The sequence below is a fragment of the Klebsiella sp. LY genome (assembly GCF_004010915.1).
Lineage (GTDB): Bacteria > Pseudomonadota > Gammaproteobacteria > Enterobacterales > Enterobacteriaceae > Klebsiella > Klebsiella quasipneumoniae.
Genome location: NZ_CP022441.1, coordinates 170,596 through 228,266, shown reverse-complemented (window position 1 = coordinate 228,266; position 57,671 = coordinate 170,596). Strand labels below are relative to the sequence as shown.

The window sequence follows — 57,671 nt, the reverse complement described above, 5'->3', positions numbered from 1 at the left end:
ATCAGGGATTAGACTCCATACAGAAGCAGGTATTTTGTCATATATTTTTTTCATATAAATTTCAGCTCTTCGGTGGTCATACGCACCATTCAGACTGGTAATTTCGTTTATTGCGCCGCCTTCATCATTTAATTTATCCAGGATACGTTCGAAAACTTTATCAAGGGTTTCTGTTGTGCTGCATTTTCTGAACTTCAGAAGATAAACTTCTCTGAGGTTGCTTTCAGCTTTAGGGCTTTTCAACAACGTTGCTCCAGGACATGTTTAGAACTCTCAATATGCTCGAAACAATAAATGAATCCCCACAGACTGGCAAGTCAGGTATTTATGGTTTTTTGTGATTGTTCCTGGCTTTGAACAAAAATACTGTTAGTATACTGTTTATAAAACCAGTACTGTTAAAAGACATGAGATCTTCCATGACAGATAAAACTAAGCTGATAGCCCTTTCTCGTCCCGATGACATGAGCGCACTGGATGCGCTTAAGCTGTTACGTTTCCGACGCTACAACACGGCAAGAAGCCAGTTAAGGACCACCCGTGTCTGGTCGTCATGGTGTGCCAAAAATGGCCTGACGCCCTTCCCTGTGACGGCTGTTGATGTTGAGCGTTATATCAACGGGCTGAATGGTTCCGTCAAAATGGCGACCATTTCTCATTTCATTGCGTGCCTTTCGAGTGTTAACGGGAGCCTCGGGTTCCCTGACTTCCGCAACGTTCTTATTAAGGCGCTTGTCCAGGTCTGGCGGGCGCGGGAAAATGAGAAAAAAGTGATTACCGGTCAGGCGCTCCCCTTTATGGTTGCAGACCTTAATATACTCCGTCGGGCCCTTCAGAAGAGCGACGACATCAGGGATATCCGCGATCTGGCTATGATCTGGGTTGGTTTTGAAACGCTGCTGCGCAACGTGGAAATCCGGAGGATTAAAACCGGTGACCTCAAATGGCAAAATGACAATGACTGTTACCTTCTGGATGTAATGCGGACCAAAACAAGCCTGTCGAGCAACCTGACGTTTCAACTTTCGCCACAGTGCAGCCGACACGTCAGGCGACTGATTGAAACGGTGGAGTATACGGATACAGAAACCTTCGGGAACCGTTACCTGTTTCAACCTGTCAACGTCCATACAAACCGGTATTTTCCGGCCACCAGCAGTAAGCTGTCCAGAGGCAAATCTATAGATAACATGCTCCTGAAGGCTGGCTTCAATCAGTCGTTGCTCACTCAGCTGCAGAAGGACTCACAGGTCACACGAGAGGATGTCGGTATTCTGTCCTCCAATTCACTGAACCAGGCATTTTCGCGCCTGTGGGATATAGCCGGTAAAGTGGGTGATAACCGGCAGTCTGGCCGGTACATTAAGTGGACAGGGCACAGTGTGCGAGTCGGGGGGGCTATTGAACTGTTCAGGGACGGATACACTCTGGAGAAAATTACGGAGATGGGGAACTGGTCTGATCCGAAAATGGTTTTCCGGTATATCAGGGCATACCTTGCCAGTGAAAAAGCCATGGTGAGCTTTATGCGCAATCATCTTGACGATATATAACCATAGCCCGGGGATGCCTGTAAACAGGTGTTAACGTGCTATGGGGTTAATGAAACGTCGTTAAATATTAATCTCCTTTAAACCGGTTAATACAAAATTACCTTTTTCAGATAGAGTGTCGAAGTCATTCAGACTGAACTCATGGGTATGAAACCAGACAACACGACACGTAGGACAGGTAACCGGTAATTCATCTTCGCCTATTTTCTCGCAATTATGGATAATTTCACCCTGCTCATTCCTGTCGATATTATAACCACTTGTGCAGAGTGTTTCATACCCATGTGCACCTGTGACAATATGAGTGGCTGTTCTTTCTTTAACCTCTCCATTTATTTTTATCTGTTCGCGGGTGGTAATTGTTCGTTTATTGTTCACTGTGCCTCCTGAACGAATGTGGTAATATTATGATACTAATCTTGTATTAACTCTTTCTTCGGTCGGGGAAACGCCTCAGGAAGGACCACGCGATCAAGAAATTTAAAAAGCTCATCACCTTTCAGAAACGTTCTTGAACGGAGTTCATTTACCATATCGTTGTGTACCGAGCGATTAATGTCAAAAAAAAGATCAAGCATTAACTGCTGCTCCGCTTTGAGAGCTATCAATTTACTCTCATTATGCTCTACCTGTTCTTTCGTTTTTGGATGCATGTGATATATGCCACGGGTAAGGTTAGACAGATAAGAGTCTGCTGTTTTCAACCATCGGGCATGATCATTGGAGCTCCCTAATGATTCATGACCGGTATGTGAGCGTTCCCCGGCATTCCCGGCCAACAGTAACAGCATGAACCATTCAGCCATTGTTTTTTCATCAAGGTTATGAGGCTTTAAGCCATCCTGTACATAACCCAGTGAGCCCGAATTATCCGCTTTAGCCTTAGCCACGACCAAAAGATTTGATGGGTACTCATCAAAAGCAGCGTATACCATCGCATGACCCGCTTCATGTGCGGCGATAAATAACCGGTCCTGAACCGTAACCCTGGTCGTTACAGGAGTGCCGTAAGAATAGTTGCCATGATCATGCCGCAAGGGATTGCAATATGATATGCCGGTTTTCGAACAGGTTAAAATAAATTGAGTGAGAGCAATGACAAATAACACACTAATAGCCAGGTTCGGTGTATCGATGAGCTTGTCACCGAAAATGCCAATGGCAGACAGAACAGCAATATACGCGGTAGACCCGTATAACAATGAGGGGTATGTGTTCGGGGAAAGATATAATGGATAAATAAGTATACAGAAAAGTCCACTAATCATAACAAATTTCTGGACTAACACCGCGTCATAGTGTTCTGGGGTGCGGAATAAATGCAGAGACACCCACATTATTAAGCTGCATGCTCCCAGCCGTCCTGTTTCCTTCAGTATGCGGCCGTAAGGAAGAAAGACAAAGAAATGCCTTAACTGTCTCCAGAATCGCTTCTGGCGAGTTTCACGAAGAAAATTTTCAAATAATTTCATTATTTATCGCTTTTGCTCTGCCTTTTCGGTTTTCCGTTGTTTTTTCATTCTCCGTTTTTCCTTGATACCCGCCAGGGTGTAAAGAACAACTGAAGCAATGAAATTTACCAGCGCAGCAAATTCTACCCCCAGATGAATCACTGCCGGTGTGATGGGTAAGAATAAAGCCACAAGAAGCAGAATAAATGAAATGATACACCGTAAGGCCTTCCCTTCCCTACCGTCACCCTGATTATTATGGTTCGCACCGGCACCGATTTTGCTTGTCAAAAAATTCAGGCCGTACGCACACAGGGCGGTTACGACCATGAAAATTGCATAATTCATTATTCCTCCTGGGGTTTTAATCTCAGCCTGACCACATTGACCAGTTTCTTAATGCCGTCCTCGCCTGGAACAAACACATAGCGATACCTCGGCCATGTAGTGTGAGTAAAAACCTCACCAGCTGTTTTCATATCAAGTGGCAAGAATCTTTCTGTCATGCTCTCTGGTAATTTATCTACGGAGATCATCCCTTTCCTGAAACTTTTAACCATCAGAGCAAGCGGGGTTTTGCAATTTTTATTACTCATGGTTTCTGTGTAACGGATCATCCCTCCCATCGTGACCTGAACTTTACCGAGTTCACAATCAAACAATGGCATCACAGGCCAGAAAGGAATTTCAAGACTCGTGCTGGTCAGAGCTTGTTCGTAGCCCTGCTCACTGGTTTCCACCGTTGTGTTAAGTCCCGGGAACAGAGCATGCATAAACCGGATGACCTTGACCACCCCGGGTGTACTGGCTTTGCGCTGATAGATATCAGGCAACCACGGCGATGTACTGGCCCATAAGGTAGTTGAGGCATAGACCTGTTTCTCCATATGCCACAGAAGGGAGGGATCCGACAGAAAATGATGGACTGTAAGCAACTCAGCCAGGAATCTGTCTTCACTCGGTTGTGTCATGGCATGTTTAAAACTGATCTGAACCCGGAAACGTTCCTTAGCGTTCAGAAACGATATTCCGCGACTGACCGCAACCTCGTATCGCCTGTTGGCCGGGTCCGCATGACAAATACCGGTTAAAATCCGGTTCATGCCAACTCCTTAATCACTTCTACCAGCCCGATGCGGGGCAGGACAGAACGATATTTTTCTTCAAAATTCCCGCGCTTCTGCCTTTCACCTTTTTCGTAATCTTTTAACGGGTTAAAGCGGCCCGGTTCACTGAACAAAATTAAAGGTAAAGGTGCCCGGAAGTTAAGTTTGTACGGTCCGGACAGGTCATCAGGATCATCAGGGCTGGTGTACCGGATATTGACGTTAACAGCAGGAAAGTTACTTTCCCGAATGAAACGAAACTTCCTCAGCTGCTCATCTTCATGACAGGCCTCTTCATTGAGCGCTGACAACATCATGATTTCCTCAATGCGCTCCTGCTTCAGTCGCTTAAGGAAGGTGCGAACAAGTCCCTGATATGAGATCATGTTTGTCATCTGGAGCCATGGAACAGGGTTCATCATGAGTCATCAACTTACCTTCGCCGACAGTGAATTCAGCAGTAAGCGCCGTCAGACCAGAAAAGAGATTTTCTTGTCCCGTATGGAGCAGATTCTGCCATGGCAAAACATGGTGGAAGTCATCGAGCCGTTTTACCCCAAGGCTGGTAATGGCCGGCGACCTTATCCGCTGGAAACCATGCTACGCATTCACTGCATGCAGCATTGGTACAACCTGAGCGATGGCGCGATGGAAGATGCTCTGTACGAAATCGCCTCCATGCGTCGGTTTGCCCGGTTATCCCTGGATAGCGCCTTGCCTGACCGCACCACCATCATGAATTTCCGCCACCTGCTGGAGCAGCATCAACTGGCCCGCCAATTGTTCAAGACCATCAATCGCTGGCTGGCCGAAGCAGGCGTCATGATGACTCAAGGCACCTTGGTCGATGCCACCATCATTGAGGCACCCAGCTCGACCAAGAACAAAGAGCAGCAACGCGATCCGGAGATGCATCAGACCAAGAAAGGCAATCAGTGGCACTTTGGCATGAAGGCCCACATTGGTGTCGATGCCAAGAGTGGCCTGACCCACAGCCTAGTCACCACCGCGGCCAACGAGCATGACCTCAATCAGCTGGGTAATCTGCTGCATGGAGAGGAGCAATTTGTCTCAGCCGATGCCGGCTACCAAGGGGCGCCACAGCGCGAGGAGCTGGCCGAGGTGGATGTGGACTGGCTGATCGCCGAGCGCCCCGGCAAGGTAAGAACCTTGAAACAGCATCCACGCAAGAACAAAACGGCCATCAACATCGAATACATGAAAGCCAGCATCCGGGCCAAGGTGGAGCACCCATTTCGCATCATCAAGCGACAGTTCGGCTTCGTGAAAGCCAGATACAAGGGGTTGCTGAAAAACGATAACCAACTGGCGATGTTATTCACGCTGGCCAACCTGTTTCGGGCGGACCAAATGATACGTCAGTGGGAGAGATCTCACTAAAAACTGGGGATAACGCCTTAAATGGCGAAGAAACGGTCTAAATAGGCTGATTCAAGGCATTTACGGGAGAAAAAATCGGCTCAAACATGAAGAAATGAAATGACTGAGTCAGCCGAGAAGAATTTCCCCGCTTATTCGCACCTTCCTTAACATCCTGTAATGTCAGACTGATATCGGGCTTTAATTCCGTTAGTTCCCTGCGTAAGCGATCAATAACCGTTTCCAGACGAGTGAACTTATGAACGACCGGAATTTGCCAGGTGAAACCGAGAGTGCGAATTTTCTGAGTCACTATGCGGATGTTACGTGATACCTGCAGGGTTACCAGCCACGGGCAGACCTGATGCAGTATTTCTGACCGGGTGTCCTTATATTGAGTGATACCTTTGACCACATCAGCGAAGTTGTCACGAAGGCGGTTGATTTCACCCACCAGCTCAGTCACCAGGTCATGGTTGTTGTTGACTACAATATACCCGGGATATTTACGGGTGATTTTAGTTGAATAAGGTTCATTTTTGGCCTGGCTTTTATCAACCCGCTGCTGCCGGTAGATATCTACCAGGGTATCGAGATCGGGCTCCGAGTGAGACACTTTAATATACTGTGGCGGGTCATATTCCTCCACGCTACGTGGCTCCGGGAGCGAAGCAAGGTAAGTTGACCCGATATCGCTGTCCCGGAGCAAACTGTGCAGATCATCGAGTTTGCGTAGTTGCTCTTCATTGTAATGTGCGAAGTCAGTATTCATATCTTCTCCCGTTTCAGGTGACCAACGTTGGACGGTAGACGCTAAATGAACTCAGGTAAAGTCTTAAACGTGAGCCACACCGGAAGCCGACGTCCGTCCTGACACACCCGAATCAACCGGTATCGAGTTTTCTCCATTGACACAAGCCAGTAACCAGCAGGGACAGGCCGGTTAATCGTTATCAGCTTCAGTCCGTAAAACCCACACGAAATTAACATGCGCCCGTCGTGCTCCCTGAAAATGAAACTGAAGGAGGGATAAAGCAGCCAGAATGCCGTCAGGTAAATGTACCAGGTATAAGGGACCGTTAGCTGCAGGATTTCATAGTTACGCACCGTCGCTGTAATGAGTCCAAGGCTTAATATTGCCCCTATACCTGCATAGAGTTTAAACGATGGACTTTCGTAGTTCTTCCAGGTAATGCTTCCAATACGGTGCACTTTACACATCGTCTTGCCTCACTGAAATTGTATTTGGCCTTTCATACGGGGAATAATTTCCTTCTCCCACAAAGACCTGGAATTGCCATGCCCCCCCTGAAGTTGCATAGCACAGACTCTGTTAAAAACGGATATCTCTTTCCTGATTGCCTGGGTTTGACGATCCGTGAGTACAATGTATTCCGGTACCAGTTGCATGACACCGTTCATCATTTCAGCCTTCATTATTCCTGGGCCATCTTTTTTGTCAGCCTCATCGGTTTCCTTCACATTGAATCCAAATGAACAAAGAAGCTGACCCTGGGCCTTAGGCCCCATCTGGACACCCCGGCTGTCGACCGTAAAACGAACGATCGCGTGGTCCCCCCCTTCATCACTGGTTATGTTTCTTACCAACATGCTGATTGGAGTCATATGTAACCAGCTGTAGATTCCCAAAACAATTTCTTCTTTTAAAATCATATTCAATTTGTCGGTTCTCTTTTTCTCATTAATGAATATGAAAACATAAAAAACGGCTCTGTAAAGCCCTAATCTGTCGAAAGCAGAGGTTTTGTATTTTTTAATTTGTACTCAATAAAAATTCCGGCCGCATCAGCTGTTGTTATTTCAGACAATATGGCGTCAATGATTTCAGGCTCAGTGATGTTATTAAATCCCAGCTTACGGACCATTTCTTTGACGCGCTCAAAACGTCGAGCCGTGACGGTATCGATGACAAAACTATTTACTGGTACGTCATCAGATACGACAGGCATCTCAGTTAGTTTCATGTTCTTTCTCCAGATCCGGGATGTAAGCAAAATTGAACGCAATGGCTTTTTCCGGGGAATCACCCGCAATGAGCTTTAACCATGAGTAAGAGTCGTGCTGGCTCAGAAAAATAACAAGATAACCTTTGTCTGCACCGTTGCGCTCTTTGATAAACTTTATCTCTTTATCCATTCCGAAGCCCATTGGTCCGTGTATGACACACGATTGCTCAGGAAGCATCGAACTGAACATGGATATAACGACATCTCTTAGCTCTAAATTTTCGTGGGCAATGAAAGCTACCTTTTTACCTTCGTTAACCGAAGCTACAATGCTTTTCACACTTGATTTCACGTTATAGCGATAGACAATCAAGCGGAGGCGAGTCATGCAGAGGCAAATAATACCCGCGCAGCTGACCAGAGCGCCGTACACTGACCCCTCTATAAACCAGTTTAGGCCCCCAACAACCAGTAGCCCCAAAAAAGTAACTATGCTCAGAATGAAAATAAAAAAGTTAATTTTGTGGTCTTTAGGGTACCAGGTAGATGCAACGGCCATGATAGCCATTGCGCCGACTAATGCATACATTGAAAGGTCATACGGGTTACTCATCAACAGTCTCGCAATCGTGACCAGGGCAACCCCTGATAGTTGAAAAATTAGGACATTCCTGGGGAGTTATAAGTCGCTCACCGGCCTCATAACGCTTTTGTAAGTCCATACGTAAAGCTTCTGCGTTGTCACTCCCCAGGAGATAGAGAAGTAACTCGTCATCGGCCAAAAGTAACTTTTCCAGGTCGTAGCATTCGTGTTTGTAGTCCATCATCCCTCCTTGAAACTATTAAATCACAGAGAAAAGGTTAACTTTCTGGACTAAAGACCTAAAATTGCGCATTAGCGATAAATTTTTGATAAAAAAAAAGCGCATAAAATATGCGCTCTTTTTTATAGACAACAATGGGTAATTAATTCATACAGAGCATGTGATTCTTAACTCTTTCTATGAAGTTACTCATTGAGGGAAGGTTTAACTCGTCCCCTATGCGTTGACAGTCAAAAAGCGACTGTGCAGGGGAATAGTTAAATCCTTTATTATTGACAAACTCTAAAATCTCTTTCAGATAGGAGTTTTTGCTACCGGCACTGAAGGAGTTGAGTAAAGGCCCGCGATCTAAAAGTTCACCAGCTGCTTTTTTCGACAAGCTAATGCTTTGCTTGCTTATGATCTTACAATGATAGTAATCAAAGTTATCACTTCCTTCCCAGTCAAGATACTTAGAAGAGTGAAACTCCGAAAGCAAAAGCAACATTGTGCCATGATCGCGAACAACATATAAAAATTCGAAATTACCATTCATCAACGCTTGTTTAACTAAGCGCAAATCAATCTCTATGTCGTAGTCATACCACGGATTGTTAACGAGGGAAGCTGAATGCTTCAGAATGAAGTCTTCTTTTACCCAGTTAAAAACCGCTTCGATATCAAAATCATAATAAAAGTTCATAGTGGGCTCTCCTTAATAAAAAAGAGAGAGAGCCCCCACAGGGAGAACTCTCCCTGTATGGGTTATGAAATTAGTTAATCAGGTCAAAAAATCTTTCTTCCAGTCTGGCCGGGAAAGCTTCATGACCCTTGAGCATCAATACATCATTCCAGTCGACACCTTTTGCACCATCAGGAATGTCCAGTTCAGGTAAATGAACATTAACGCAGACTTTCGCATCAGGATACCGTTCAGCAAGTAAGGGCTCCATACGGCTCTTAAGAACACGTGCAGCGAACTCACCAGCTTGCTTACCGGTTTTGGGGTTAAGCCGATCTTTATCTGCCCAAATCGATAACTCAATGAATTGGCAATCAGAAGGTGGCATTAAATGCTCTGGTATTTCCAGCATTTCCATAAACGTTGAACTTGAAGATGCCCAGCACGGAATTGAGGTCGCCTCTGTGACAGATAACGCATTCTCAATACCTTCACTAATACCCAAAAACCATGACTTTGATTCTTCACAGTAAGTAGGCTTAAATAACTGCATCGAACCACCATTCATCTGGTAGACCGGTTTCATTATTAATTTAGGAAATTGAACATCAGCTTTTTTATGTCCATCATCAGTTAGATGGGTTTTATGGATGGTGCAGTTGCGACCATACTTGTCGTTAAAGATAGTAACCATCGTTGGGTGAAAACTAGCTGGTTTATTATCACCAGGCCAGTAACGCATTTTAGCATTTACCCCCAAACTGGCTGGTAGTTTTGTGAGCATCCTTTTTATTCCGCGCCCTGATAGATAACGAGCAACTAATGAATCGGGTGTCACAAATTTCGTGTACTTATAAACAGCTTCTAACTTGTTTATGCGACTAAGTCTTTCTTCCTCTCCAATATCTGAAAAGGATTGAGCCTTTTTCTCATAAAGAACAATGTTAACACGGTCGGCTTCATTTAACTTTCTATCCTTGGAAACTCCAATCATATCTAGAATGTCTTTTGCAGCCTGCGTTTTACTAAAGTTTTTAAGTTCAGCAATTAAATCGATGCCATCAATGAAAGCATTATGTGGATAATCCTCATGAATAGCATGAACACTTTCTAGGGTCCTATCTTTAAATCTGAATTTCGTTTTGCCACCACCAGTAAACGGGCATTTGACAGAACGCGGTGCTTTTTCCAAAGCCTCCTGAAACTCAGGATAGTACGTTAATACATTACGCCAACCACCCAGCTGCTGCACATGAGATTTGACTAGGTCAAAGGTATCTTGTGCGTGCTGCATAGGGGATTTAGCCGATGAATTATAATTTGTAGAATGACTCATAATACTCTCCTAGCTGACATTGTGGGTTTCACAATGCCTACTGCAATGCAGATAACATTGAGAAACCCACAACGCAGAATGAAGATGTGCCACGAGGTGGCACAATCATTTATAAGACTTCGAAACCATTAGAACGATATTTATTCACCAGTCTTTCAACCGCTGAATCCATCGCTTCGGAGTTAGCTTCTGAAAATTTAGTATCACGTACTAAACGTTCTACTGGCATAATTCCATCAACAACTTCACCTTCAGTGATGTATACCTTGGTTCCAAACATCCCACTGTCTAATTGACGAGAGTCAACACGTACACGTTTAATATATTTATTACCTTTCATATGTTTGCTCCTTAAAAGGCGAGCAAACATACCCAGGCGGGTATATAAGCCCGCAGGGGAAGATAATTAAATTTAAATAAGGTTTCTGATTAGATCTCGATACAAAGAGTTCAATTCAGAAATATCGTTTATTTTTTGAAAATAAACTCCATCAAAGCCTTGAGGTTTACTTATGCCATAACCGACACAAACGATTTCTATGCCATGTTTTTTAGCATTTTTAACAGCTGCACAAACTTCCTCTACTGTGTCTGATGGATCACCATCAGTAGCAATAAAGATAACTTTTCGCGAAAAATTCAAACGATTGAAATATTCAACACACGAATTAATCGCTTTGGCAGTTGGTGTATATAATCCGCTAGAGACATTTTCATAATTAGAAAAGCTTGCAGATACTGTTTTATTAAAAGATTTAATAACATCAATACAATCTACTTGTTGAACTGGATACACAATATCAGCAACATCAATATTGTTTACCGTTTCACAAGCCAGGGTAAAAGCAAGGTTTGCGTTTAAAGCTAAAACAGATACATCACACATAGATGCAGAGATATCACGAAGGTTAATTACACCGACATCAGACCTCTTGTATCCTTCCCCGCTTTTCCTAAACACAGATGTGGCACCCATTGGGACTTCAACAAGCTTTCTATCATGAAGACGAACTCCGCGATCGCTTAGCCTGTTGTTACGCCGTACATTCTGTTTATTCAAAGAAGAAAGTAACTTTCTTAGCTCACGAGAGTTATCCCGTGCGTTGTTATAGTCCTCTTCGGTGAGCGAGATAAAACCAAATCGAAAACCGAAGTGTTTTACATCAGCATCGCTGAAACTAGATGCCATTTGGCAAATAGCTCGTTTAATAGATTCATGAAAATCATGGGAATTATCCTGTTCAAAATCTGTATCCAGGTAATTATCAAGATCTTCAATAGCCTTTCTTAGCTGTGCCGGTGAGAAACTTGGTGTTGAACGTGAAGAAGAATCAGAGTCATCAGAGTCGTCTGACTTATCAGAGTCATCAGAGTCATCAGAGTCGTCAGAATCATCAGAGTCGTCAGAATCATCATAGTCATCAGAATCATCAGAATCATCAGAGTCATCAGAGTCATCAGAGTCGTCAGAATCATCAGAGTCGTCAGAATCATCAGAGTCGCCAGAATCATCAGAGTCAACAGAGTCATCAGAGTCATCAGAGTCATCAGATTTGTTCTGCTCCTCTTTATCTTTTAGATCATCACGTAACTTTTCAAATTCTTCATGTAGTTTTAATCCTAACTCGCACGCCATAAGAGTTGAATTAACTCCAGTAGCTTCGAGAATTAAAGAATCAAACCTGTCTTTCATGTCGAACAGAACAGTATCAGCAAGTGCAAAAAAATCATTCAGAATCTCAGGAATACCATCTTGCCCAAGTTGATTAACACGAAGTTTGTTTAAGATATACATTTCAATGTATGAAACGATATTTGAACCATCACCAGTCATACATCCGTCACTAACCATAAATGAATACATTTCTGCCAGCATGGTTTTTGAAAGCCGAAAGAAATTTCCAGTTTTCTCTTCCATCTGAATGTCTTCAAAAAGATTAATGCAGCGATGAAGTCTTTTAAGCTTAATTAGCGCTATTCTTTCATCATTTTTTGATGAAAAACTAGGGTTGCCATCAGGTAGAATACTTTCGAAACCAGGTTGTTTTGATAAATATTCATTTCTAAAATTTTCATACGTTTCAAGTTCAGTATAACGATTATGACCACCTTCATGACATATCCAGCCGCTACATAACTTCCAGTATTTGTCATTACTAAAGTCACCATTTGGTAAAAAAATAGCCTTTGTCTTCATGTTAATGCGTGGTGTTGTATTTGGCCCAAGAAAATGAACATTGAGATCAGGATCAGCACCAATAACACGAGCCATATTATCTACAGCTAACTTACTACGAACTGAGTTGTTAAGTTTAATCGTCATATAGCACCCATAAAAGTTAATGGGCGCACCCATGTGGGTTTGCCCACAAGGGATTAGAAGGAATCAAAAATTCAATGGAGTAGAGAAAGTTACTTTTTTCTGTACCGCATCAGTATTCGAGACCGGGGGTAAAGTAGAAGCCGGGGTATTAGCCTGGGTTACTTTTGTAGCAAAAGGATCAACAAATTTGGATCCAGTTTTATTAGCTAATTGGTCATCTAAATCGTTAAAACGATTTTTGATTTCGCTGATAAAACTAGTCACAAGATCGTCACCATCCATGATTTTGTTCAAACGATTAGTATCACTTAACAGTAACAACCATTCGCGGAACAAACTCATATGAAGTGGTGAATCCAGATTACCAGAAGGAAGATGGTTTAGTACGCTTTGGATAGAATCCGCAATTTTAGTTGCACGATTATCCAGAAACATAAAACTCACAACCTTATCTTTTAAATTAGACAACTTTTCTACAAAAGCCTGGTCAATCTTAGGCTTGGTGCAGGAAGCATAAATAGATTCAGCAGTCAGAGCAATATCTTGAATTAATCCGACTGAATAGCGATCACCTAAATCGTTTCCATCAATTGACATTGGTGTAAATGGAATTGGGTGACTAATCTGGAAAAGAAATGAATTTTCGAAATCCGTTCTTGTCATTCTTAATTTCTCAATTAAGTCTGCGAGTTTTGGACTTCTATCTTTTTCCATCTGAATGTAATATTCATAGTTATCTAGAGCATTCTGAATTCCTTCCTTGAAATATTCGCGGACGGCTTCAACTTCAATTAAATACTCTTCCAGCTTAGAAGTTGGGAGTATATTCATAGAGCTGAACGGAATGCAGTATTTACGTTTGAGTGTACTCAATCGCGTGTGAACAGCGCTTTTAAAGTTCAACGCTTTAGTTGAAATCCATTGGACTTCGACCTTGCTCACACTCGACTGGTCTGATACTTCATCTTCATCAAGAAACTGTCGTATTTCATCGGTTCTACGACGACCCTGACAACCTTCGACATCTACCTTAATAATAACGGCACCATCTTGTAACTCAGGATTACGGTCGATAAAATCTTGAACAGATTTACTGATTTCAGAGGTATCAGCAATAGCAGTGATTTTGACTTTAGCCATGATATTTCTCCAGTATAAACCGGAAAAATATCTCCCAGAGGGAAATATATTTCCCGGTGGGGGTAGGTTAAATTGTTTGTTTAAAATAGGTATCTATTACAATTGCGAAACTGAACGTGATACTTCTTCCGGGTACAGTTGTTCAAGCAAAATTTCAGCTCTACTACATGCTTCAGAAGATAACTTAGAAGTGAATGCAATTTTAAACCCAACAGAAATTTCTTCATCAAGGACTTTGGAGGTAGAAATCCATGAAATCAATTCACGAATATCCATCACCAGTTCGTCATCTTTGAGATTGTTAAGTTCAAAAGCAACTTTTGCAAACATTCTTAAACATGAAGGTTTTAAATCAGGAAAATGGGCTTCGGCTGCACAATACATAGTTTGTTCATCAGGTCGAATCATCGGCAATATTAAAAAACGCTTAATAAATGCAGAGTCCTGGGACTGTGATGAAGCGAAACGCATATCCTCTCCACTCATGTTGGTATTAGCGGTACCGATAAAACGGGTAAAGCGATTTGCATAAATCAACTCGCCACCTTCTTTACCAGTTGCCCACGGTTTACGTTCAAGCGGCATATGAAGCTTAGCGGCCGTATCTGGGTTTATTTTATCAATCTCATCAAGAAGAATGATATGCCCATCACGATAGCCTTGCACAAGGTCACTATAGACATAATGTGTATTGCCATTTTCTAACGTTCTCATACCTTCAAGGTCATCAACAGATAATTCATTATTAATTTGCTTGATGGTGATAGGCCAGTTCAGCATATGGCTGATATATAATGCTAACTCCGTTTTACCAGAACCAGACTCTCCTTGCAGGCAGATACCAGCAGTTACCTCATTATTTAAAAGTAACTTCACCGTACGGCGTAGGGTGATCGGGTTCGGACGATATTTAATGTTTAACGGAGCACGATAAGGCGTAACTTTTTTGAAAATGGGTATAAAATCATTTTCGTTAAAGCAGTCTACATTAAAATGTTCGTTTGCACGGACAACAATATATTCCTCCTCATCCATGTATTCCTTTGCTTTGGTTAACTCATGAGCTTTGAAATATTTAATTTCTAAATCAGAGTTTGCGTTCAAAGTCAGAACATTAGCATTGGTGTTAGCAGCAGTAGCGTGTGTCATATATAACTCCATTAGATATGTATAAAATTAAATGTTTTTGATAATAGCTTTGGAAGTGCTGAAAAGTAATCCGTAGTCAAAACCGTATGCATGAGATATGACCTTACAAGCATCAGAATGTAACCACAGAATATAATCAACAGCTTCTGTTTTGAGAACGTATGAATCGGTACTTTGATCCAGTGTCCAAGCGCCATTTTCACTTAAATAATCAAGGATAAGCATTTGCTCGTCGAAAATCTTTTTTAAGATTTTCAATCTGTCAGCTATTGACCATCGGATTATCAATGATCTCCTTGTGTCACAATATCTTTCATCCAGGAAATATGTCCATTTAATCGGCCCTTTGATGGGATGAGAAAATGTTAAGTTATCAGTTTCCAATGATTTAATAAGATTTTGCATTGACTCTCTTGTTCGTATCTCAAGTAAAAGTCGCGACTTAATAAAACTAATAATTTCATCAGGGTCATATCCAAAACGATGACACACAATTTGAAATTGTTTTGTACAATACCAATCTAACTCAATTTTTAATTTGGGAGTTAAATATCGAAACCCATGGGCATCAATTTTATAAACCATAGACTGGTCTATATGGTACTGAACAGTTACAAACGATGATTCCATTATTTTGTAGAAGAACGTGGAGATATGTTCATCGGACCAACTGAAATCATCGAGCTCTTGGTAGTTATGGTACGATACGTTGTTACCATCATCTTCATCGATTGAGCTTGACTCCACAGGTATATATACCTTTTCCTTAACCTCTTCATCTTCAAATAAGAATCTGAAACTAAGTTGGTTTTCATTCACAATCTTTTTAAATTTACTACTTAAATGCATGATAGGGTTCTCCAAAGGAGAAACCCAAATGGGATTTCTCCCAGTAGGGGGTAAAAAATTATTAACGTGTTAAGAACCGGGAACCGCCGAAACCTTCAATAGGCTTAGGAGCTCTGTGAATCAATTTCTGGGCCTGGACTCTTACAACAGTCAATTCACCAGAGTGAACTTTATCCGTCACCAGACAACCAGATATCATCAGGTTATCGCCTCGTATAATCTCTTTAAACTCCTTATCATACAGGTCTTGAGGTATTTTCACCTGAATCGATGAAACTACCATTTCTATTTTACCATTTCTATCCATTTCCTGTTTGTTATCCAGTATTAGCATAATAGTGTCATATTCAGGACGAATAATAACCTTATTAACTTCACCGGATACGCAAACGGTATTAATGTGATTTGTATACATATTAGGTCTCTTTTAAAAAAGTAAAAAGAGACCCAGAAGGAGTCTCTTTTCTCCTTACGGAAATGAAATAACAAAACTAAATATTAATGCAATCATCTTTAATCACCTTCCCTTGAAACAAGAAAGGAATTAAAAAAAACCAGAATAACTAAAAAAATTATAAAGACTAACAGAGATACCATATGCAATAAGAGCACAAGCAGAACCTTTCAGTACTCTTGAAACTGTTACATCATAGAGTTTACCTGAGTCTTTAAGATCGTCTTTCTTAGCTTCGATCATAACTTCATTATCTTGATTCTTTTCCATTGCTGCTCGGGCTTTCAATTCATCATCTTTCAATGATGCTTCAAGCTTAAGCAGGCGAGGCATTAAATCAGCAACAACAAAATCAAAACCATTTACTTTGTGGATCATCATTTCTTTGAAAGATAAGTCATAATGCTTATCCTTAAGGCCAAACTCCTGCATCAAAGGCTTCAATTTACCATAAAGGTCATTGAGGTCCTGATGAGGGGATTCAACAGTCTCAATAAAGTGCTGACGTTTATAAAAAACATGCACCTCATCTAAGACCATTTCAAGCCATTGACCCACTTTAACAGCTCCAAGCTTAATCAGTTTTTCTTTACCGAAGTTAAGATTTTCTGATGTGATGATAGAGCTAATATTCAACTCAACAAATTTTTTATCTAGAGATGACAAAAAATCTTCGAGGTTTTTTTCACGCGGAATATCAGGAAACTCTTCAAGAAGTTGCTCAGCCTCATCGAGGTCGATCTCCTTAATGAATGCATCACCAACATTAACGCTATAGATTACAGAACGTTCACAACCAACTAAATGCTTCAGTTTAGAACTTTCTTCAAGCGCTTTTAACTCGATTACGCGGCTGACAGATTCTGTCATGTACCAGACGTATGTCTTATCGTTATCAGAGCCCTTTTCTAATTTAGATATATCACTACCAGTATTTGATGGTGGGATTTCTTCACCATAAAATGCTTTAGCATGAGCCATCAAAATTGAGTCTTTATCAATTTTGTTAGCAGCCGGTCGTGAAGTTCTAGCAGTAGTGGAGCTTTTAGCACGAGTAGCAGCTGTAGCATTAGATTTAGCAGTAGATTTAGCAGTAGTAGAAGTAGTCATTTTATATACCTTTAAATTTAGTGTTAATTCAATTGAACCGTGTTTACAGTTTTGTTGAAATTGGCGAATGCCGTCGTTTATCACCCGGAAGCAACAAACCGCCTGAATTTATACTTTTCTGGCATTAAAAAGTCCGTAGAAAGTCACTTTTAAAAAAGTAATTAAGCTACGAGTTGTGGAAATACAGATGTGAGAAATCGCACCAGCGCCACTTTTTTTTGGAAGAGGCTCTGGTGTCGAAACTCAAAATTGAGCTATCCATTTATGGATATCTTAGAAGAGATAAAGGTATTAAAAGTAAATCTATTGAGAAGTTTATACATCATTCGTGTTTCATTGTAAACACAAATCTTCATTACCCTCGATAACTTCATTTTCTTCTGATAACTCAACAACTTTAGGGAACGACTCAGTTATAAATTCTGATGGTTTACCATTCCAGGTAATGTAAAGCTCTAGCTCTGCCCTGGTCATCCCAACAAAAAACAAACGTCTCTCCTCTTCTATTCCTTCCTCACCAATAACCTTCGGTGAAGGTATTTGATCATGGTTACAGTTAATGATGATTACTTTTTTCCATTCGAGTCCTTTTGAGCCATGAAGCGTACAGAGGCAGATCCCGTTTTGCTCTGTTTCACTGGTTTCCTTTTTACTTCCCATGGTCATTCCAGCTGCAATATTCAGCATCTTGAGCCATCCATCTTTTATGGCCCATCGGTAACAGGACATTAAAGAGATACGGGTTACAGACGGGTCTCCTTTTGTATTCGACATCTTGTAACCGGCCATCCCCAGCCAATCTTTGATTTTTTTAAAACGGTCTTCAATTTCTTCTTTTATCAGTGTATCTGTCATCATCGATACCATGTGCTTATGAAGCGTTTTTGTAAGAACAGATACATCATGAGGGAGGTCAATTTGTTGAAAAGTTACTTTTCTGGTGCTCATGGTTTTCCAGACCATATCCAGAATTTGCTCATCCTCATTGAAAAAGGACAGCACTCTTTTCATCAGCCCAATGTTGCCAGGCTGTCGGAAAAAGGAGAACAGGTGAAGGATGTTACTTGGCTCTAACCCTTCCCAGAATGATTTACCCCCTATCCTTGTTACAGGCATTTCAAGGTAGCTTTCCATCTTGTCTAGGGTTGTGTTGTTTCGGCTGAGGATTGCCCAGTCATGAGGGTTTCGCTCCACCAGCTCCTTAATCACATCGAATTGGTCCTCAGCGTTAGCTGACCGTATAAAAGTTACTTTCCCCTTATCACCTTTTCTGCCAGAAACGAGGCTCTTCTCATAACGGGCCTTGTTCTTCCTGATAACGGTATCTGCATACTTGAGGATCAGCGGAGCGCACCTGAAACATTTTGTCAGGTGAAAAACGTTAGGGTTGTATGCTTTGTCAAACTGACGAAAAATCTTTACACCACCGGCATCTCTGAAACTGTAGATGGTCTGGTCATCATCTCCAACAATCGTTGTGTTGATTCCCCTCTTTGCATGCTCAGATATCCAGGTAAATTGAATACTATCGGTGTCCTGCACTTCATCAACAATCAGATGCGTGATGCTTAATGGTCTCATCTTGTCGGCACTCAACATGCCCACTACATACTTTGATAGTGAGTTGAAGTCAGCAACATTATCCTTTTTGCAAAAGTTCATGTACTCGTTGTAGAAGGCCACCTGTTCGCGTGTATATTTAATCCTGATAATGTCTGGGTTCAGCTCACGACCAATCCCGTCAATGAATGGCATAATGTCGTAGACACCTTCATGGTAGTTAAGGTGTTTTTGAACTCGGGAAACCATTGCCATTTGCTTGTGACCAATCAGCAGCCCACCGTTCCAGCCTGACTGGTTAACCATTTTTTTTATAAACCCGTGGAAAGTATCTACCTCTATCCTACTCATAAACTTAGGCTCTATCATTTTCTGGAGGCTATTTTTTAATGAGTCTGTCGCTGCCCGGGTAAAGGTGACTAGAGAAACCCTTGCCAAAGGATGGCGCTGAAAAATGGACTTTGTACCTTCTTTCATCGTGAATGATTTCCCACTTCCTGGGCAGGCTATAACCATAGTGTTTTTATCCATGTTTCGTATAACACGGTCTTGTTCTTCAGTACTCGATGCCATCTTAGCTCCTATATTTCCAAGTGTTTATCATGACACAATCAGGAGGATTTTTTTGGGAATAGTGTCTATTTAAGAAGGTTGTCAATTTTTATTCATTTTAATGTTTGCTCATCTGTAATTAACTTGCACATAAGAAGATCAATCTTAACTCAGTTCACTCTTATAAACTCTCACTGTTTATGACAAAAACAAAGCTGGAACAAAAAATACCCCCTTGCACAATGAATTTTATATGGAATAATAAAATTAAATAAACCACTGGGACACTTAAATGAAAAAGACACTGACCACTGTATTGGCTTGCACACTTCTTGCAGGTTGTGCTACGCAACCAACCAGTCCGGAAAACCGCATGTTTACTAAAATGCATGACGTCTACTGGCACTCAGATCCTCAGAAATCCCTAGCAGTAAACGCGTATTCGTTGGCTGGGGTTCAGGTAAACGTCGAAGAAGCTGAGAATGCCTCTGGAGGCGTCGATGAGGGGCTTGCCTCTAAAATGCTTTTGAACACGGCGACAGGAGCTATCACCGGCGGACTCAAAGCTGGAATTGGGATGTTTACCGCATCACTTTATAGTGAAGCAGATGCGGAATACATCCAGACCCCACAATTTGTCGTTTTCGTGCCAAACCCAACTAAACTTCCATACAATGATTCGGCACTTGTAAAAAATGGGGCAAAAATAATTATCGATGCTATCAAAGATCATCCTAAACTAAACAATGCTACTTACTCACAACAAATCAAAGCTCTTTCTGAATGTACAATAAGTAAGTCCTTTATGGGGCCTTGGGATACGTGTGAGACTAAAACTGAAGTACCGCAATCTGGTAGTAATGGAACAACCTTCTTTAAGTATCAAGTAATCCGTCCAGCCACTGGGTCAGAACTAGATGAATTACATATGAAAGCTGGTAATTATACAGTTATACGATATGTCTACTTTATGGTGAAGGGACTATCTTTTGATACCACTGGTTTCCCTGGGTTTACACTAATGCCTCAAACACCAAAAACGGCCCCGGGCTATGCAAGTGTATCTATAAATGGCGGAGAATATTACTTTATCAAGGGTGGTTTAGGATATAAAAAATTCCCTTTAAAAAAAGGCATTGATTAAAAATATTATAATCTGACCGGGCTATACCCGGTCAGATGGTTATTTGATAATAGCTCCGGTAATAGGGTCCGTGTAAACTGAACCTACATCGCAGATTGCTGGTCTTGGTAAGTATGAACAGTCAACATTTTCTGCTTTCAAAGCCTGCGTATTCTCTTCCCTAGCTTTTGTCATGTTGACATCACCACCCATTGACTCTAATGCTCTTTCAGAAGGTAACTGTGCATTGTCGTTCTTATAAGGACCCATGTTAGCAACTGAGCTTTCTGTAAATGTTGCATATTCATCGGGGACCTCCCCTGCTACAACGGCAGACTCAATATACTCAGTCATGTCTATTTTATCCCAGTCAAGTTGCTGAACCTGAGATATGGTTAACCCTACACAACCACTTTCTATGGGATTAATACCTAATTGAGGATAAGCCTGCTGCATTATAACTCGCGATAATAACGAGTTGTAACAACACATATCAGTTGCTTTTTTAATACATTTCTTTGTGAATCCAACGTTCAGATATTTAACACAACGGTCGGTATCAATTACAAAACATGCTCCTTGATTCTTGTGTATTGATGCCTCCATTTCCTTTTGGTCACAGGCAAGAAGCATTTCGAGAAGCATTTTTGTTATTTGATAAGCTGTATAAATCCAACCAATAACATTCAAGGCCAACATAAAGTTGGTAACAGCTGAGGAAAAAACAGCCTGCCCGGCTGCACTTGCTGTTTTATCAAAAACAAAGTCCCTAATTGCGTCGGGTAACATGTCGTAAGCTTTATTCATTAACTGCTGTTTAATTGCAGCGAGTCCTCCAGTCTGTAACCCGTCTTTGGTAAGCTCAGTTGCGGCTGCGGAACCACCCCCCTCTACTGTGGTTGATCCAATCAGTTTAGAAACGTTGCCTGTAACTGACTCATACACTGACGTCAGGGGTTCGGTCACTCGTTGCCACATTTGACCCACACTTGACGATACTCCGGACGTCCATTGCCCTACTGAATTAGTCATAGAGGCCCAGGTACCGGATTCGCCTCCAGTCCAGGTCGTCAACTTAGCTGAGATTTTACTCCAGTTTGTATTTCTCAACATGGTACCTGCCAGGATAATGGCTTCAAGCTTACCAGCTGCTCCTTCAGGAGCTTCGCAGCAGTCAGTTTTTGCGAGTCCATTAACAAAACCTACAGAGCGACCGCACCATTGCTTCTCACCAGAAAAAACAATGCAGGAGTTTGAATCATTTGGGTCGCTGCACATTGCGTCACCCTGCATATTCTGGACCATGCTTGTGTAGGCAACAACTTTTCCAAAATCTTTATTTTCCTCATTTGCACCAGTATTACACGTACCACCAGAACATGGGATCATACCTATGCAAGTATTAGACTCATTAGTAATAGTAACGGTTCTTGTTGTGCCTTCATCGCAAGTCCATTTTTGTTCATACATATAGCATTGATTCGTGCCTTCATCGAACCATCCTTCTGCACACGATTGTTTTGACATCGAACACGACGAGTTTGTGGAGTATTTGGAGCATGCATCTGGCATGGTCTTTATATCATCGTAGTTGTAACAGGCATCATTCCCATCAGCATCTTTCAAGATATTACCTGATGCGTCATACTGACATAATTTTTCTTTTCCTAGTGGGTCACAGAAATAACCTTCTAGGTTTGTTTTCCAGGTTATATTGTTTGTGTCTCCGTCATAAAGAGGTGACGCATATTGCAGAATAGACTGTGGTAGTCGTTTTGTTCCAACATCCAAATCGTTAAATCTATCAAAGCGACAAAATGAGTCTGTTTTTTTTACAGCTTCATAGCACCCTGCTGGTTCTTGTATGTGTTTGTCTTCAAGTTTAATATTTTCAAATATCAATTCTACTTCAAAATACCCTTCGCCTTTACCACCTACCCATACAGTGGATGACATTTCAACTTCATTGTCTGACTCATCGTATACTGATTTTTTGACTTGTTCAGTAACATCAATAGGCTCTTGTAGTTTATTTGATGTTTTTCTCTCAAGACCATTTCTTGGCGAACCATAACCCGGATCACGATATTCACCATCTATATGTGCGAAAATTTGGGTGTTATCTATTTTGACCTGCATGTGATCATCCCATTCTGCAGAAACTATTTTGGCAGATTTAATGACAGCATCCTGGTGAAAATGAAGTGACATACTATTTTCATGCACGCCCTCATCAAAATAGTCATCACCATGTCGTCCGAACCAGACTCTTATACAATTGTCACCACATACGCTTAGGTCGCCATTTCCTCCTGAAATGTATACAGGAACACTAAATTCACGAGTTATCGTACAACTGCTGTAATTATCCTTTTTAGGTGCATTACAGTAATACTCCTTATAATCTGGAGTGTGTTTGTCAATTGTTGAAGTAGTTGTCTGCGTTGAGCAATTCTGTAGCCACTGCCCTGTTCCGGCTGCTGCATTGGCAATCTCGCTTCTTCCACTCGTGAACATAGGGTCATTTGGTGAAATATTAGGTATAGGATTCGACTTGGTAGCAGACACCAGCGACCGGTAGGCCTGGCCGTCATAGCTGTTTGCTGTAAAAAGCTGACTTTTCCTGTTTTTAATATCCTCTACAAACCCCTTCTCATCCCCATAACTGTCATCTGCATTAAACTGAACATCAGCATTATTTTGCTCTGAACTGTACATTTCAGCCGTATTGGTGCCCGTTATTCTGCCACCAGCATTAGGGTTAGGTTTAATTGATATACTTCCATCTTCATTCCTGGAAAGTAACTTTCCTCCATTTTCAGTTCCATTAATTGTTATGTTATTCCCACTCATCTTTGGAAGTGAAACTGTTCCTGCTATATCAGCTCCGTCTGTTTTTGCAAAGTTTAATACATCCTCATTAGAAAACTGCTTACCACTGTACTTACTCATATCAACACTTGAAGAGCCAGTGTTGTCGTATGAATTCAGTTTCTCAGTGTATGAACCCCCTTCACTACTCTTATATTTTTCCAGAATATTATCTGTCGTAACCGTTGCGGTTCTGTTTGCAGCGGGGTTACTTAGGTCAAAGGTATTTTCAAGACTCTCATATATTTCGTTTGCGGCATAAACCCTTGGGGTCAATACCATGTTTATCAGGGTGACATAATATGCCCAACTCAGTGTGTTAGTTATTATGGATACGGATAAAATCAAAGAAATAATTTTTTTCATATGTTTTACCGTTATCAAGGGATATATCTAACGCAACAGTCATTATATCTCCACAGCATATATACGTAGTTATTAACACCTATTCGTTTACGCCCGCCTTTTCTAGTGGACCAGTCATGGACTGAATCACCTAATCGATGGCAACACTCAGGCCCTTCTGCTTCCGGAACGGGGTATAACATCGACAAACGATATTGCGATCTTGGCATGAAGTAACTAAATCCTCGCTCACACATCGCATCCTTACCCATCGTTTGCATCAGCATTCCTTGTCTGTGAAGTTTTGTTATCATTCGTTGTGTCAGCAAAGATGAAACTCTGACTGAATCGTCGTTCGCAAATACGTGGCCCGTTAACGGATATAGATTGCCATCGCATCCGGCGCAAAAGTGTGCACTCAAGTTATCTGCCCCTGCAGTCACTTTGACGCAGTCTGCTGCACACCACATAGAAGCAATAGGGTTTGCAAACACTACAGCCTCTGGATTCAGAACGAGCGTAAGAAGGTCATTTTCCCAAAGAGGGTCTACCTCACTTATATATGTCAGAGACGGATCAATGTATGGCTCGGCCGTACAATCCCCCATGATGAGAAGCTTTAGCATGACCAGTATCGGGAATTCCCATAAATGAACATCATAAAACCCCGCTTCGTTACCACCTTTCGGTTTATTGGTAGCGCCTTTGCCCATATCAAAACTCGATGCCTGCAGGCTTACACCTTCGAGAACTGGTGAACACCACGGGGACTGAACTACTTCAACCATTTTTACTGGTTGAAAGAACGAAAGCTGCCAGCCAACCTCAGGAACCCCGTTCTGGTCAGTACAGAAACAAACAGGTTCTGAAGGGGCTGCTCCTTCTGGTGCTTTACCTACTCCCATAATTCTCATAGGGAAAATACAGCTCCAGCAAATATTTTTGATTAGCCCTTTCCATACGCCAGCTGATTGACAAATACCACTACCGTTTTCAGCACCTATTGCCATACGAGGGAGCGCCAGAGAAAGCATAAGGGCAGTAAATGCGGGCAAAAGTAACTTTTTAATCATTCCGCAATTCCTTTCTCTGATTGTTTGTTTACGCGGGTATATTCACGCACATCTGCCTGAGCAAATTGCTGGACTTTAAAATAGGCCCCTTCAACTGAAATTATTGATGGTGTGGCTTTAATGAGAAAACGATTAATGATTTCAGGATTAATTTTGTACATCTGGCCGTAAAATTGACCCCGTAGCTCTTCAAGGTGTTTCCAGCCGTCATCCCGTTTCAGACGAGTAAAGATAGGCATAACCTTACCTTCCCCAAAACGATGCATAAACTGTATTTTTGCCCAGTCGAGCTGCTCAGAGCTCATTGGATCAAAGATAATCATCGTCAGTTTTTGCGGGAACTGTGCGAGCGGGTTGCCTCGCTGCCCTGCTGCGGCCAGCAGGTTGCCCTGGTTGTCTTTGATGTCCTGGTTAACCTGAATAGTCGGGTCGATGTACCAGATTTTATTTTCATCAGTAACGGGAAGTGATGCCATCCACTGATTGTTCCAGGTGTCTTTAATGGCGTTTCTTTTTGCCGCCTCCCAGTCATATTTGCTGCTTCTTTCTTCGAGTTCCTGAATAATGCTTTTCTCTTTAACAGGGAATGTTTGAGCTGTCACCGGGAAGGTCGTCCTGTCTGGATCTTCCTCAATCTGTTTCATGAAATATTTAATGTTAATAGAACCACTGATTTTGTAGGTCTTATCATCTTTTCTGTAAACCATCGTAGGAACTTCTTTCACACCGTACTGGGTGAAGCTTTCTGGATCGAGGGTTACTAACGGCTCTGTTTTAACTTTTGAATTGGCGATATAGGCTTTCAAAACTACCTGCATCTGAATGAGGTTATCTACCCCATCTTTAAGTCCACGGAAAACAACACGTGCTTTATTCTCAGATGCCGTCTTTATCAGGTCATTTAATACGTAGTCTGGCATACTAAATGATGCAAAAATTGTTAACCCGTTATCTGTCGACAGCTCTTCATTTCGGTTGTTATCTAATTTACGTTCGAAATCCTGTGCCGTAATACCCGACTTCCCAAACATTTTTTCAACGTTAGAAGACTGGGTTCGCATTGTCTGGTTTTTCGAATTGTTGATAGTGTCGGCTTCTTCTGCATAGGCCTCAGTAGGCTGATTCTTTTTAATGTCCTGCGCTATATCACTCATTGCATTAGATTCACGCATCTTACCAGTGTGCTCTATTACTGCACGAACACTGTCAGAAACCGAGCTGGGATTGTATCGAGGTGTACCGACAATAGACTCCATGCTTTGCGGTTTCGAAGGGTTAATCGCGTCATCTGCATATGACAGAGGGGTGGCTAAAAGGTAGCAAAAAAGTAACTTTTTAAGGCATTCAGAATACGGCATATGCTTTTCCTGTGATTGTCGTTTCTGGTACTGTTCCCCAAAAACGGGAATCCCATGAGTAATCGGTTTGGCCTACAACGAAAATGTGACCTGCGGGAACCGTAATTTCACGGTTCAATGTCTGCGAGTCAATCTGATATTTTTTGGCAATACGTCTGCCGTCCACCGGGAAAATACGTTCTCCGTTTTTGACGAATGTTTCTGTAATCTGGATTTTGTCCCCACCTTTACCAGCAACGATTTTTATTACCTTATCACCTGGTTTAATGAATCGAACATCTCTGTCCATGGTGAAGTTAATCATGTCCCCAATTTCATAACTCTTATCATGGTTATCCACCATGTAATACTCAGCAGGAATACAGCCGTACAGTAGCCCGTGGCCCAGGGTGAAGCGGGAAAAGAACAGGTGCGTTAATACCGCTATGATCACAAGGTGCAGAATAAGAGATTTATCTACTCTTAAAAAACCCCTTTGGTGCGGAGAAAGATATCTTAGGGACATCAACATAAGATGGGTCCTGATTGATTATTTCTGAATATTATGCCCCAAAGAAAAAAACCATTTTCTTAATAACAGGATGATTTTAATGATTTACCCAAAAAAAATAGCCCCTGTTTCAGGGGCTATAGTTGTTAAGGGCTCAGGCTAGTTATTCAGAGTAATGTAGCTTGTCGCCGTATCTCCGCTGTCGTCGTATGCCGTGATAGAAACCACCAGCTTACCTTTGTTTTGAGCCTTGGACAGTGTTGCAGTGCTTCCGAACACACCACGAACCTGTCCATTTACCTTCCAGACATAACTGGAAATCTTACCGTCAGGGTCACTACATTTCGATGTAAATGACCAGCTCAGCGGGGTCTCAGTGTATGTCAGGTTACAGGTCGGCGGGGTGTTCGGTATCACGTCAAAGTCTACCGTGACAACCCCTCTCTGGCCCTGCTTACTGACCACGTCCATTTCAAGCTTATATGTGCCTTCCATGATGTTCTCAAACGTCTGTGACCAGTAGTTTTTCCCACCATCAACAGGCTTACCATTCAGCTTAAAGGTTACATTATCAATTGAGTCTGCCGAGTGGGCCAGCTTCACACTTGACCTCATGGACAGATCCAACGGTGCCCTCATAAACTTGCTGGAGTATTTCGGGTTAACCGTTATTTCCATCGGGCTCTGTTCGTTCACGACGAAAGTATAATCAACCCGGGCCTCATTATTCCGGTTATCCTTCAGGACATAAGTGAGTGTATGGGTACCTGATTTTGTTACCTGGAATACCTTGTTACCGTTATTGTCGCTGGACAGCGTCATCGCATCTTTGTTGTACTGCCAGTCCTGGGTGAACACAACACCCGGATAAGATACATCCACGTCAGAGACCGATACAGCAAGCTCTGAGGGGATCATGGTGTATTTCAGTTTTGTATTCAGGCGCGGTTGCGGGAATTTGTATACCCAGGATTTCACGCTGATTTTACGTTTCGCAATGGTCCTGTCCTGTGCCTCCGGCATGTAGGCCTGATAGGTAAAGGCTGCATACCCACGGGCATCTAACATGTCTTCGGTCAGGACAGTATCCAGCAGACCACCTTGTTTAATGCTGCCATCAGGGAGCACCCACTCCTCGACAACCTTAGCATCAGATGAATACTCGATATTTGGGTTCGTATAGGTACCCTGCAAAGTTACTTTTTTACCTACCTCAACCTGCGAGTTCCCATCGACCCTAACAGACAATTTCTTGTGCTTAATGACGGTTACTCGGGCCCTGGTTTCTTTCCATGCCGATGTCCCGGCCATATCGTCGGTCTCGGTATACCGTACTTTTGCAAAGATATATTTTGGAACCTCAGAGGACGTGATCATGTATTTCACGCCGCCCTCAGTCCATTCCTCTCCATCCTCGGACCACTGAACTTCAACTGCACTGCCCTGTACATCTTCATTGTTGTCAGTCAGTGTTACCGGGATGCTGTGGCCCTCAAGAACCTTGCCCACTGAAATAACCGGTTTCGGCTCTCTGTACGCAACGACTGTGAGATTATCGGTATAGGAGACCTTACCGGTGTACTTGTTGGTCAGTTTGGCACGGTAAAGCCACTTACCAACCTCTTTTTGTTTAATACTGACGCTTCGAAGACCCGTCATATCTTCAATCGTGTTCCAGGTCGAACCATTGTTACTGGAAATCTGCCATTCAGTTGGGCTCAGGGAATCATAATCATCGGTACTTTTCGTCCTGAATGAAACCATTGCCGACAGAGGAACACGGCCGACAATAAGCGATTTAGACAGACCACCTTCGAGGTCAGCCCCTTTATAAACCCTTATATTGGTTGTTGACGTCTCACGTTTGAGAACAAAATCTTCAAACGGGCTGCGAACCGTTGCAACGGCGATAATGCGGTGGCTACCCAGTGTCAGATCATCCATGTTGAGCTCACCAGTCGCAATCCCCTCAGAGTTGACGGCCAGATTACCTGTCAGTGGTGTGCGCTCTGATACCGATACATCTTTACCGGTTTCTTGATCAGTCACCCATTTGGAAGTGACTTTATACACCACCACATCCCAGTTACCCATAGTGGAAGCATCGTACAATGTACAGTTACAACTGTTATTCCATTGCCCAATGTTAACCGACACCGGCACCTTGAGGCTTGTCGCTGATTTACGCTCTTCAACCTTCATGTAGGCACGAATACCGAAGTTAGGAACTGTATAAACCTTAAGCACACTGGATGAATTTATGCTGGCTTCATTTTCATAGGCCGCATCGATATTGACATTCGTTTGCGTCCACAAAGGTGCTGCCGGGACCTTTATACGCTCAGAATAAGTGACCGGTGTATCACCCCCCGACTTATTCTTGTAGGTTTTAGTTTTAGCGTCCTGGCCCTCTACCTTAGTCGTAAGGACAATGTTTGCAGGAACTGATTTTGCCAGTACCTTAGCAGCGTCCCCGCCAGTGATGTAAACCAGAGCTGTATTCTTACCGAGGGTATCTACGGTTTTACTTAGTTTGTAGGAAATCTCCGGTGCAAACGGTTCAACGGCATTAAGCGTTTTACGGTTATGGGTGGCTAGGGCTTTGGAGCCTTTTGTATTAATCACATAGACGTTGTAGTCAAGGACGTTATCGCCAACTTTAGAGAAGTAACCTGTCAGGCCTGGCGCCTTAGATTTCGAGTAAAATTCGAGACCTGATGGAACGTTGTTCCACTGAACATAACAGGCTGTGCCGTAAACGCCTGTACCGAACTGGCTCAGGAGCGCCTGTGCATCTTCCTCAGTGGAGAAAATCTTACAAGTATTCCCTGATAGCTGTGTAACCAGTGAGGTATAAGGACGCACGTAACTGTAAATTGTGGATGCAGAGTCAATGGACTTCAGCGTGAAAGTCATCGGCATATAGGTGAAATCGATGTTATACGTTTTCGATATACCGTTAACGTTCTCAGCCACAACCGTCAAAGTATGGACTTTGTTTGTTTCGAGTGACGGCATCGCCTGCAACCGGTAGATCCCTTTGACGTTGGTCGGGCTGTAGGAAGCCATGACATTGTCAATGACGACACTCTTGATATCGGCCACGCCCTCTTCACCCTGGAATGCAGCAATAACGATTTCATTCAGGAAGTAAACCTGATCACGCTTAACAAGCTCTGCGCCCTCCTTATAGACGGAAACAGATGGCTCATCAGAAAGAATAAGTTTTGCTTCAGGCTCTGTGTAGTTCGAGTCGTTACCCGCTGTATTCGAGACAGAATACGTCGCATTGTAAGACGCGCTAGCCAGATCGCTTATGTCAAAGAAATAGACAAATTTACCCGCAACTTCCTGGTACCCGGCAACCGGCTGAAGAGTTCGGCGGGATGGTGATGACCAGATTTTGTTGAAGTTTAGCTCCGTACCATCATCTAAAGTAACTTTTGTGGTTGGAGAGAAACTACCATCAGGTGCAAGTGTGAGCGACATTGCAGCCGGTTTCCACCAGTCACTGGTATCTGACCGGGCCGGTACCGAAACAGCGACAGCGATCGTCTGGGGAGCAACGTAGATATCTTTATCGCCGACTTTGAATGCGCGAGCTTCTTTAGAAACGTTCCAGAAAGTGGTATCTACCGCTGGAGCACGATAATCCCAGCTTAGTCTGACGTTAGACGTCACGGGTGGTGAGAAGTAATTATTGAATGAATTTAAGGTAACACCTACATCCCTGGTGCCGAAATCTGAACTTCCATCGGTAATACCCACACTGCCGGTCGTAATGGTACATTTTGATGCACCAGCAGCAATGGCGCATGAGGTTCCGGAGCCGACAGAAGCGACCATATCATAGTCACGCGGTTCGACGGTGATATCAATATTCGAGAGCGTTTCATTTTTAATGTATGAAGTCAGCGATAGACCGGTAGAGCCGTTGCTCATTGAACCTTTTATAGTTGAAATCACAGGCGCGACTGGGGCAACAGTCTTGAAGATGTACTCCCCTTCCCTGACGATGACTTTTTCTCTTTCTGTCCCCGAGTAGTAGGCGATTTGCCAGGGCAGTTTGATATCACCAGCTATCGCAGGAATACCTTTTAGAGAAAATCCATTGGCAACCGGCATACCTGAGTTATTAGGCAACCATTCAAACACACATTTAAGGCTACCAGGGCTTTGTTGAATAAATCGAACTTTTGCTGAGTTGAAGGATCAGATCACGCATCTTCCCGACAACGCAGACCGTTCCGTGGCAAAGCAAAAGTTCAAAATCACCAACTGGCCCACCTACAATAAAGCCCTCATCAACCGTGGCTCCATAACTTTCTGGCTGGATGATGAAGCTATTCAGGCCTGGTATGAGTCAGCAACACCTTCTTCACGAGGCAGACCTCAGCGCTATTCTGACCTTGCCATCACGACTGTGCTGGTCATTAAACGCGTATTCAGGCTGACCCTGCGGGCTGCGCAGGGTTTTATTGATTCCATTTTTACACTGATGAATGTTCCGTTGCGCTGCCCGGATTACACCAGTGTCAGCAAGCGCGCAAAGTCGGTTAATGTCAGTTTCAAAACGTCCACCCGGGGTGAAATCGCGCATCTGGTGATTGATTCCACCGGGCTGAAGGTCTTTGGTGAAGGCGAATGGAAAGTCAAAAAACATGGCCAGGAACGCCGTCGTATATGGCGAAAGTTGCATCTGGCAGTTGACAGCAACACACATGAAATCATCTGTGCAGACCTGTCGCTGAACAATGTGACGGACTCAGAAGCCTTCCCGGGTCTTATCCGGCAGACTCACAGAAAAATCAGGGCAGCATCGGCAGACGGCGCTTACGATACCCGGCTATGTCACGATGAACTGCGGCGTAAGAAAATCAGCGCGCTTATCCCTCCCCGAAAAGGTGCGGGTTACTGGCCCGGTGAATATGCAGACCGTAACCGTGCAGTGGCTAATCAGCGAATGACCGGGAGTAATGCGCGGTGGAAATGGACAACAGATTACAACCGTCGCTCGATAGCGGAAACGGCGATGTACCGGGTAAAACAGCTGTTCGGGGGTTCACTGACGCTGCGTGACTACGATGGTCAGGTTGCGGAGGCTATGGCCCTGGTACGAGCGCTGAACAAAATGACGAAAGCAGGTATGCCTGAAAGCGTGCGTATTGCCTGAAAACACAACCCGCTACGGGGGAGACTTACCCGAAATCTGATTTATTCAACAAAGCCGGCTACCAGTGGTACTTTTCACATTGGGATCAGAAGAAACGTCGCAACCATCCGAAACCGGAATGGCAGTCACCGTGCTTTGTTTTACGAATGCAGTATTTACAGCTGGGCTGGTCGAAAATTTGACATCAGGTAATGACGTTTCCAGTGTTCCAGAAACCATTATCGATTCTGCGTTTGAAAAAGCACTGAACACAGAACAGAACATCAGCAAAGAGATTTTGTTAATTTTAGTCATGGAACGCTCTGAACGTAGTTATGCCATAGTTGCACCTACTGTATCCTATGAACACAGTGTATTTTCCCAATTAAGAGAAGTGTTTTTTTTGAAATTTCGTGAAAACTGAAAGGGGGACCCGAAAAAGTTACTTTTGAAATTGCGCGTTGGCATTAAGACGCATACACGTTAAAAGCGTGTCAGAAGGAACACCAGGATTTCGTGCCAGTATGACGGACAGGAGGAAAAGACCTAACCGAAGGCATGCGGCCGGTGCAATGCTAATTTTATGTATAAAGTTTGCATCTCGTTCATCCCTGTTAATGGCTACGACTCCAGCCTCAAGCACTGCAGTGGGCTTGCCATCAAAAGTAACTTTTACGTTTTTGTACACCTGCTTGTTCAGGTGCTTTGTTTTCTTATCTTTAAGGACAGCGTCATGAGTAAGGCGAAGGAATGCCATGCACAAGGTGATCACTTCATCGTCACTCAACTTTGTTGAAAAGACCTTTTGACCCGTCCAGTCAAATGCACCCGGCTTGGATTGTAGTGGTCCAGCCAGGATTAGATTGACAGCATCATTGGACTCAGAAAAATTCAGCTCAAGCGCTGATTTACCAGAATTAAAAACCTTTTCATTTCTGAACTTTTTTTGCGGAGAGTCATAAGGAGTTAGAGTTTCCACCAGATATTTCCCTCACCTTCGTTAATTAAATCCTTAACCAGGCCAATGTAGGTGTTTCCCCCAGATTGCTTCATCGCGATGATATAAGCGCTGGTCTCAAGCATTAGATAATTTCCCGAAGGCGCTCCGGGAGGAACCTCATTAGCACTAAGGTTTTTATTGTACTTTTTTTTAACGACCGAAGGGATGTTGTTAATCATTATTGTTTTTTCGTCAACAACCTGAAAATTCAAACTGGTTTCAGCACCTGCCAGACTTACGGCATGAACCGAATCTTGCTTGAAACTCACCAGGTCCGGTTTATTCATAGTTACTAAATAAATACCTAGAAGAGTAATGCATGGAATTATGAATAAACTAACTATTTTAATACTCACCTTCTTCATCTTCATCATATCCCCCGTGGGTCTGGCAAGCAGTAATGTAAAGAATCCTAAGCTGATGTAGAAAATTCTCTGCTGTTGCTCCACCTACAAATGTTATCATTCTGTTGATTCTGGTACCGGCATCCTCAAGCTCAAACTCAGCGACTCCACAATCTGACATAATAGTCATAGTGTTTTCGTCTGGGTCATCATCAAGCGAAGGGGGGATAATAATAGATAGGATAACAGTATCTACTGGTGCTATTTCCCAGTCGTGACCTTCACGTGCCATAGGAATTATCTGAATAAAATACCCATCCAGAATCAATGAAAGTGGATTTCGCGTGCTATCAGCAAAACCAAATGTATTGGCAGCTTCTTCGAAGTTTAAGCCAGAACGCTCAATAATCTTGAGAAGTTCCTGCTTTCGTACCCCATGGTAAATCATGCCATCTGTCATCTGTAGTTACTCATGTGCTTTGATGGATAGTGTGTTGCTAAAAATCATATCAAAAACAGACTGCTCCTACCTTAACCAGAGCGAGTAAAAAAATTTAACCTTCGCACTGACTCTATAGGTTTATCTAATCTTAGCTTAACATGTAAGCAACCATCCCTCGAAGTTTTTAAACTCAAAAGCTCAACGTAAACGAGCTGAAACCAGCAAATGGCACGTATTATTCACTTGTTCAACAAAATCATCAATCCAAAGACACATTTTTAAATGCAACAAAAGTCACTTTTTTCAGAACTGGCCTAATTTAACCCGTATTAGAAACTGGGACTGGGATTGAATAGCGAGACCTTAAACTGAAGCATTCAGGAAATGCATCGCTTTGATTTTGATGTACCGCCTTGTAAAACAACACGTTAAACTTACATGACGATACAAAACGTTATGCTTTCTCTTCGGTTCTTTATCGTTTGATGTGCCAGTAAGAGAGCGATTAAACCCTGACGGAGAATGAAGGCAACGCACAAGGGGTCTGACCTCTGATAACTTTTTAGCCACGCCTGTTTTCACTCTACTTAGTAAGGATTCTCATAAATAGCTAAAAAAGTCACTTTTACAGAAATCTGACTATGTCATGAAAAAAAATAGTAAAAAAAGAGCATTTTGGCTCGCTGGCGACCTCATCTCCGCACGCATAAAGGTATGATCTAGCAGAGGTGATAAATGACTATTCTTTCAAATCTAAGTATTGACCTGAATGATTTCACTGGACGGATTCTAATCGTCAGTGACCTTTTTGGTCACTTTGAATTATTAATCAAAGGGCTTTCAAAACTGACACGGCCCGGCGATGAAGTGGTTATTATAACAACCGGTAATTTATTTGACTGGGGCCCGTCTGCCCCCCAACTGCTTGAAGCGGTTGTTTATAAAAAATTTGGTGACAGAAAAGTACACTTTTTCACGGTGGTAGGTTTTCATGAAATGCTTATGACTGATGCTATCACTCAAAAGAACCTGAAAAGCTTCCGGTACTTTCCAGATACGCATACTCGTAAACACTGGAGAAGTTTAGGTGGTAGCTGGCATGACTCATACGATCAAATTTTGCTTGAGCGTGATATTTACAAAATCGACTACCCACTGTTCATCAATCTCAAAACAAGGCTTGGTAATTACATAATCGGCTCCTCCGATATCCCTCAGGATGGCCGGGACTGGAGCGATATCATAGCTACCTTAAACAAAATGGATAATCAGAGTCTTCGAATTATGGCGAGCAACATCACCAGAAGCCGGTATTTCCTTGAATCAGGAAATTCAATAGAAGGCATATCACTTGTCGTTTTAGGTGCGCATCAACCCGATCACATAGGACAGATTTTCAAAGGTGAGGCTGCATTAGCTAAATCCACTGTTTGTCTTTTCCCTAACAACTGGGATGGGTTATCAGCTGCACCACTGGACTTCAAAATTCGATTTATTGACATTACCGAAACAGAATCCGGGAGTTGCTATGAATTTTAGAGCTTTAGCATGTCTTTTCTTGTTGCTACCCACCGCAGGTAATGTTATGGCCGATTCTCAGCTTCAGCTCAGTTCGGATGTTATTGTTGACCAGCACCAGGAAACCGTAAAAGGCAAAACGAGTTATTTTAAGAATAAAGTCGACGATGCGAAATACATCCGGATTAGCAATCAGGCGGCATCGTTCCCATTAATCCTTTCGCTACCAGAAGTTAATTATTCTGTCATTGTTAAGAATGGACACGCAACGTTGGCATCTGAAGGCAAAGATCTGATTTGGGTAGAACCAGGCAGCTACGTTATACTGCACATTAAAGAAGGCGCGAAATTCTATGATTTCATTCCCGTGGTCTACATCATTGGGAAAGACACCCCCAAAGCTCTTACCGTTATACCAGGTAAAGAAATAAGCGCTGCAAAATTGACAGAAATAATTGATTATAAAAATTCTCCAGTGCAAAAAACACTGACCAGCAAAGACAAAGTAACTGGCTTATCGGATTTTAAAAACATAAAGAAACTTAAAACAGGATTTTATAAAATACAAGTCAATCAATTTACATCCGTGAATTTTGATAAGGAAATCTACATAATTTCACGAAACAATATGCTGGCAGGTTCGCAATACTTCACTAGAAAACTGATTGCCTATCCACGCGAACAAATAATTATAAGCATTTCCGGAGAGACTCATGTTAAAAAATAGCCTGATGCTTCTGGCCGCGTTATTTCTTACCGCATGTCAACAGTCACCGGGCTGGCATAAAACGCTTCCTGCAATAAGCTATAGCCCTGTTAAAACTATTGATATGCCCGGAAAAGTCTCAGGCAATTATACTGTCCGCGTAGTTAATGCTGGAATAGAAGTCTATGTTCTAATTGAAAATGGTTATAATGAGTTTATGACTGTCAACAAACTGTCATTATACGGTAATCGATGCGGGTATGAGTCTCAAGAGGAGTTACTCATTCCTCCCGCCTCAGTCAGTACCTATATGGTTCCTAACATTGCATTATTAGGTCTGTGCTATACAGATGATATCAAGATGATTTTCGTAAACAATAAATTCAATGGGTTATCCAGGAATAAAAAGGATACACCTGTCCCTCTCGAAGTGTTGATGCAGTTTAAACTTACTTCTGCAAAAGAAAATGAGGAATATAATGACGTTATTTATAGCTCGTGGAATTAAGAAAATAAGCGTAGCTGCATTCGCTTTAGCAATGACAACTGTCCCAACCTGGGCCTTTACCTACACCATTGATTCCAATCCACAGGGTGCAGCGGTCATTAATGTGATTACAAAGGAAAGAGTCGGTGTGACTCCCGTTAAAGTGGAGATACCAGATACGCAGGAAGGAAAGACTTTCGGTATCCTGTATAAAGACTACCGAAATGTAGCCCTCATGATTTACAAACCAGCGCCAACAGCAGAGAGAGCCTTTACGAACAGTCCGCCGGTTGTGGTCACAAGCGCTCTTCCGGGAGAGTATCCGTTAGGTGTAAATATCGATGAAGCTCGGGATAAAGTAGTTGTTGATTTGCGGCCAGTAATGTCACAACCAGTAATCCTGCAATAAAAAAGGGGCCTTAGCGCCCCTTTTCTTTTTAAGCTACCTGCCGTGTTTTCACACCTAACTGAATCAGTTCTTCTTCGTAAACCCTGTCAATTGCTTCCGCATATGTATATCCGTCACTAATAAGGTCCCAGATTTTGCGACGGTCTGCCGGGTCAGTTGTAAAACAAAGTTCCATCTTACGGTCAACATAAAGACGTACGATTTGCTGTACATTCTCAAAACGGATCATAATCTCCGAAAAAACAAACTTTTCAGTCCTGATCAACTTCATTCTTTCGTACTCTGCTGAGGATGCTGAAATGTATTTGTTCTTCTCCATGGAATCAATCGCCTCTGGTGACTGCTTCATGATAAATTTCCATGGCGAGTTGTTGGCAATTGCGATACCAATTGGAGACTTGTAGAAATCTTCGAAGCTCTGTGTAATACAGATACCAGCACAGTTTGTTTTACGGAAACGACGCCATGCTGCTTCAAGGAATTTCGTAAAGAAATTCACAGCAGCGTCATCACCGTTACTTTCACCGATATATTCCCACGCTTCATCAAGAATGAATAACCGCCGACGTCCATCCTTCTTAATAAACATAGCATGTTGAGCAGCCTGAATAATCGACATCAGCACAACCCACTGTAAATGAGGGGTAGGTTTAAGCTCTTCCAGCTCAAGTACAATAAACCGGCTATCAAAATCAATTGGTGGCAATGATGTGGTGAACCTGCGCCCATAAATACCGTCCTCGCACCACGGCCCCAACTGCACACCAATATCTTTAATCTCTTGTTTCGAGTGGTTTTTACACTTTATGGCAAACCCGGTGACAGATGGTAAATAATTATCCTCAGGTGATTTAGCCTCTTCTATAATTAGGCGAAGCATTTCAGCTTCCTGGTAATCTGTAATATTACCACTACTGGATGCCATCAATTTAATCTGATTAAGAACCATAATAGTTTGTGAAATCAGATCCGATTCCTTGTTTGTGTCATCTTCCCCTTTCGCGATTCCATCCAGATTTTCATCACCAGTGTATTTCTTAACCATAAAAGCGAATGGGTTAAGAGAAAAAGTAGCATCAACGCCAAAATCGATAAACTGGGAATCTTCAAACTGTTCAGCAAGACCCTGATATGAGCGACCTATATCGACGACAAACACCTGAGCGCCATCTGGTGACGCATTAAATTTGCCATTCAGATCCAGCGGTGGAGCGAACTTGTCGGAAGTAAGTATTTGACGCACATCATCAAAATGGTAGAGCGGGTTTATATGCTCACCAGAACACAGATAGTTAAGAATAATGTTGTTTGCTGCAAATGATTTACCTGCCCCGGATGTTGCGCCTACGCATACGTTGTAACTAGCAGATGTTTCAAAAATATCAATCATGACCAGCTGCCCTTCGCGTGTTACAAAGGGTATAACCGGATTCGCAGAGTTTCCTTTCCACGGCCCGAAAATAGGAGCTAAGTGAGCAGCGCCCGTGTTCGTCATGACATCTCCACGATCCATATCTCTGAATGTAGATGGGTCATTACATAACGGTAAAGCTGACATTACGCCTGAGAAGCAAATATAACTGTCATCTGCTACAATTATTTTTTTCTCACTGTAGTAGCTCATCAGACTTTTTGCAGCCGTTTTCACTTTTTCCAGAGTGTTGTCCATGACAATAAATGTCATGTACGTCTGTAGTAATTTTGCTTTATCTTCCAGCTCTCTTGTCAAAGCCGAGTAATCTTTATCCATATCGGCGAGACGAGGTAGATATTTTAGGACAATTGGAATTTTTGACTGGTTATCTGTAATTGCCTTATAACGCAGATATTCTTTCTGTATTTTCTTTTGATATGGAAACTGGACGCAGTAATTGATAATGAATGGTGAAAAAATGGTTTTACTTCCAGTCATCCAGTCAACCACGAGCTCATAAATGGCCCCAAAATTGACATATTCAGGAAATTTAGTCATAGACAGGTGCTTGAAATAACGCTGAGCCGTTTCATCACCATCAGAGGTCAATGAGGAAAAATAATCTTCCCCTACCTCATACTTCCGGCCTGGAATGTTGACCTGTTTGTTAAGTGGCATTAATGAACTGGATTCAAGACCGCCATATTTCCATCTGGAGTCTTTGCCTGGGTTCAATATTTTATCAACGCTGTATAACCACATATCAGCGTCACCTATAATTGGAGAAAGGGTTAACCCTTTCAGTTTTGCCAGAAGGTCTTTAAACAGTGCATCGAGTCGCATTGCTTCGGATTCGCTTGGCGAGAAACCCTTAATAGGTATCCGCACGGTTACCCATAATTCGAAATTCCTGAGCTTTAACTCATCGGCCTGAGTGATTTTTATACCATCAGCAACCTTCAACGGATCATATTGGCTTTTCGTCAGATAGTCGAGTGAGTATACAGTCAGCAGGTCAGCTTTTTCGTTATCCCGCCCCCCCATTCTGTTACCGCGTCGGCGTAACCATCGGGACAATGAAGTATTGACATCAGGTAACGCTGTCAATGTCATTTGCATAATGGACTCAGCAGGGAAATCCATTTTAAACAGATCCGTCATCAGGTTTTGTTGGTTATCATATAATCCAGGTGACGGGTTGCAGACAAAAAAGAAGCCTACTGCATTATCTTCCAGCAAAAAATAAGGCGCATCCACCATTCTGTCGACCACCGGAATGAAGTGACCTAAGTTATATCTTTCCAGTTCTTTTGCGAGACGTGAGTTGTTCATACTTTTTCCTTACATTCCGTGGAACTCTATATACATTCATTGGATCGGCTAGAAAGAACTACCGGTGACTCCGTTCGCCGTTACGCCTTTAGTGCTGCGTTGCTGCTGCTGCATGTTGTTACGAGCGCTATCCTGAACTTCCAGCGGCACAATTCGGGCCGGGTTTTTCAATGCTGAATCACCAGCAACCCACGTTTGAGGTTTGACGTTGACATATACATAACCAGGGAGGTTAAGTGCGTCGTTATCGTCAGTGTAAGGTGCAATAAGAACACGCATGACCTTCCCTTGCCTTAACACGGCCAGAGGTTCCGGAGCGATAACAGCCTGTCGGGTCCCCTGTACCTGATACTGACGCTCCTGATATGAGCTCAGCGTTGGGTTTACAGGCTTACCGTCAAACTCTGAATACAGGCCTTTACCTGCTGGTACCTGCTGTTGCGACACATAACTTGCCGTTGTCAGTGGTTTCACCGGCTGGGGTGTTCCGGAGAACAACGGTTTAGGGCCAGTGCTAACCACTGGTTTTTGTGGGTACTGAACGCCTGGCGGTGGAGTTAAGGATGTTGGATACTTACTATCCGCAATATCCTGCTTTCCCCCATCACCTTCCTTTTTTAAATACTTTAGATCGTCGTGATTGTTAGTGGCTTCCATAATTGCCCGGGGGCCCATACACAGAACGCCTTTTTCAATACCCGGGCATGAGCTCTCAGATTGACCGATGCAACCAGATAAAGTAGTCACCGCAGCAACAGACATGAGTAATTTCGTGATGTTATTCATATGTACGCCTTATTTATCAAAAGGGTTTTTAAGCAACGGTTGTAAATTCAATTTCAACCATCCCTTATAATCAGTCGGTAAGCCATTGCCCAAAAGTCCGTCTTCACGGATCACAGAAGGCATCCCCTGAACGTTATAGACAGAGGCCAGATATAAACCAGTTACGATTGGTTCTACTGAACAATCTTTCAGGCTTTCATGAGGGATAAGACGGCTATTTATATCCTGTGATTTACCTAATAACGACTGAAGAATATCGTAATTAGATACCTTCCCCGCTTTTACAGAACACCACATTTGCTTAACACGTTTAGCCGCTTCGCCGGGACTCGGTAGGATGACAATATCAAAACGCACTGCTTGCCTGTCTTCATTCATCTTTTTCAGGAAATTAATACAATCAGCACAATCAAGAGTAATGAAGATAACCGCCTGACGTTTAAGGGCAGGATTACCGAACTGGATAGTAAAGGCATCCTCAGGCTTAAACGGTGCTTCGCTCAACGGCAGAAAGTAACTTTCCCGGATATCAGCTATCGACTGTACCTGTTTTTTTCGGAGCACATCGTAAGCCTTACCTTCTGAAAAAGAGTAACGGCCCGTAGTGGTAACTAGTGTGAGACCACTACGTTGATCCTCAAACAAGAAAAGCCCACCAGTCGGTAAGTAGATTGCATCAGTTGGTTTGTAAGAACCAAGCTGGCTGACTAATCCGCGTTGTGACTGATTTAAAGCCAGTCCGTTGTCAGCAGCTGCACGGGTTAACGCGGCCGCGTCAGCATCATATTTATCAGAGGCAATAGAATGAGCTGAATTGAGCAGTGCAATAAACGCAAGTGATTTGAAAAGTAACTTTTTCATGATTACTGCTTACCCTCAAAATACTTAGGGTCTATGCCAAATTCAGTCAGCTCACTTTCAAGTTCGGACTCATTTATGTAAGCAACTTCACTTACTGTTGATGGCCGCGTAATGACGTAACTCATATCCAGAACAAGGAAATCACGCGCCCTGTACAGCGCCATAAGCTTGCGGATATAAGGAAGGTAGCCTTCATTATTTCCGTTATGTGCCTTTAAATACTGTTCGTTTAATGCCGAAGGGTTAAGAACAGCAATTTTCACACTGTCATTAAACAGGCTGGTCCCCTTATTAAGGTGCTTACCGATAAACAGCCCAATGCATGTCAGGACAGCGGCAACTATGATGACTTTGACTGTCTTTTCGATGAATGAATATGAGACAGAAAATGTCATCTTTTTCTGTTCACTTTCAACTTCACTTTTTTCAAAATCAGCGTCATTTGTGTCATCATCTTTTCTTGGTTCAGTCATGTTTATTTCGCCGCTAAATTGGTTGGAATGGATGCACCGTTAAGGACGACAAAAGTCGCATTAATACCCGGAGAAAGCTCTACAACCGGCCACTGCTGATCAATTATGTGGGTATACCAGTCTGTCAGCTTGTTTAATCCTCCCGAGACCATACCACTTGCGCTCACAGCGCCAAGAGCACCAATGTTAGGTCCCTGGAATTGTGCTTGTGAGTTAGGATCGATATTCAGCTGACTAACTTTGCTTGGGCTCAGTCCCTGCGCCAGCGCGCTAAGGCCACCGGCTAAGGCACTACCCATAATAGCGTTACCGTTTCGGGAGATAAGCGTACCTTTGATACCGGCTTTTCCGTCGATTTCACTAACTGCGTATGCCTCCAGTTTGATATCAAAGCTTTTCCCTTTGGAATTTACACAGCTCAGACTTGTTGTGCGGATATAGACTCGTTCAGAGGCCATATCTCCACGAGCGGTACCCAGGAGGTTACAATCACGAAGATCCATTCTGTAGTTATTGGGTAAGAAAACATCGCGTTTAACCCTGAACGTTACTCCCAACGGTTCCTCCTGAGACGATAATGATGTCGGCGCTTCCACACCTGTCACCAGAACTGCATAAAGTTGGGAAGTAGCAGGCAAATACTGGTCTTCAGAGCGTTTTGAGTGACGTGCATTGCTATCTATTGGCTTAGTGCCATCACCTGCCACGGCAGGCGCTCCGGCTTTAACAACTCGCTTTTGGTTAGCGTTCGTAATGTTCTTTTCAACAATTGGTGTCACTTCAAGGACACCGTTATTGGCAGTGGTAATGCTGTTACTGGTAATTGTGCGCACCAGCTGGGTACGTTGAGGTGAGATACCGCCTGCGACTGGTATTTCCTGATTGCGATTTGCCACCGCATCACCATTAAGCTGATAGGCTGGATTTTGCTGCTGATTGTCATTGGCCTGCTGGCCTACGCGGTTATCGAGGCTACGATTACTTGCCGGGCCCTTACCATTCTGCATATCTGAAATTTGTTGGTTCAGCTGCTTAAGTTGCGCTTTTAGCTCACTTATCTCACTGGAATTTTCAGACTTATATTTCTCCATCTGCTTAACCTGATCCAACATGGATTGTTGGTCTTTACGGTTTTCCTGTTGAACAGTTTGCAGAAAACGCTTCTGTCCCTCTTCATCCATATTGTGGATAGAAGAAGTATCCAGAAGGTTAGTAACTGGCTTAATTTTTTTTGATTTCTGGTTTGAATCATCTCCCCCCATAAGCGTGAGAGTCGCCATCACAAGAGCCCCAAATGCTACGATGAGTAGAAAAGCCATTCGAATGGCTTTATTTTCTGCCCACAATTCCTTCAGCTTCAAAGTTTTCATTATGTTGACCTTTATTACCTGGAGGTAAATATCTCTTTACCCTCAATGACCTGATCTTTTCATCTATTTGCGGTACAGAGTAAGGAGGCTCAGCCCGTAAATTTTTGAACACGTTATTTTCAAGATGCTCATAGAACTGACTCTCACTCTCCAGTTCAATTTGAGGGTTCTCTCTTGCTTGTTCATGAGTCCTGGACCCATCCGGCTCAGTTAGAGTGATGATTTTTTCATCGGATTTTTTACCCTTGCTTAAGTCAATATTTTTCTCACGAGCTATAACTTCGTCAGAAAGCAATATGTCCGAGTCATAAACCTTAAAATCATCAAATTCAGGGAGTTCGGTTTCTTGCACTGTATATTCCGTGGGCAAAATCTGAACCAGCTCAGATCGTTCCTTTTGGACATTTCCGATAAAAAAACCAACGCCTAAACCAACACTGAACAAAATGACCCAAGCGAATACTGAAAAGTTACTTTTCTTTCTCATTCATTAATCAGACTTGGCCGTTTAGTTACACGTGACTCTCGCTCCTGGTAGAGTTTGTCACGAAGAATATACAGCTCTGTTTTTTCACCAGGTTGCAAGAATGCTTTATCAAAAATCGCAGTGGCAATAACACCTGGCGTAATGCATTTTTGGTCATCAACAACCGCTGGATAAGTCAGGTTATTTTGAACAAGAACGACATCTACAAGTTCACGAGCACCGATAAGGCGTTGACCAAGCTTCGCATAAAAGTTAAATCGGCAAGGTGATTTTTCGTTATTAGGGATAACCGAGAGTTTATCCAACTGAAGTGCAAAACCGGTTGGTACTTCACCATTAGCAACCGGATAAAGGATATCGATGATCCTCTGCTTACGATCATCCTGAGCAATCGCTTTTTCGTCAAGCTCACCAGATTGTGCTTGCTCCAGCAGCACTTTATTCGTGTTGGAAGCTATATGGCGATCACGTTCAATAGCCATGTTTTGCGTTAACTGAGTTTGAACACGAATCATGGCTCCGGGCACATCTATAGGAATCAGCGTCAGGTTATAAGTTGATTCTGGCACCCCTTCTTCGGCCAGCATAATGCCTACAGGGGCATCTTTTACTGTCGTAATGAAGACACTGCCACCTTCAACATAGATAGTTGTATCTTCTGAAGGTGCGGTTGTTGAAACACTTACGTTCTTAAATGAAGTCTGGATGCGGTTTTGTAAACCTAATGAAACAGGAAGAACAATATTTCCCCCTGGAGGTACAGTAACGTTTTGCATTGGTTGATAACGCTTCTTAGCCTCATTGACTGCCTTTTGACCAGGTCCTTCCGAGGGTGCATTGTTCATTAACGAATCGGTCATTGAACGAACAGCAGCAGAAGAAGCGCTAGTCTGGGATAGCCCTGGAGCAGCAGGAATAGCAGTAGTCGGGCGATTTGGATTAATCGGTGGCTGGTTACTGTTTATAGGAGGTTGGGTAACTGCCAAGGCTCCTGGCACTTGTTTAACGGCATTGGTCACAATATCCATTGCTTTGGCCGAGTCAGGCGGCTCATCAAAGGCTTGGGTATTTACTGCTGACGCAGGAATACTGAACGGTTCATCAGCATGAACAACTGGAGCCAGCACGTTTAATGTGATTAGTAGTCCTAAAAGTTTTCTTTTCATATTATTGGGCTTCTGCTTCGTTCTGTTGCTGGATCATGTCGGTATTTTCAGTAAACTCTTTTTCCAATACCTTCCCGTTAACTGTTACTTTTTTGATATTTGGGGTACCTGAATACTGGTTCAGGTAAAGGATTCGAGGCCGTCCGCTTTTGACGCTCAAAACCATCTCAAAGGTCCAACGCTCAGATTGTTCTTTATCAGAAACGTTAAGGAATTTCGTTTTACGGGTTCCCCAGACATAAAGAACGTTATCACCCGGAAGAAAGCTCACATCCTCTGCAACAAAGGTCTGATCAACTTTCCTCGCCAGCATTAAATCAGAGGCTTTTTTGAGCTCAGCTTCTAAAGCTGACTGCTTAGATGCTGGAAACATTTTTAAAATATAACCAGTAACGAAATTCACGTTCTTGGGGTTTATGTTGCCCAATGTGGTTGCTATAAATAGGCCCCATTGCGTCTTATATGACTCACTAGCTTTACTGCCAGCAACGGATACTTCCTCAGTCATATCTGGAGGTATAGCAATGATCTCTGTGGTTGAAAAAAAAACAACTTTGATAACCAAGAGACCAGCAATCACGGTCAAAAGTCCGTTGTTAAAAATTAACTTTTTGTCCCGTTGAATTAACTGGCTATAGGTCAGTTCAGCACCCGTTTTTTTCCCTATTTTGGGAGTTTCGAGCTCTTTTGATAAATTCAGGATCGACTTAGGACGCTGCATTTTGTCAGTGCTATAACTTTCTGCCTTTTCAACCTGGACATCATCAGCCTCATCATCCTTTGATTTATCAGCTACCTTCTTCTTAGGCACAAACCTGAAGAAGTTCATGACGTTTTCTAAAAGTGACTTTTTCTCGCTCATTACTTCTCCGGGATTAATTTAGCTGTACAGCACTCGCATAAAAGGGTCAGAAAAATATCGACTCTGGAAAACAGTTCTTCCCGGCAGAAAACCATTCCACCAAAGTTTGTGTTTCAGTCTTCCCCGCACCGCGCTTTCCTTTGCTTTGTTGTATGCAATCCAGTAAACAACTGCGGTAACTGATGCAATGGACATACATTCAAAAATATTCCCGAACGCAAGAAGGCCCATAACTACGCCGATCTGCTTGGCATCAAAAAACAATATCAGCAAAGGTAGATTAATCCGGTATGGAAATCGGTATGTGTAATTGTTATCCATTTACTTAGCACCATTTCTGAACATGGTCTCTATTGTACAGGTAATAAAAAGGGGACTTTCGTCCCCTAATTGTTGTTTTGCGTTTTTAGCAAAATTTATTTTTACAGCGCAACACCTGCATCCAGGAAACCGGAGATGATTTTTTCGCCATTCGCAAGGATCATCATCATGAGGAAGGAAACCAGCGCCAGGCCTGGGTTCGGACGACCGATAGAGAAATAAAACGCAGAGAACAGCATACACGCGGCCAGTGCTTTACCTGGCGCACCGCTTAATGCTTCAGACAGCTGGGTCCAGATTTCACCCAGAGCGCCATCGTCACCGCCCGCTAGGGCAATAGAGGAAAACAACGCAGCGCACAGCAGAGCTACAAATACCTGGAACACTTTATTGCTGACCATATTACGCAGGTTGTCAGACAGGGTGAAGGCAGCAGTACCGTTCATAGCCATAGATTTCTGGATCATTGTGAAACTCCTGAATGCAAAAATTGGTTTAGGTTTTCTGGCGCTAACCAGCAATTTGAGAATACCCAGGGTTAATTTTTAATTTCGAATCTATAGAACATTTTTTTTATAAAAAAACGGGGAAATGGCAGGACCCATTAAAGTCACTTTTTCGCAAAGCTTAAAAAGTCATCCTATGGGTGAAATAAATCCTTTCTATATGGGCATAGGTAACCACACAACCAAAGATAACCACATGATTTTATTGTGATTAATTTTCAACACCGACATCTGTTCAATTTTGCATCCAAAATCACCTTTTCGGTATTATGTTTCAAAAGGCACTTTCTGAAATGGAAAAATGCATTTTTCGCGTTCAAAAAAGTCACTTTCGTGTTGTTACAACCCAATCGAATTGAGAAAAGTCACTTTTAACTCACCTTTGGTCGGGGGCTTAAACCCAACTTCTGTAATTGCCTCAGTCAGGACAGCAACAAAAGTCACTTTTGTGGCTAACAAACATAGACGTCAGATATCAGGTTTACTACCGGGATACTATAATTGGTAGTTTTCATGTATTTTGGTCCGGTTTTCTCTGAAAAATGCTCAAAAAATTAAGAAAATGGAGAAAATTTGAAGATTCTGTGTTCAATATAACTTATTGAATTTTGGTGTTTTCATATCACAATCAGAGTAATTATCTGAAAGCAAGCGGTTGCATCTACCTTATCGGGATATAATCTGCTATATATGCCAAAAAATGCAACCTTTCCCTCTTCACAACCTTCATTTCAAAATGTAAATTTAGGAATACTCTGAAGTGTGTCGTGAATGGAATATCATGAAAATCAAGCTTATTTCGGTTTTGGGTTTAGACCTTAAAATTTCCTTAAATAACAATATCTTAACCATGAGCTGTAATCTTGACGGTCTTAGTATTTTCGTAACCCGTCGTATTATTCGCAACTCAAAACTGACCGAATCAGAAATTTTCGCAAAAATCGATTCGGATTGGGTCAGTAAAATTTTTGCTATAAATATCAGGCAGATAAAGAACGTCCTAGAATCAAACGTTTCCGTAATACCGGTACAGAGTCAACCTAAACAGGTTAGCGTATTGGTTGACGAACACGTTCCAGCATTCAAAAATTTTTGATTAATAGTCTTCAAATCTACAGGGTTAATCGGAATTATTTCCAATTCCAGCCAGCAATGTCGTTTTCTAATGTCAAAAAAATACCCCCTTACCTGGCGATCTTTTCCTGATAGGATATGGAATATCTGAGGGGAGATATATATGTGGATAACGACCAACAACGAAATCATTTGTGACACTGAGCCGAATTCTGCCGGATTTATTGAAATCCAGCGGCCCTGTCCGGACTGTCTAGGTTCTGGTATTAATTGCAATCATTGCTCTGGCACCGGCGTACTCCCTGCTGTATTGGAAAAAGTTATTCCTGTGTATGAGTGGGCTGCCAAAAATTCGCTAAAATTTCCATTTATATCACCTGAGCAGACCCTAATTAGAAAGTGGCTGGAAATCAGATTATCGACTTCCAATCAGGGTAAAAATCATTTCCATTCTTCACTGGTCCAGGTTTTGGATAAAAGTAACTTTCCTACCAAATTGCAATATAGGTGTCTGCGGCCAACTCAACAAGAACATAAAACGGTTGCCAGCCTGACGGTCAGACCTTATAACGCAAAAATCGGGGCCTGTTTAAATCTCGATCTCACCGTTAGAAAAATTGAGGTGCTAACTCGTAAGTTTTCTATCGAGAGCTTTTCCTCATTACTGTTGGAAACCACTGACCACCGGCATTTTATTGCCTATGATTCGAATCCATCCCGACATAGTCCCGGGGATATTCTACGTTGCAACATTCAGGTAGTTAAACGACTCTGGATCAATAATATGAGTATATTGCAGGTTAAAATTGTCAATACTTCACCTGGAGATTTATAAGTGGCTGACAACAGAAATCCCTCAAGCTTTACAGAGGTACTTGTTACTCTTTATGCTTCGAAATAATAAATTGCCAGAGATTCAGCTATTGCAGGATTTCTTTAGAAAAAACCACAAGTTATCCTTAACCTGTGACCAGACTAAAGTTGATTTCACTTCAAGTGAAATCACTCCCCTGCTCTCTAAAGATAAAAGTAACTTTTCTCAGGATAAGGTCTTTTTGACAGGGCCGATTATGCATGGCCGATATCAACCTTTGTGGTTTGCCATTTTGCTGGACTTGAACGCAAGACAACCAACCGAACAAGGCCTTCAATTCTGTTTTTCTCTTGGCGAACTGATAGAAAAAACAGACAGAGTTTCAGAGGCTATAGGTCTGCGTAAAATTTGTTATACCCCGGGTGAGGTTTTGTTCTTTTTGTTGATGATGATTGAGTTCAGGATAGAGATACAAACAGATAATATTCGTCAGACCTGCGCTGTATTTTCAGAAATCAGTCACAATGTTGATTGTGATGCGGTCAACCGGGTTAGTTTTACTGTTAATCCCAGGATTGTCACGACTCTGTTGGGACTGACTAATGCAGTATCAGTTTTTCTGACAACGCTTTTTTTTGCCAAACGGCCCGAGGTTTTTGACCTTCACCAAAAGTTACTTTCGGAAAAAGAAGTCAAATCCCTTTCCGAAATCGCTCCAGCAACATTTAAACACGTACAGTTACTAGGTCGATTTGGATTTATCACTTACACAAAGAAAAGAAAATTGTTTGATATTCATAGTATTAGCGTTTTTGTTGAGGGTGTTAGTCCATTGTGATTTTCAAAAAAAAGTAACTTTCGAAAAAAATCGCTCACTAGCAGTTTTAACCACCTAGCGAGAAGTTTTTACAGAAAATTACTGTAGAGTCTAATTTCTGGGTTGAATTGCTCAAAGGTCATAAAATGAAGATAAATAGAGAAGCTGATTTTTTTATCTCCACAGTACGGAGCGGTCGGACTGTCAAAAATTTGCGTGAATTTAGTGACGCAAACCCCGACATTTGCCATAAAGCAGTTAATGGTCAGCCATTTCTGATTGATCCCCGGGCATTAGGATTAGTGCCAAACTGGAACTGCCGTGAGATGGGCCTGGGAGAGGCTTACTACCAACTACCTAAACCTTCTCAACATATACAGAATCTGAAAGCCGCATTTTTAAGCGGGGCCGATATTGATCCTATTACAGTTGTGATTGTAGAAGGTCGGCCCTTAGTCCGTCAGGGGAACTGTCGTACACGAGCAGCCCTGCTAGCGCTAAAGGAATCTGGTCTGCCGATTCTAATTAGATTGAGGGAATTTCAGGGAGACGAGATCGAGCAGGAATGGCATTCATTGGATGGGGCGAAATCATTGCAGCTTTGTCCTGTTGGACGTGGAGTTGCCTATATCAGACTAGTTAATGACGCCGGGATGTCGGTAGACATGGTAGCGCAGCGTGAGAATATTTCCGAAATGGCCGTGAGGCAACTTATTTCTCTTGCGACTATCGATGATGAGCTGAAAATTTTAATTACTCAGGAAGTTATTTCTTACACACTCTGTCTGGAATTAATTCGTGACCTGGGCGAAAAGGAAGCGCTGGAGAAAATCCGGGGAGAATTAAACGCAAAGCTCCAGGTCATAGCTAATTCAAAAGAGGGTGACTCACTTCCTCTGAATGTTTCTGAAGTAATGACTGCACCAAACTCTCGTAAATCTGTCAGGATCACTAAAAAATCATTGGGTTTTCAACCCATCCCTCGTAAATTAGCCCAGAATCTTGCGGCCAGTTCTAAAGAGGTTTCAAAAAGGTTACGGGCCTCGCTTCCGGCTGAGTTTGATCTTGAACAATTTGGTCCGAACGAAAAAATACCAATTGAGCTCGACAAGCATTTAATTGAGCTGATTTTACAGTCAGAAGCCTCAGTTCTAGATCACGAGGTGAAACTTCAAAGGAAAACGACTAAGGGCAAACTTTCACATTCGACTCAGGCAGCTGATGTTGAGAACAATACAATACCTGCTTCTGATGAAGCAACAAATGAACCCTTGAACGATCAACCTTCAAGCAATCAGAATAAAGAATTTTCATTGCTAAATTTGCATTCTGCTGTATGAAATGTGTTTACTTGGTATCACTAAATGCTGGAGGATCTAACTATGTCTGATTTTAAATGCGCTGAAATGGATGGCATTCCCCCGTTTCCTGAAAATGGCGAGCCTGTAGCTGTTACGGTCCCTCCTGTCATCATGAATAATTTTCCTCTTGCTGATCCAGAAGAGGATTGAGGTCTGCCGTAATTTTTTCCCTTCATAACTGCAGGGGTGATGCAATCATCCCAAAATTCAATACATATCAATAATCTAGCAATCCTTCATTTAATAAACACTGGATAAATATTATATTTTTAAATTTTCTGAATGTTTATGACTAATACTAAAAATATAACCCCACCCTTCTCTCTCATGTTTTAAAAATAGGGTCTATACAAGGCGTTTTTATTTGATTTAATGGTGTCATCTACAAACGCTAGGGGGGGGATTCAATGAAACATTCAAATGAGCAATGGTTTTCTGTTGACGGTCAGTTAATTGATGAAAAATTTGTTTTCAATATTCATGAGTTCAATGGCTCCGCCCGGTATGAAAAAAGTTATTCATGTTCATATTGTAAAGGGTCCGGCCGTCATCGTTTGAGCTATGCAAACTCTACTGGTGCATGTACTTCCTGTAAAGGTACTGGTAAACAAGGCACCTTAATTAAAGAATGTTATACCCTGAAAGAGCTTTTCAAAAAGAATTATTCAGCAGCTCAAAAAGTTGTAACTTCAACCACCTGGCGGCGGCAAAGGATGGATAATTTAACTCCACTGGAGCATAAAATCATATCAGCAACTGATAAAAATCCATTCCTTAAGATTCTTACACTTACCATTCAAAGCGGTCGTCAACTTTCTGCTAAACAAATTGCAGTCGCTGAGCGAATCCTTTCAGAAATCCACTAACCCTCAAATGCACAATGTCACTGTCAAAAGATGGTGACATTTTTTTATTTACTCCCCTTATCGGGAAAACCCAAAAATTTTGCATGATATTATTCTCATATAGACCTATGAGTGTCTTTGAAAAGTTACTTTCGCGGCCTCCCTCATAAAAAGGTTCATTATGAATTTACCACTATTCTTAAATCGTACTGCTATAGCTGTAGGCCTTACGTTGGCTTCCGGTGTGTTATCCGTTGCGCACTCACGTGTATACGAGTACACCTTTACCGATATTAACGGGGTCCATAAAAGTGTCTCAGAAAGCGCCCCATATCTTAACCCCCAGGGCAATTTTAACGCCCTTCTCATTGGAGGGTTAGATCAACAAATCCGTATCTCCGTTTCTCGCGATGAAGATAACAGCTCCATTTATAGCACTACAACCGGCATCATTACTGTTGATGACCGAATCTCGTCTTCAAGCGGCAATAGTTTCTACGGTAAATCTGTCACGATCCCCCCTCTTAGTGATGGCCGCTACACCATCAAATCCGAAATTTTAGACTCAAAATCAGCTGTGGTATCAACAACAACTCACCCTGTTTTTATTGATACCGTGGGGCCTACGTCTGATAACTTTTCGTTTCCATGGGTACCAGGTTATGACATGGTGGTATCAGGTTCTCGATGGGAACTTGGACGTGGTCAGGAATCTATAATTTACCTCGCTGTCAAAAACATCAATGATTTGTCAGGTTTTGATAAAGCGGTAGTTCAGATCATTAAACCCGGTGGCTCCGTATACTCAAGTTATACAATGTCTTACGATGAAGGCTCTAAAGGTGCAACAGCCCCTATTACTAAAAGTGGCATGAATAAAGCTGACTGGATGCCTGTTTCAGACGCTGATACTGACTTTAAATTTCGCGGCTTACTCTATGATAAAGCTGGCAACGTCTCTCAGGTTCCAGACCAGACCTTTGTATTCGACTCATCGCCGGGAGAAAGTGAATTATTTGCAGTAGAAGATCCAACTGCTACAACAAGCGTCATACCTGGTTTCGAAAAAGGATATGTTAAATACACTGCTGGTATGACTGTAGATACAAACCCAGTTACTCTTATTTATAGATTACCAAGGACAAATTATCGTGCAAATAATAAAGCGGGATTATCTTTTGGTTCCCTATTAACTGAATCTAATGGTTACGTTTATATCAAGCAGACTATTCCTGTTGGAACATCATTTGTTATTCATAACGGATATCAATATGGCGGAGGAAATTCTTCATATAACGTTAAACTGGGAGAGAACGCTCCAAAATCACCAGTAATCAGATCAAGACTAATGACTTTCTCAACAGTAGGCAGTTTTGACTATGGTCAGAAGCTTTTTAAAAATGAAGAACTGCCTGGTGAATATCAAACTGCATCTATAACTGTTGACGCAAGGGATTATGTACAATCTTTTTACAATGCAACACAAGCAAGGGAAGTCTGCTCAATACCCGTTGGAGAAACAACATGCACTGGAACTTTTTCCTACAAAATTAATAAAGGAAATGGTTACATTGCGCATTATTTCTTAGTGCGCAGTCCTGATAAGAAATTAACTTCCGACCAATTTGAAATTAGAAGTATTTGGAATACAGATTTAATTCCAAAAATTACAGGATTTGATTATAGAGAAGCTAATAAATCTATTCTGGTCTATGTTACTCAACCTGGTAATGGTAACTGGAGAGAAGTATTGAGGTTAGCTAGTGTCGAACTTTTTGACACATTATCTGGAACGTCACTTTTAGCCGGTTCAAAAGTGGCAATGTCAGGTGATGATTATACCTATGCCCTTGATTTATCGAAGTTACCAGAAGGGAAGTATGATCTTGCATTCAGAGCAAAAGATACATTTAATAATACTTCCCAACTTCCTTTTAAGTCTATTGTTGTGGATAAAACGCCCCCTTCTCTCTCTATCTCTTATGATGGCGCACCTCTAATATCTGAAAGTACGGTGTACGGATTAGAAAACATATCAGTATCTGTAACTGATTCATTGAGCGAATCGAAGATTTACCAAATGGTTCTTCAAGGCGGACCTACATCTGATGATGTTGAATTAGGTTTTACTAAAAATACGGATGGAACCTATACCCCACTCTATCCAAGATTATTTCCGTCTCTCGATGAAACAACAGATAAATACACCCTTTTAGTTAAAGCTATAGATGATGCAGGTAACATGTCATCTAAATCTATCCGCTTTGCCTACTACCCTAAGAACCTTATTGTTCTTGATAAACTAAATACCCTGGCAGTCAATAAGGCGATAAAATTATCTTCTGGTGAGCCATTAGCCGTTCTTAAAGCAAGCCAGTTGCGTCGTAATGATGGTTCGCTTGCAAAAGGCGTCCAAACAGCACTAATTACTGTAAGGGGTGATTCAGCATTCCCAATTAGTGTTATTGGCAATGTTGTAGCCCCTGGAGAAACAAAGGAAATTCAAATAGATTTAGGTGCTGTTGGAAACGATGTAGTGATCCCAATATTCCCTGGTATTAATGGTGTTGTTGGTTCATCTGGATTTATAGTTGAATTTCCGCAACTCAAATAAACTTATATTCACTCATAAAAACCAGTTCATGTGACTGGTTTTTTTTATTTTTATTAACAGTTTTATTTCAATCCCTACCCTTTAATCGCTTTATGATAACCGCTCAGGCCCTCCCCCTGTTCGCAGTCCTGCTTCGGGAGGCCGGGCGGCTTTCTGATACCCCGGCAGGACAAAACAACCCCCTTGTTCGCAGTTCTGCTCCGGGTGGCCCAGCGGCTTTCTGATACCCCGGCAGGACAAAACAACCCCCTTGTTCGCAGTTCTGCTTCGGGAGACCCTGCGGCTTTCTGATGCCCCGGCAGGACAAAACAACCCCCTTGTTCGCAGTTCTGCTTCGGGAGGCCCAGCGGCTTTCTGATACCCCGGCAGGACAAAACAACCCCCTTGTTCGCAGTTCTGCTTCGGGAGGCCCTGCGGCTTTCTGATGCCCAGTAGGTCAACCCGACATCTTTGTTAACTGCTTTGCTTCAAGTAGCCCTGTAGCTTTGTGATCGCCCGGTGTGACAAAACAACCCCCTTGTTCGCAGTCATGCTCCGGGAGCCCCAGCAGCTTCCTGATAGCCAGTCACATTAAAACAACCCCCTTGTTCGCAGTCCGGCTCCGGGTGGCCCAGCGGCTTTCTGATACCCCGGCTGGACAAAACAACCCCCTTGTTCGCAGTTCTGCTCCGGGGGGCCCTGCGGCTTTCTGATCCCCCGGCAGGACAAAACAACCCCCTTGTTCGCAGTCCTGCTCCGGGAGGCCCTGCGGCTTTCTGATGCCCAGTAGGTCAACCCGACATCTTTGTTAACTGCTTTGCTTCAAGTAGCCCTGTAGCTTTGTGATCGCCCGGTGTGACAAAACAACCCCCTTGTTCGCAGTCCTGCTCCGGGAGCCCCAGCAGCTTCCTGATAGCCAGTCACATTAAAACAACCCCCTTGTTCGCAGTCCGGCTCCGGGTGGCCCAGCGGCTTTCTGATACCCCGGCAGGACAAAACAACCCCCTTGTTCGCAATGCTGCTTCGGGTGGCCCAGCGGCTTTCTGATACCCCGGCAGGACAAAACAACCCCCTTGTTCGCAGTTCTGCTTCGGGAGGCCCTGCGGCTTTCTGATGCCCAGTAGGTCAACCCGACATCTTTGTTAACTGCTTTGCTTCAAGTAGCCCTGTAGCTTTGTGATCGCCCGGTGTGACAAAACAACCCCCTTGTTCGCAGTCCTGCTCCGGGAGCCCCAGCAGCTTCCTGATAGCCAGTCACATTAAAACAACCCCCTTGTTCGCAGTCCGGCTCCGGGTGGCCCAGCGGCTTTCTGATACCCCGGCAGGACAAAACAACCCCCTTGTTCGCAATGCTGCTTCGGGTGGCCCAGCGGCTTTCTGATACCCCGGCAGGACAAAACACCCCCCTTGTTCGCAGTTCTGCTTCGGGAGGCCCTGCGGCTTTCTGATGCCCAGTAGGTCAACCCGACATCTTTGTTAACTGCTTTGCTTCAAGTAGCCCTGTAGCTTTGTGATCGCCCGGTGTGACAAAACAACCCCCTTGTTCGCAGTCCTGCTCCGGGAGCCCCAGCAGCTTCCTGATAGCCAGTCACATTAAAACAACCCCCTTGTTCGCAGTCCGGCTCCGGGTGGCCCAGCGGCTTTCTGATACCCCGGCAGGACAAAACAACCCCCTTGTTCGCAATGCTGCTTCGGGTGGCCCAGCTGCTTTCTGATACCCCGGCAGGACAAAACAACCCCCTTGTTCGCAGTTCTGCTCCGGGTGGCCCTGCGGCTTTCTGATGCCCAGTAGGTCAACCCGACATCTTTGTTAACTTCTTTGCTTCAAGTAGCCCTGTAGCTTTGTGATCGCCCGGTGTGACAAAACAACCCCCTTGTTCGCAGTCCGGCTCCGGGTGGCCCAGCGGCTTTCTGATACCCCGGCAGGACAAAACAACCCCCTTGTTCGCAATGCTGCTTCGGGTGGCCCAGCTGCTTTCTGATACCCCGGCAGGACAAAACAACCCCCTTGTTCGCAGTTCTGCTCCGGGTGGCCCTGCGGCTTCATGACAACCCCACAGGGTAAAACAACCCCCTTGTTCGCAGTCCTGCTCCGCGTGGCCCAGCGGCTTTCTGATACCCCGGCAGGATAAAACAACCCCCTTGTTCGCAGTCCGGCTCCGGGAGGCCAGGCGGATTTCTGATATCCCGACAGAGTAAAACAACCCCCTTGTTCGCATTGCTGCTTCGGGTGGCCCAGCGGCTTTCTGATACCCCGGCAGGACAAAACAACCCCCCTGTTCGCAGTCATGCTCCGGGTGGCCCAGCGGCTTTCTGATACCCCGGCAGAGCAAAACAACCCCCTTGTTCGCAGTCCTGCTCCGGGTGGCACAGCGTATTCCTGACAGACTGGCATGACAAAACAACCCCCTTGTTCGCAGTCCGGCTCCGGGAGGCCAGGCGGATTTCTGATATCCCGACAGAGTAAAACAACCCCCTTGTTCGCAGATCTGCTCCGGGTGGCCGAGCGGCTTCATGACAGCCAGACAAGACAAAACAACCCCCTTGTTCGCAGTTCTGCTCCGGGTAGCCCAGCGGCTTCATGACAACCCGACAGGGTGAAACAACCCCCTTGTTCGCAGTCCGGCTTCGGGTGGCCCAGCGGCTTTCTGATACCCTGACAAGACAAAACAACCCCCTTGTTCGCAGTGCTGCTACGAGTGGCCCAGCGGATTCCTGATACCCCGGCATGACAAAACAACCCCCTTGTTCGCAGCCCGGCTTCGGGTGGACCAGCGGCTTTCTGATACCCCGGCAGGGTAAAACAACCCCCTTGTTCGCAGTCATGCTCCGGGTGGCCCAGCGGCTTTCTGATACCCCGGCAGGGTAAAACAACCCCCTTGTTCGCAGTCATGCTCCGGGTGGCCCAGCGGCTTTCTGATACCCCGGCAGAGCAAAACAACCCCCTTGTTCGCAGTCCTGCTCCGGGGAAACTCTGCGGCTTTCTGATGCCCAGTAGGTCGCCACCCTGTGTCTTGTACACAGTCAATATCAGGAATGGACGATGAGGGTTTGGGAGGGTAGGGGAGGGAGGGGGAGAAATCGTGATCATTGGACATGAAAAAAAGATGCGTAATTTTAAATGTTAGGTATAAGACCTAGCATGAAAGCTGTAGAATTTACCAAATCGGAATATTTTTACAGTTATTGATTATTTTCCTTTTATATCAATATTTTGAATTTAGGTTGTACACAAGACGAACAAATTGAATTGTGCGCGAAAAGTTATTTTGAGCGCTAAATGCGTTAAATGTGCATTACAATGCACTTTTAACTTGTAATGCGCTCAAGCCTCATTAATAATGTGAAAACTAACCTAAGGAGATACCATGAGCATACTAGATGATATTCGTACGATCGGCCTGAAAATGAAAAATGAACAAGCAAGCCTTAAGGAAATTATCCTTGAGTCAAGCCGGGTAGATGTTTCTGATGAACAGGTCGATGGATTAGACCGTCTTATCTATAACCACTGTTTAAATAAAAAAACTCTCTCTGATTTCTTTGGTAAATCAAGAAATACATTTAGTAGAATTCTTTCCGAACTACATGAGAAACAGGTAATTGGGGAACCCATTTTCCAGAACAAGAGTCACCTGTATACCCGGTGGGATGTGCAAAAAATAATTGATGCAATGGGCACAATTCAATATCGCGAAATGTATTTACCGCGAGTCATCGTGATTGAGAACCACAAAGGTGGAACCGGTAAAAGTACAACAACAGTAACACTCGCTACCGCAGCTGCTTTGGATCTTAATCTAAATGCAAGAATCCTTGTAATTGACCTGGACCCGCAAGGTTCATTGGGTAATAA

The 57,671-nt window shown here is 43.0% G+C and carries 55 protein-coding genes (2 of these 55 only partly in view); 17 read left to right on the top strand and 38 right to left on the bottom strand.

Annotated features, from left to right (window positions below; all coding sequences use genetic code 11):
• Window positions 1-246, bottom strand: the 5' portion of a protein-coding gene (locus CE636_RS01330; RefSeq protein WP_017900677.1) for an Hha/YmoA family nucleoid-associated regulatory protein. Its footprint begins 9 nt before the window's first position; only the first 246 of its 255 coding nucleotides appear in the window; it begins with the start codon at window positions 244-246; the stop codon falls past the left edge of the window.
• Window positions 247-419: 173 nt separating this feature from the next.
• Between CE636_RS01330 and CE636_RS01325 the strand changes: the two genes are divergently transcribed.
• On the top strand, window positions 420-1,553 hold the full coding sequence (locus CE636_RS01325; protein ID WP_014839933.1) for a tyrosine-type recombinase/integrase: 1,134 nt from the start codon (window positions 420-422) through the stop codon (window positions 1,551-1,553).
• A 60-nt stretch (window positions 1,554-1,613) separates the two neighbouring features.
• Here CE636_RS01325 and CE636_RS01320 read toward each other — a convergent pair whose 3' ends face one another.
• The 5 genes from CE636_RS01320 to CE636_RS01300 are packed head-to-tail and all read right to left on the bottom strand — an operon-like array spanning window position 1,614 to window position 4,532.
• Window positions 1,614-1,931 carry a hypothetical protein gene (locus tag CE636_RS01320; RefSeq protein WP_024266348.1) on the bottom strand — a complete coding sequence of 106 codons (318 nt, stop codon included), beginning with the start codon at window positions 1,929-1,931 and terminating at the stop codon, window positions 1,614-1,616.
• A gap of 35 nt (window positions 1,932-1,966) precedes the next feature.
• The gene (locus tag CE636_RS01315) at window positions 1,967-3,025 is read right to left on the bottom strand and encodes a hypothetical protein (protein ID WP_024266349.1); all 1,059 of its coding nucleotides are present in this window, start codon (window positions 3,023-3,025) and stop codon (window positions 1,967-1,969) included.
• A gap of 3 nt (window positions 3,026-3,028) precedes the next feature.
• A complete protein-coding gene (locus CE636_RS01310; protein WP_014839934.1) occupies window positions 3,029-3,352 on the bottom strand; it encodes a hypothetical protein in 324 nt (107 codons plus the stop codon).
• Window positions 3,352-4,107 (bottom strand): hypothetical protein, encoded by a 756-nt coding sequence (locus tag CE636_RS01305; RefSeq protein WP_014839935.1) that lies wholly within the window; start codon window positions 4,105-4,107, stop codon window positions 3,352-3,354. The genes CE636_RS01310 and CE636_RS01305 overlap by 1 nt, the downstream gene beginning before the upstream one ends.
• Window positions 4,104-4,532 (bottom strand): hypothetical protein, encoded by a 429-nt coding sequence (locus CE636_RS01300; RefSeq protein ID WP_102046704.1) that lies wholly within the window; start codon window positions 4,530-4,532, stop codon window positions 4,104-4,106. Before CE636_RS01300 ends, CE636_RS01305 begins: the two co-directional genes overlap by 4 nt.
• On the opposite strand from CE636_RS01300, the gene CE636_RS01295 reads away from it, so the two are divergent.
• On the top strand, window positions 4,531-5,511 hold the full coding sequence (locus CE636_RS01295) for an IS5-like element IS5 family transposase (protein WP_042934497.1): 981 nt from the start codon (window positions 4,531-4,533) through the stop codon (window positions 5,509-5,511). The genes CE636_RS01300 and CE636_RS01295 overlap by 2 nt on opposite strands.
• Before the next feature lie 37 nt (window positions 5,512-5,548).
• Here the strand turns inward: CE636_RS01295 and CE636_RS01290 are convergent, their stop codons facing one another.
• The 14 genes from CE636_RS01290 to CE636_RS01215 form a co-directional block, all read right to left on the bottom strand.
• Complete coding sequence (locus tag CE636_RS01290) at window positions 5,549-6,262, bottom strand: DNA replication terminus site-binding protein (protein WP_228258402.1); 714 nt, start codon at window positions 6,260-6,262, stop codon at window positions 5,549-5,551.
• 458 nt (window positions 6,263-6,720) lie between these two features.
• Window positions 6,721-7,164: a hypothetical protein gene (locus CE636_RS01280; protein WP_017901130.1), complete on the bottom strand. Its 444-nt coding sequence runs from the start codon at window positions 7,162-7,164 to the stop codon at window positions 6,721-6,723.
• A gap of 68 nt (window positions 7,165-7,232) precedes the next feature.
• Window positions 7,233-7,475 (bottom strand): hypothetical protein, encoded by a 243-nt coding sequence (locus CE636_RS01275; RefSeq protein ID WP_017901131.1) that lies wholly within the window; start codon window positions 7,473-7,475, stop codon window positions 7,233-7,235.
• Window positions 7,462-8,070, bottom strand: coding sequence for a hypothetical protein (locus CE636_RS01270; protein ID WP_017901132.1), 609 nt, complete (start codon window positions 8,068-8,070; stop codon window positions 7,462-7,464). The genes CE636_RS01275 and CE636_RS01270 overlap by 14 nt, the downstream gene beginning before the upstream one ends.
• A 353-nt stretch (window positions 8,071-8,423) precedes the next feature.
• Complete coding sequence (locus CE636_RS01260; protein ID WP_017901134.1) at window positions 8,424-8,963, bottom strand: hypothetical protein; 540 nt, start codon at window positions 8,961-8,963, stop codon at window positions 8,424-8,426.
• 70 nt (window positions 8,964-9,033) lie between these two features.
• A complete protein-coding gene (locus tag CE636_RS01255) occupies window positions 9,034-10,278 on the bottom strand; it encodes a toprim domain-containing protein (RefSeq protein WP_024266351.1) in 1,245 nt (414 codons plus the stop codon).
• Window positions 10,279-10,387: 109 nt separating this feature from the next.
• Window positions 10,388-10,618 carry a hypothetical protein gene (locus CE636_RS01250; protein WP_017901136.1) on the bottom strand — a complete coding sequence of 77 codons (231 nt, stop codon included), beginning with the start codon at window positions 10,616-10,618 and terminating at the stop codon, window positions 10,388-10,390.
• 72 nt (window positions 10,619-10,690) lie between these two features.
• Window positions 10,691-12,601 carry a hypothetical protein gene (locus CE636_RS01245; RefSeq protein ID WP_102046707.1) on the bottom strand — a complete coding sequence of 637 codons (1,911 nt, stop codon included), beginning with the start codon at window positions 12,599-12,601 and terminating at the stop codon, window positions 10,691-10,693.
• Window positions 12,602-12,664: 63 nt separating this feature from the next.
• Window positions 12,665-13,741, bottom strand: coding sequence for a DUF3150 domain-containing protein (locus CE636_RS01240; RefSeq protein WP_014839940.1), 1,077 nt, complete (start codon window positions 13,739-13,741; stop codon window positions 12,665-12,667).
• Between the two features lie 96 nt (window positions 13,742-13,837).
• On the bottom strand, window positions 13,838-14,890 hold the full coding sequence (locus CE636_RS01235) for an ATP-binding protein (protein WP_017901140.1): 1,053 nt from the start codon (window positions 14,888-14,890) through the stop codon (window positions 13,838-13,840).
• A 27-nt stretch (window positions 14,891-14,917) separates the two neighbouring features.
• A complete protein-coding gene (locus tag CE636_RS01230; RefSeq protein WP_017901141.1) occupies window positions 14,918-15,739 on the bottom strand; it encodes a hypothetical protein in 822 nt (273 codons plus the stop codon).
• 61 nt (window positions 15,740-15,800) lie between these two features.
• Window positions 15,801-16,154 carry a hypothetical protein gene (locus CE636_RS01225; protein WP_017901142.1) on the bottom strand — a complete coding sequence of 118 codons (354 nt, stop codon included), beginning with the start codon at window positions 16,152-16,154 and terminating at the stop codon, window positions 15,801-15,803.
• A 129-nt stretch (window positions 16,155-16,283) separates the two neighbouring features.
• Window positions 16,284-17,303, bottom strand: coding sequence for a hypothetical protein (locus CE636_RS01220; protein ID WP_025999333.1), 1,020 nt, complete (start codon window positions 17,301-17,303; stop codon window positions 16,284-16,286).
• Window positions 17,304-17,636: 333 nt separating this feature from the next.
• The gene (locus tag CE636_RS01215) at window positions 17,637-19,436 is read right to left on the bottom strand and encodes a UvrD-helicase domain-containing protein (RefSeq protein ID WP_025999334.1); all 1,800 of its coding nucleotides are present in this window, start codon (window positions 19,434-19,436) and stop codon (window positions 17,637-17,639) included.
• A gap of 271 nt (window positions 19,437-19,707) precedes the next feature.
• Between CE636_RS01215 and CE636_RS01210 the strand changes: the two genes are divergently transcribed.
• Entirely contained in the window at window positions 19,708-20,559 is an 852-nt protein-coding gene (locus CE636_RS01210) for a hypothetical protein (protein WP_024266357.1), read from the top strand.
• A gap of 39 nt (window positions 20,560-20,598) precedes the next feature.
• Here CE636_RS01210 and traN read toward each other — a convergent pair whose 3' ends face one another.
• From traN to CE636_RS01185, 5 genes are all read right to left on the bottom strand, one after another.
• Window positions 20,599-23,775 carry a conjugal transfer protein TraN gene (traN, locus tag CE636_RS01205; RefSeq protein WP_024266358.1) on the bottom strand — a complete coding sequence of 1,059 codons (3,177 nt, stop codon included), beginning with the start codon at window positions 23,773-23,775 and terminating at the stop codon, window positions 20,599-20,601.
• Between the two features lie 14 nt (window positions 23,776-23,789).
• Window positions 23,790-24,827, bottom strand: coding sequence for an IncHI-type conjugal transfer protein TrhU (gene trhU / locus CE636_RS01200; protein ID WP_014839942.1), 1,038 nt, complete (start codon window positions 24,825-24,827; stop codon window positions 23,790-23,792).
• A complete protein-coding gene (locus CE636_RS01195; RefSeq protein WP_014839943.1) occupies window positions 24,824-26,185 on the bottom strand; it encodes a TrbC family F-type conjugative pilus assembly protein in 1,362 nt (453 codons plus the stop codon). Before CE636_RS01195 ends, trhU begins: the two co-directional genes overlap by 4 nt.
• Window positions 26,172-26,696 (bottom strand): signal peptidase I, encoded by a 525-nt coding sequence (gene lepB, locus CE636_RS01190; RefSeq protein ID WP_014839944.1) that lies wholly within the window; start codon window positions 26,694-26,696, stop codon window positions 26,172-26,174. Before lepB ends, CE636_RS01195 begins: the two co-directional genes overlap by 14 nt.
• 138 nt (window positions 26,697-26,834) lie before the next feature.
• Window positions 26,835-30,830: an Ig-like domain-containing protein gene (locus CE636_RS01185; RefSeq protein ID WP_024266359.1), complete on the bottom strand. Its 3,996-nt coding sequence runs from the start codon at window positions 30,828-30,830 to the stop codon at window positions 26,835-26,837.
• A 49-nt stretch (window positions 30,831-30,879) separates the two neighbouring features.
• On the opposite strand from CE636_RS01185, the gene CE636_RS01180 reads away from it, so the two are divergent.
• Window positions 30,880-31,848 carry an IS5-like element IS903B family transposase gene (locus CE636_RS01180; RefSeq protein ID WP_164529538.1) on the top strand — a complete coding sequence of 323 codons (969 nt, stop codon included), beginning with the start codon at window positions 30,880-30,882 and terminating at the stop codon, window positions 31,846-31,848.
• A 118-nt stretch (window positions 31,849-31,966) separates the two neighbouring features.
• Window positions 31,967-32,251 (top strand): hypothetical protein, encoded by a 285-nt coding sequence (locus tag CE636_RS01175; protein WP_024266360.1) that lies wholly within the window; start codon window positions 31,967-31,969, stop codon window positions 32,249-32,251.
• Between the two features lie 18 nt (window positions 32,252-32,269).
• Here CE636_RS01175 and CE636_RS01170 read toward each other — a convergent pair whose 3' ends face one another.
• Genes CE636_RS01170 through CE636_RS01160 form a run of 3 tightly spaced genes read right to left on the bottom strand, consistent with a single transcriptional unit; the run spans window position 32,270 to window position 33,631 of the window.
• A complete protein-coding gene (locus CE636_RS01170) occupies window positions 32,270-32,806 on the bottom strand; it encodes a hypothetical protein (protein WP_017901053.1) in 537 nt (178 codons plus the stop codon).
• Window positions 32,794-33,192: a hypothetical protein gene (locus CE636_RS01165; protein ID WP_125316040.1), complete on the bottom strand. Its 399-nt coding sequence runs from the start codon at window positions 33,190-33,192 to the stop codon at window positions 32,794-32,796. Before CE636_RS01165 ends, CE636_RS01170 begins: the two co-directional genes overlap by 13 nt.
• Complete coding sequence (locus CE636_RS01160) at window positions 33,173-33,631, bottom strand: hypothetical protein (RefSeq protein ID WP_014839947.1); 459 nt, start codon at window positions 33,629-33,631, stop codon at window positions 33,173-33,175. The genes CE636_RS01165 and CE636_RS01160 overlap by 20 nt, the downstream gene beginning before the upstream one ends.
• 717 nt (window positions 33,632-34,348) lie before the next feature.
• On the opposite strand from CE636_RS01160, the gene CE636_RS01155 reads away from it, so the two are divergent.
• The 4 genes from CE636_RS01155 to CE636_RS01140 are packed head-to-tail and all read left to right on the top strand — an operon-like array spanning window position 34,349 to window position 36,733.
• On the top strand, window positions 34,349-35,152 hold the full coding sequence (locus tag CE636_RS01155; RefSeq protein ID WP_014839949.1) for a metallophosphoesterase: 804 nt from the start codon (window positions 34,349-34,351) through the stop codon (window positions 35,150-35,152).
• A complete protein-coding gene (locus CE636_RS01150; protein WP_025999326.1) occupies window positions 35,142-35,858 on the top strand; it encodes a hypothetical protein in 717 nt (238 codons plus the stop codon). The genes CE636_RS01155 and CE636_RS01150 overlap by 11 nt, the downstream gene beginning before the upstream one ends.
• The gene (locus tag CE636_RS01145) at window positions 35,845-36,345 is read left to right on the top strand and encodes a hypothetical protein (protein WP_014839950.1); all 501 of its coding nucleotides are present in this window, start codon (window positions 35,845-35,847) and stop codon (window positions 36,343-36,345) included. The genes CE636_RS01150 and CE636_RS01145 overlap by 14 nt, the downstream gene beginning before the upstream one ends.
• Window positions 36,317-36,733, top strand: coding sequence for a hypothetical protein (locus CE636_RS01140; RefSeq protein ID WP_014839951.1), 417 nt, complete (start codon window positions 36,317-36,319; stop codon window positions 36,731-36,733). Before CE636_RS01145 ends, CE636_RS01140 begins: the two co-directional genes overlap by 29 nt.
• A gap of 28 nt (window positions 36,734-36,761) precedes the next feature.
• Here CE636_RS01140 and CE636_RS01135 read toward each other — a convergent pair whose 3' ends face one another.
• From CE636_RS01135 to CE636_RS01090, 10 genes are all read right to left on the bottom strand, one after another.
• On the bottom strand, window positions 36,762-39,479 hold the full coding sequence (locus CE636_RS01135) for a TraC family protein (protein ID WP_017901057.1): 2,718 nt from the start codon (window positions 39,477-39,479) through the stop codon (window positions 36,762-36,764).
• 48 nt (window positions 39,480-39,527) lie between these two features.
• Window positions 39,528-40,265 carry a TraV family lipoprotein gene (locus CE636_RS01130; RefSeq protein WP_014839952.1) on the bottom strand — a complete coding sequence of 246 codons (738 nt, stop codon included), beginning with the start codon at window positions 40,263-40,265 and terminating at the stop codon, window positions 39,528-39,530.
• A 9-nt stretch (window positions 40,266-40,274) separates the two neighbouring features.
• The gene (locus CE636_RS01125; RefSeq protein WP_017901059.1) at window positions 40,275-41,126 is read right to left on the bottom strand and encodes a disulfide isomerase; all 852 of its coding nucleotides are present in this window, start codon (window positions 41,124-41,126) and stop codon (window positions 40,275-40,277) included.
• A 2-nt stretch (window positions 41,127-41,128) separates the two neighbouring features.
• Complete coding sequence (locus CE636_RS01120) at window positions 41,129-41,599, bottom strand: hypothetical protein (protein WP_014839953.1); 471 nt, start codon at window positions 41,597-41,599, stop codon at window positions 41,129-41,131.
• Between the two features lie 2 nt (window positions 41,600-41,601).
• Window positions 41,602-42,969, bottom strand: a complete 1,368-nt coding sequence (locus CE636_RS01115) for a TrbI/VirB10 family protein (RefSeq protein ID WP_169516757.1) — start codon at window positions 42,967-42,969, stop codon at window positions 41,602-41,604.
• Entirely contained in the window at window positions 42,929-43,456 is a 528-nt protein-coding gene (locus CE636_RS01110) for a hypothetical protein (RefSeq protein WP_017901061.1), read from the bottom strand. Before CE636_RS01110 ends, CE636_RS01115 begins: the two co-directional genes overlap by 41 nt.
• Window positions 43,453-44,622 carry a TraK domain-containing protein gene (locus CE636_RS01105; protein WP_014839954.1) on the bottom strand — a complete coding sequence of 390 codons (1,170 nt, stop codon included), beginning with the start codon at window positions 44,620-44,622 and terminating at the stop codon, window positions 43,453-43,455. Before CE636_RS01105 ends, CE636_RS01110 begins: the two co-directional genes overlap by 4 nt.
• A 1-nt stretch (window position 44,623) precedes the next feature.
• Window positions 44,624-45,484: a TraE/TraK family type IV conjugative transfer system protein gene (locus CE636_RS01100; protein WP_017901063.1), complete on the bottom strand. Its 861-nt coding sequence runs from the start codon at window positions 45,482-45,484 to the stop codon at window positions 44,624-44,626.
• Between the two features lie 18 nt (window positions 45,485-45,502).
• Entirely contained in the window at window positions 45,503-45,805 is a 303-nt protein-coding gene (locus tag CE636_RS01095; RefSeq protein WP_017901064.1) for a type IV conjugative transfer system protein TraL, read from the bottom strand.
• A 101-nt stretch (window positions 45,806-45,906) separates the two neighbouring features.
• On the bottom strand, window positions 45,907-46,272 hold the full coding sequence (locus tag CE636_RS01090; RefSeq protein ID WP_017901065.1) for a hypothetical protein: 366 nt from the start codon (window positions 46,270-46,272) through the stop codon (window positions 45,907-45,909).
• An 820-nt stretch (window positions 46,273-47,092) separates the two neighbouring features.
• Between CE636_RS01090 and CE636_RS01085 the strand changes: the two genes are divergently transcribed.
• The 8 genes from CE636_RS01085 to CE636_RS01055 form a co-directional block, all read left to right on the top strand.
• Entirely contained in the window at window positions 47,093-47,407 is a 315-nt protein-coding gene (locus CE636_RS01085) for a hypothetical protein (RefSeq protein ID WP_017901066.1), read from the top strand.
• Window positions 47,408-47,548: 141 nt separating this feature from the next.
• On the top strand, window positions 47,549-48,220 hold the full coding sequence (locus tag CE636_RS01080) for a hypothetical protein (RefSeq protein WP_024266371.1): 672 nt from the start codon (window positions 47,549-47,551) through the stop codon (window positions 48,218-48,220).
• Window positions 48,192-49,037, top strand: a complete 846-nt coding sequence (locus CE636_RS01075) for a hypothetical protein (protein ID WP_017901067.1) — start codon at window positions 48,192-48,194, stop codon at window positions 49,035-49,037. The genes CE636_RS01080 and CE636_RS01075 overlap by 29 nt, the downstream gene beginning before the upstream one ends.
• A 131-nt stretch (window positions 49,038-49,168) precedes the next feature.
• Window positions 49,169-50,356, top strand: coding sequence for a DNA-binding protein (locus tag CE636_RS01070; protein ID WP_025999328.1), 1,188 nt, complete (start codon window positions 49,169-49,171; stop codon window positions 50,354-50,356).
• Between the two features lie 42 nt (window positions 50,357-50,398).
• The gene (locus CE636_RS29510; RefSeq protein WP_254893490.1) at window positions 50,399-50,527 is read left to right on the top strand and encodes a hypothetical protein; all 129 of its coding nucleotides are present in this window, start codon (window positions 50,399-50,401) and stop codon (window positions 50,525-50,527) included.
• A gap of 257 nt (window positions 50,528-50,784) precedes the next feature.
• Window positions 50,785-51,243 (top strand): YuiA family protein, encoded by a 459-nt coding sequence (locus CE636_RS01065; RefSeq protein WP_024266375.1) that lies wholly within the window; start codon window positions 50,785-50,787, stop codon window positions 51,241-51,243.
• Between the two features lie 160 nt (window positions 51,244-51,403).
• Entirely contained in the window at window positions 51,404-53,836 is a 2,433-nt protein-coding gene (locus CE636_RS01060) for an Ig-like domain-containing protein (RefSeq protein ID WP_071600423.1), read from the top strand.
• A 3,347-nt stretch (window positions 53,837-57,183) separates the two neighbouring features.
• Window positions 57,184-57,671: the start of a ParA family protein gene (locus tag CE636_RS01055; RefSeq protein ID WP_014839956.1), read on the top strand. It continues 760 nt past the right edge of the window; the window shows 488 of its 1,248 coding nt (coding positions 1-488); it begins with the start codon at window positions 57,184-57,186; the stop codon falls past the right edge of the window.

Bases quoted from the DNA above. Each gene is read 5' to 3' on its own strand.
- CE636_RS01165 (WP_125316040.1), bottom strand. From the start codon at position 33,192: ATGAAGAAGGTGAGTATTAAAATAGTTAGTTTATTCATAATTCCATGC.
- CE636_RS01195 (WP_014839943.1), bottom strand. From the start codon at position 26,185: ATGCCGTATTCTGAATGCCTTAAAAAGTTACTTTTTTGCTACCTTTTA.
- CE636_RS01085 (WP_017901066.1), top strand. From the start codon at position 47,093: ATGAAAATCAAGCTTATTTCGGTTTTGGGTTTAGACCTTAAAATTTCC.
- CE636_RS01100 (WP_017901063.1), bottom strand. From the start codon at position 45,484: ATGAGCGAGAAAAAGTCACTTTTAGAAAACGTCATGAACTTCTTCAGG.
- CE636_RS01270 (WP_017901132.1), bottom strand. From the start codon at position 8,070: ATGAGTAACCCGTATGACCTTTCAATGTATGCATTAGTCGGCGCAATG.
- CE636_RS01125 (WP_017901059.1), bottom strand. From the start codon at position 41,126: ATGAAAAAGTTACTTTTCAAATCACTTGCGTTTATTGCACTGCTCAAT.
- CE636_RS01300 (WP_102046704.1), bottom strand. From the start codon at position 4,532: ATGATGAACCCTGTTCCATGGCTCCAGATGACAAACATGATCTCATAT.
- CE636_RS01140 (WP_014839951.1), top strand. From the start codon at position 36,317: ATGACGTTATTTATAGCTCGTGGAATTAAGAAAATAAGCGTAGCTGCA.
- CE636_RS29510 (WP_254893490.1), top strand. From the start codon at position 50,399: ATGTCTGATTTTAAATGCGCTGAAATGGATGGCATTCCCCCGTTTCCT.
- CE636_RS01310 (WP_014839934.1), bottom strand. From the start codon at position 3,352: ATGAATTATGCAATTTTCATGGTCGTAACCGCCCTGTGTGCGTACGGC.
- CE636_RS01155 (WP_014839949.1), top strand. From the start codon at position 34,349: ATGACTATTCTTTCAAATCTAAGTATTGACCTGAATGATTTCACTGGA.
- CE636_RS01235 (WP_017901140.1), bottom strand. From the start codon at position 14,890: ATGACACACGCTACTGCTGCTAACACCAATGCTAATGTTCTGACTTTG.
- CE636_RS01065 (WP_024266375.1), top strand. From the start codon at position 50,785: ATGAAACATTCAAATGAGCAATGGTTTTCTGTTGACGGTCAGTTAATT.
- CE636_RS01325 (WP_014839933.1), top strand. From the start codon at position 420: ATGACAGATAAAACTAAGCTGATAGCCCTTTCTCGTCCCGATGACATG.
- CE636_RS01305 (WP_014839935.1), bottom strand. From the start codon at position 4,107: ATGAACCGGATTTTAACCGGTATTTGTCATGCGGACCCGGCCAACAGG.
- CE636_RS01215 (WP_025999334.1), bottom strand. From the start codon at position 19,436: ATGGCATCGAGTACTGAAGAACAAGACCGTGTTATACGAAACATGGAT.
- CE636_RS01250 (WP_017901136.1), bottom strand. From the start codon at position 10,618: ATGAAAGGTAATAAATATATTAAACGTGTACGTGTTGACTCTCGTCAA.
- CE636_RS01060 (WP_071600423.1), top strand. From the start codon at position 51,404: ATGAATTTACCACTATTCTTAAATCGTACTGCTATAGCTGTAGGCCTT.
- CE636_RS01240 (WP_014839940.1), bottom strand. From the start codon at position 13,741: ATGGCTAAAGTCAAAATCACTGCTATTGCTGATACCTCTGAAATCAGT.
- CE636_RS01220 (WP_025999333.1), bottom strand. From the start codon at position 17,303: ATGACTACTTCTACTACTGCTAAATCTACTGCTAAATCTAATGCTACA.
- CE636_RS01230 (WP_017901141.1), bottom strand. From the start codon at position 15,739: ATGCATTTAAGTAGTAAATTTAAAAAGATTGTGAATGAAAACCAACTT.
- CE636_RS01145 (WP_014839950.1), top strand. From the start codon at position 35,845: ATGTTAAAAAATAGCCTGATGCTTCTGGCCGCGTTATTTCTTACCGCA.
- CE636_RS01150 (WP_025999326.1), top strand. From the start codon at position 35,142: ATGAATTTTAGAGCTTTAGCATGTCTTTTCTTGTTGCTACCCACCGCA.
- CE636_RS01245 (WP_102046707.1), bottom strand. From the start codon at position 12,601: ATGACGATTAAACTTAACAACTCAGTTCGTAGTAAGTTAGCTGTAGAT.
- CE636_RS01090 (WP_017901065.1), bottom strand. From the start codon at position 46,272: ATGATCCAGAAATCTATGGCTATGAACGGTACTGCTGCCTTCACCCTG.
- CE636_RS01110 (WP_017901061.1), bottom strand. From the start codon at position 43,456: ATGAGAAAGAAAAGTAACTTTTCAGTATTCGCTTGGGTCATTTTGTTC.
- CE636_RS01210 (WP_024266357.1), top strand. From the start codon at position 19,708: ATGAAAAAGACACTGACCACTGTATTGGCTTGCACACTTCTTGCAGGT.
- lepB (WP_014839944.1), bottom strand. From the start codon at position 26,696: ATGTTGATGTCCCTAAGATATCTTTCTCCGCACCAAAGGGGTTTTTTA.
- traN (WP_024266358.1), bottom strand. From the start codon at position 23,775: ATGAAAAAAATTATTTCTTTGATTTTATCCGTATCCATAATAACTAAC.
- CE636_RS01115 (WP_169516757.1), bottom strand. From the start codon at position 42,969: ATGAAAACTTTGAAGCTGAAGGAATTGTGGGCAGAAAATAAAGCCATT.
- CE636_RS01255 (WP_024266351.1), bottom strand. From the start codon at position 10,278: ATGAGTCATTCTACAAATTATAATTCATCGGCTAAATCCCCTATGCAG.
- CE636_RS01225 (WP_017901142.1), bottom strand. From the start codon at position 16,154: ATGTATACAAATCACATTAATACCGTTTGCGTATCCGGTGAAGTTAAT.
- CE636_RS01260 (WP_017901134.1), bottom strand. From the start codon at position 8,963: ATGAACTTTTATTATGATTTTGATATCGAAGCGGTTTTTAACTGGGTA.
- CE636_RS01130 (WP_014839952.1), bottom strand. From the start codon at position 40,265: ATGAATAACATCACGAAATTACTCATGTCTGTTGCTGCGGTGACTACT.
- CE636_RS01295 (WP_042934497.1), top strand. From the start codon at position 4,531: ATGAGTCATCAACTTACCTTCGCCGACAGTGAATTCAGCAGTAAGCGC.
- CE636_RS01135 (WP_017901057.1), bottom strand. From the start codon at position 39,479: ATGAACAACTCACGTCTCGCAAAAGAACTGGAAAGATATAACTTAGGT.
- CE636_RS01120 (WP_014839953.1), bottom strand. From the start codon at position 41,599: ATGACTGAACCAAGAAAAGATGATGACACAAATGACGCTGATTTTGAA.
- CE636_RS01105 (WP_014839954.1), bottom strand. From the start codon at position 44,622: ATGAAAAGAAAACTTTTAGGACTACTAATCACATTAAACGTGCTGGCT.
- CE636_RS01275 (WP_017901131.1), bottom strand. From the start codon at position 7,475: ATGAAACTAACTGAGATGCCTGTCGTATCTGATGACGTACCAGTAAAT.
- CE636_RS01080 (WP_024266371.1), top strand. From the start codon at position 47,549: ATGTGGATAACGACCAACAACGAAATCATTTGTGACACTGAGCCGAAT.
- trhU (WP_014839942.1), bottom strand. From the start codon at position 24,827: ATGATTAAAAAGTTACTTTTGCCCGCATTTACTGCCCTTATGCTTTCT.
- CE636_RS01315 (WP_024266349.1), bottom strand. From the start codon at position 3,025: ATGAAATTATTTGAAAATTTTCTTCGTGAAACTCGCCAGAAGCGATTC.
- CE636_RS01160 (WP_014839947.1), bottom strand. From the start codon at position 33,631: ATGACAGATGGCATGATTTACCATGGGGTACGAAAGCAGGAACTTCTC.
- CE636_RS01095 (WP_017901064.1), bottom strand. From the start codon at position 45,805: ATGGATAACAATTACACATACCGATTTCCATACCGGATTAATCTACCT.
- CE636_RS01290 (WP_228258402.1), bottom strand. From the start codon at position 6,262: ATGAATACTGACTTCGCACATTACAATGAAGAGCAACTACGCAAACTC.
- CE636_RS01280 (WP_017901130.1), bottom strand. From the start codon at position 7,164: ATGATTTTAAAAGAAGAAATTGTTTTGGGAATCTACAGCTGGTTACAT.
- CE636_RS01175 (WP_024266360.1), top strand. From the start codon at position 31,967: ATGGCAGTCACCGTGCTTTGTTTTACGAATGCAGTATTTACAGCTGGG.